The sequence below is a fragment of the Xenorhabdus littoralis genome, assembly GCF_033949345.1.
Classification (GTDB): domain Bacteria; phylum Pseudomonadota; class Gammaproteobacteria; order Enterobacterales; family Enterobacteriaceae; genus Xenorhabdus; species Xenorhabdus littoralis.
In genome coordinates this window covers 57672-102967 of sequence record NZ_VCDP01000008.1, presented here as the reverse complement: position 1 = coordinate 102967, position 45296 = coordinate 57672, and the positions used below count along the sequence as shown (strand labels likewise).

Here is a 45296-nt window from a genome sequence, read left to right as displayed (position 1 = left end):
ACTGGCTAAAGCCATAAAAACGAGTTCTGCCGTTTGTTCGGCAGATAAACGACTTTCAGAGCCGCCATTTTCAGGGGCAAGTTTTTCTTCAGAAAAATAATCTTTCAGATGACGGCTCACCGTACTTTCATGAATACGCAAAGCCTGGGCAATCATTTGAGCAGTCCAACCTTCCGATGCCAAAAGCACGGCCTTAATGCGATCACGCACGCGTCCATCACGAGTCGTATCGTGCATCAATTCAAGAGCGTTTTTTTGAGCATCTGTCAGGGTGATTTTCATGGGCACGATCTTGATCGGATAGGAACGAAAAATCAAGCATCTTCAATGACGATGGGTATAAGTTCAAAGATAGAGCCAGAACTATTAAGGCTAGCACTAAGAAGTAAAGTAATATCAATTATGCTCAATTATTCCTTGATGATATAAAATTACGAATAGAGTAGGTTTTTACTCATCCATGGGCTTTGGTATGTATAAGCGCGAGAAGGGTCACCCACCCTAACAACCGGATTTAAATAGCGCGTTTTCCTAACATAGACACAAGATCATCTACGTTCCCCTCCGCCTGTCTGATTGAATCGACCAATCTATGATCCGCAAACTCGTCATATTCAATTGCCTCTTCATAAACATCAGTTACACCAATGTACGCGAAAGCAGTTCGTACTGATGCTTCCACATGGTTGCGATCACCGAGGCGGCCACCCAATTGGTATCCGTAATCACCACGTGAAGAGAGAATTACCAGGCGTTTTCCTGAACCTGCTAACAGTGGCCAATAAGGTTCGCTATCCCGGCTTCGATCAAACCCGAATGTGCGTCCTACTCGCACGATATTGTCAATGTATGCCTTGAATTGTGCAGGGGGACCAAAGTTATACATCGGTACGCCAGCGACAATGAGATCCGCTTGTAGTACCTCATCGACCAGGGTATCACTCATGCTAAGCTCCTCTCTCATCCAATCTTCGCGTACATGTTCAGGTGTGAAAGCGGCATGTATCCATTTGCCAGTAACGGGCGGTGGCGCTTCCTGACCCACATCGCGGTAAAGCACTTTCGTTTTGGGATGTAATGCCATCCATTGTTTTACAAAACGTGTGGTCAGCCGACGTGTATGCGAACCATGGGAAATTTTGTCAGAACAGCCGTAGCGTGCACTTGCATCAATGTGTAATAGCGTAGTCATATTAAGCTCAATCCTTACAGATGATATTTAATTAAGTGCAGTTAGTCTCTATTTAATAGTACGGCCTAACAAACGATATATTATCAACCAATAGATGACATGATATCATCCACCTATGGCTATACGACTTCCTTCATTAACATCACTGCATGCATTTGAGGCTGCAGCACGTTTACGCAGTTTCAAGAAGGCGGCTGAGGAATTGTCTGTCACGGCGACGGCGATCAGCCACAGGATCCGTGTCCTGGAAGAATTCCTCGAGCATCCCTTGTTCCTGCGCAAAGTACGGGCGGTTGAATTGACGTCGGATGGGTTGACTCTGTTTACTGCTGTGCATAGTGGCTTTGAAACCATTGCTGCTGCTATTAAGCACATACAAAAGCCGCGTAGGCAATCGGTCATGCTATCCACGACACCTGCATTTGCCACCAAATGGTTAATACCCCGACTGGAATTCTTCCAGAAGGCACACCCTGACATTGATCTGCATATCCATGCATCCAACACACCGGTAGATCTCAATAGCGAAACAGTTGATTTGGCAGTTAGATATGGTATTGGGCAGTACGCAGGTGAAATTGCTACATTGCTTCTGGAGGATCATTTCGCGCCTGTCGCCAGTCCAACACTTCTCACATCGATAAATAAGGATGCCTCGCAATGGCCTTTAATTCATTTCGACTGGCATCATCCTTTGCCTGTAGACCTCACATGGGAGGCTTGGGCCCAAGCCTCTGGACTTAAGCCCTCTGACCTGTCTAGCGGTATTCGGTATTACGAGGAAAGTCACGCGATTCAGGCAGCTATTGCAGGTCAGGGTGTTGCACTGTTGAGTCTACTATTGATTGAGGAAGAACTACGACTGGGGGTATTACAGATCGTTACTGAACCTTCACTAAAGGGCATGGCTTACCATCTGCTCAAAAGTAGTCAATATCCAATATCCGTAGCAGCCACTACCGTGGAGAACTGGCTGCTACGGATTGCTCATCAGAATGCAGCGAATATTATGAAATAACAAAAAAGTGCAGTTCAGGCACACAGCTTAAGGGTAAGCAAACTTGCATCATTCACTGCAGTAGTACTAGATGTCGCACATATGATATATGGCCAGCTTCATTCTCGTTCGTGTTTGTCAGATAACGGTTGAGAAATACCTGATATTTGGACTGAATGTCTTCAACGAAGACTGTAATTGAAAAATCTGTGGCAGAAAAACAATGAACAGGAAACCGTGATAGTGATTAATTTTGAGCAGTTCAATGAAAAGGCAGCATTACTCGCCGAGACGCTTGCTATTCCAGTAAAAGTGAAAACTGCTTATACAGAAGGATTACATTATCGTCTTTACAAATCAGAGAAAGTTGCAAAAGATCTATTCATTGTCTATCACGGTGGTGGTGTAAATATGGACGCGGGATACAATATCCTTGCTCGTCAACTAACTACTGAAGACAACCTTGCCGTGTGTCTGGTCGATATTCGTGGACACGGAGATTCCATTGGAAAGAAAGGCACAGTTTCCCAACCAGCGGTTGTCTGGTGCGATGTAGATCGGATAATAACTGAGTTAAAAACACACTTTCCGGCTACTCGTCTTCATCTATTGGGTCATTCCAGTGGAGCAGGAATGCTGATAAATTATTTTACCCGACATAAACCTGCTTACAAGATGGACAGCCTTATATTACTGGCACCAGAACTGGGACCGTTTGCTACTGGCGTTCATCGCAGTAATTCATTAGTACGTTTTGCTGATGTTCGCCAGTGGCCATTTATTATAAACGCCTTATCCGGTGGTGCTCTTTTTGGTCATTATCCGGCAGTACAGTTGAATTTCCCTGAAAATGTCAAAACTTTAAGACCAGACTTTTTACAGCAATACAGCGTCAATATGGCAAATGCATTAACCCCTCGCCAACCAGCCAGACAAGTAGCTGCTCTGCCTTTACCAACACTTTTGCTTGCTGCTGAAGAAGATGAGCTATTCGATCCAGCTGCCATGTCGAAGTTTGCCAGTGAACATGGCAATAAATTACTCAACTTCAGAATGCTCCGTCAAAGTACTCATCTTGAGTGCCTGTTTCGAATTCAGGAAGCGTTACGCCAGCACCTTGAAACATTATAGTAGGTGACGTAATAGTCAAGTTTGAGCCAGTACAGTGAAGTAAATCTCTGCCCTAACTCACATTGGGGCAATAAATGAGTCAGACCAAGCAGCCAGAACGGGCCACCTCGTGAAATAAGCATTGACAGCCGGCTTCCCGACTAACCCACCAAAAGGCCACCATGTCCTGATATTATTTTCTGTCCCGGAAAATGAATTACCCATTAACCTTATGATTTCCGTTTATTAGCGTAGTCGGACTTATCTATGATCCGGTCGCTTGTAAGGATCACCTTCGGGCAGCGACAGCAACACTCTTGTAGCCTGCAAGGGAGTACACCACCTTGTGGTACATCTGCGCCCCTTTGGAAGCAGATATCGTCAGTCCTGATGGCGATGAAAGTTTCTTAATCTTATCCATCATGGCCAACCGGCCAGGGAACACGTTTCCCGTCGGGCAAGGTGTTCTCCGTCTTTTTTATCGGAGAATATCATGTCAAAAGATGAATTCACCATGCTGAACAGCCTCTCGCTGTCCGCCTCTTTTCCCCATATAGCCAAATCAATATAATTAGACATAATTTACATGCGCCATAAACAGTTCATCAATAGAGCATCTTTCCCGTCTTCTTGTGGCCTTTGTTTCCGCCCATTTGGATTCGATGAGATTCAAATCCGGACTGTAAGAAGGTAACCATTCCAATTGGCATCCGTGGTCTGCTCTCGCTTTTATCATGTCATTTCGTTTATGGAATGAGGCATTATCCATGACAATTACGGCCCGGCTTGGGAGCTTGGGCAGTAAATCTTGTGTCATCCATGCATGAAAAACATCCGCATTTATGCTCCCTGCAAACACGCTTAAGGTGATGAAGGTCTTTTTGATGATGATGCCAATGGCATTAATGCGGCTTTTAGCGTGTCAGTCGTGTGTGACGAAGCACCGCAGCCGCGAGTCACACAAGGTTCTATTTTGTGACTCCACCGAAACAGTGTGCGAATTGATGTGTGGCAAAAGGGGCCGTAGTATAGATCAATAATGTGAAAGCGATGAAATACATATCGCGTCAGGTGTTCAGCTGTTGCATAAAGGGCATTTTGTTATCGCCAGTAATATACAAACCTCTCGTCAATTGGCTCAGATAGAGCAAGGGGCTTTAGCCCAATGAGATCTTGATAGGTTGTGGGAATGGTCAGATGCTACCCATGATGCAGGCTTGTGATAGAGAGCCTGCATCCATCGTTTTTACTCAGCTACCCAATGTCGCTCCACCATCAACGACAATATCCTGCAAGGTGATATGGCTGGCGAGATCTGATGCAAGGAAAAGAACGGTGTCCGCAATTTCTTCCGGTTGTGCAATTTTTTGCAATGGAATACCCAATTTGAATTTGTCCGGAAAACCATCAATGGTATTTTGTTCGGATGCCGCACTTTGCCACATACTTCGTAGCATGGGAGTATCCGTTGAACCGGGAGAAACCAGATTGCAGCGTACCCCATAAGGCGCCAATTCTAGTCCGACACTTTGGCACAAACTACGCATCGCAGCTTTGGAAGCGCCATAAGCCGACATTTCAATCCGTGGAACATGGGCAGCATTAGAACAGATAGAAACGATGTTTCCACTGCGTTGCCGTTGAAATTGTGGGATCACGGCTTGAAATAAATTAAAAGCCCCACCAGCATTGACGTTGAAACATTGTTGCCAATCTTCCCAGCTCAGGTTTTCTGTTCGCCCTGATCGCAGGATGCCTGCACCATTGACCAATACATCCAAGTGAGGTTCTGCTGCGAGTAATTCACGGCAGCGCTGGCTCACGGCTGTAGGGTCACTGACATCTAACTCATAGGCAATAAAAGGAAGGTCAGTGTCGGGAAATGCCAGATCCAATCCGATGACTTTCGCTCCGGCCTGACTGAACCGACTAGCAATGTGATAGCCGATACCCCGTCCTGCGCCTGTCACCCAAACATGTTTATTATTGAAATCGAAAGTTGCGTTCATTATTCGGACTCTGGTTTATCAGTAAGCAAAATGAACCAGTTTGCCAGCGTTGGGGTTTTCACTAGCGAGATAAAATCAATGTTATGGTTTGCATGGTTCCAATGTGTCACCAGAGACATTATTTTTACGGAGTCGAGACCGTAATCCAGCAGGTTTTCGTGATCATCAATTTCACCGCAGTCATCATCTAGCAGCGGTAAAATTTCAGCGCGGAGACGTTCGCGTGTCCATTTTGGAGACGGGGATATTTCGTTGAGCAGTGTTTCTGTTGTCAGTACACGGCCACAGCGACCGGCAATATAACGTAGTGCCATGATATGCTCGTCGCGGCTGAAATCTGCCAGTGCATCAGCGACAAAAAAAGGTTTGATGTCGCGCATAAAAGCATCCGTGGCCGTCGTCATGCAACCAATATGAGCATAAACACCGCAGATGATTAATTGATCACGCTCCATGATTTTCAATTGTTGCTCCAAATCTGAGCGTTGAAAGGCGCTGTAACGCCATTTTATCAAGACGGTATCATCGCTAGCAGGTGCCAGTGCGTCAGTGATGCTTTGCTGTTCAGGATGCAGATTGAGTCCTGCTCCCCACATATCATTCAGTAACCCACGATCTGCATCACTTTGATGATTGGGTTGGGCGGTGTAAAAAACGGGGATCCCTAGTTGTTTGCACTGTTTTCTGAGACGCGCGATATTGTCGATAATTTGCATCACTAACTGGCTATCAGCTTCCCAGAAATTGAGGAAATAATTCTGCATATCATGGATAAGCAATGCGGCACACTGACTATCAAATGGCCAATCCACTTTATTGCTCGGCAGTTCTTGAGTTGTGGGCAGAATATAATCGTTAATTTTTGGAATGCTCATTTTGTTTCTCCGACATGGGCTAACATGTTCTGTGCGATTTGGCGTAACTTTTGTTTATCGATTTTGCCGACTGGCGTCATGGGAAGGTATGGAACGTTTTCAAAGCGATCGGGAAGTTTGTAATCAGCGATGCCTTGCTCGCGTAAAAAACGGCGTAATATGACCGATTTTATCTCTTCGCGGGTGACAACATAGGCGCAGCTTTTTTCTCCCATCAGTACATCAGGCATGGCGATCAATGCTGCATGGATCACTTGTGGATGGCGTAACAGCAAATTTTCAATTTCTTCTGCCGCAATCTTTTCGCCACCACGGTTAATTTGGTCTTTTTCCCTGCCCACAACTTTTAGATAGCCTTTCTCTGTCCGAATAACTAAATCACCCGAACAGTAAAAACCATTTTCATCGAATACGTGTTGGTTGTATTGATGGCTCTGGTAGTAGCCACGGAACGTATAAGGCCCGCGAGTCATCAGCCTGCCGGGAACGCCATGTGGCAGCGGGTTACCCAGTTTGTCGGCGATCCATACTTCATCATCATCACTGATCGGACGGCCCTGAGTGGTGAAAATGGTTTGCTCATCATCCTCTAGCCGTGTGTAGTTCACCAATCCCTCAGCCATGCCAAATACCTGTTGTAACTGGCAACCCAGCTCTGAAGGGATTCTCCGTGCCAGAGATTCACTCAGGTGTGCACCGCCTACCTGTAATAACATCAGACTATCAAGCGATGACTTATCCGCTGTCAGCGCAATGGCTTCCAGCCACAGGCTTACCGCAGGCGGGATCAGGGCCGCCACATTGATCCGATGCTGTTCAATCAAAGGGAAACAACTGGATGCACTGGGATCATTGGCCATAATCACTTGACCGCCTGCATAAAAAACGCCTAATGCTCCCGGTGAACTCATCGGGTAATTATGGGCGGCAGGAAGGGCACATAAGTAACGTGTTTGCGTATTAAATTGGCAGATATCAACGCTAGCGCGAATACTGTAGTAGTAATCATTGTGAGTGCGGGGGATCAGTTTCGGGGTGCCGGTACTACCCCCTGATAGCTGGAAAAAAGCGACTTCATCTGCCTGTGTGGGCGTCGCGGTAAAGCTATTCACTTGTTCATCAGTCAATACCGTTAAATCTATCGGGCTACAGTTATCCCCTCGCAGGAATACGTTGGCCAGTGAAGAATAACGTGTATGGAGTTCGTGAATAAAAGTATTGTCAGAAAACAGTGAATGGCTACGGTCTGCGATCAGTAGTGAGGGTTTAATCTGTTCGGCGTAAGCCAATAGCTCACTGCGCTGGTGACTGAACAGGGCATTGACGGGAAGCACGCCTAAACGCAGCAGGGCAAAAAAGGTGATATAAAATTCCGCAACATTGCCTAATTGCACCAATGCGGTTTGCCCGTGCTGAACACCCCGGCGCTTGAGGGAAGCGGCCAGATTATCCGTTAGTTGATTGAGTTGGCGATAGCTATATTGCCGCTCCGAGCAAATCAGTGCGGTATTTTCATTATTAGCCTGACGACTGAATATGTCGTCAAGGGGAAGGTCAAGCCAGTAGCCGCGTTGACGATAGCGTTGTGACAGTTCTTCAGGCCAGCGATTGAACTCAATACTCATAACACACGCTCCTTGTTATCGGATAATCCCAGAGCCTGTAGCATGGTGCCAAGTTTCACCCCCGTTTCCTGCCATTCGGCACTGGGTTGGGAGTCAGCAACGATGCCTGCTCCTGCAAAGAGTCGAATATGGTTTGCAAATAATTCACCACAGCGAATGGCAATGACCCATTCACCATTGCCCTTGGCATCACACCAACCGACAATGCCGCCAAAATAGTTGCGTTCGAAGGGTTCGAGTTGAGCGATGAGTTCGTATGCTCGCTCTCTTGGTGCCCCACAAAGTGCCGGTGTCGGATGGAGCAGACAGGCCATTGAAAGTGCGTCAGCGTGTTTATCGCATAATTCGCTGCGTATTTCTGTGGCGAGGTGCCAAAGTAAAGGTGTACTGAATATTGAAGGAGAGTCAGGAATCATCAGTTCAGTGCAATATTCAGTGAGTACGGTTCGTATTGCATTAACCACTAATTGATGTTCATGATGATCTTTGGCCGAATACAGCAGCGATTGTCGTAAGGCATTATCTTCTGCGGTATTGCGGCTTCTGCGCGATGAACCTGCCAAGGGGTGAGAAATAACGGTATTGCCCTGTTTACGTAGTATAAGTTCTGGGCTGGCACCGATTAACGTGCTGTTGCCCAGTGGAAGGTGGAAATTGTAGCTATAGGGATTTTGGGCATTAAGCTGCATAAAAAGTTGGATAGTGTCAGGCTTCTGCTCAAATTCAATGTCCAACAGGCGTGAAAGGACGACTTTATCAAGCTGACCATGATGTATAGCATCAATAGCCTGAGAAACCATCCGGCAAAACTCTGTTTTTTCGGGCCATACATGACACTCTTGTAATGGCAACACTGACGAAGGAGGTGGCGCGGAAAAACGTAAAGTTTCTCGTTCCAGCCAACGGTGCTCGTAAGGAATGTAGAGGGCAGAAGGTTGGCGTTTATCAAAAGGAATGGCTCCCACTGCGATGGGGTTTTTAATTCCGGCCTGTTCAGCCTGATGGAATAATTGGGATAGGTGATCACACAATGGATTGTCAATGCCATCAAGATGACTGGCAGGTGTTGTTATTTTGGTAAAACATCCTTGTGCATGCAGGCTTTTATTTGAGGATAGGAACACAAAATCATCATAACTAAAGTCTGATAATTGGGATGTATGATATTCAGTAGTTAACTTAAGCACGATGTTTCCCTATTATTTTAAAATAATAGATTCAATAAATTGGTTTAAACATAAAAAAAGTGGCTCAACACACTTGGATTCACATATTAAGCTTGCGTTGATGAAAGCAAATTCACAGTGGCAGAAAGCTGCCACTGAAATAAGTGAATCTTGCTTTACCAGCTATATTTCACCGTGGCAAAGATACTGCGTCCGCTACCGTAGAAACAGGCACCTTCATTCGAGCACGAAGCGACGTAACGTTTGTTGGTCAGGTTATTCACATTCAGCTGTACACTGGCGCCTTTTAACTGAGGTGACGCTTCACCAAGGTCGTATTTTGCCATCAGATCGTAGAGGGTGTAGGGATTTACATGGAATGTCTCTTCATAATCACCGGAAGTGGAGCCGATATAGCGTACGCCTGCCCCCAGTGTAAATCCTTTCAGAGCTGTCTGTTGGAAGCTATAGCTACCCCATGCAGAAGCCGCATGTTCAGGAATCGAAGGCACTCTTTTGCCGACGCGTGCAGTTCTGAGGTCGCTTTTGGTTTTGGTATCTGTATAGCTATAGGCTGCGATCAGGTTGATCTCTGGAGTGATCTGAGAATGAATTTCGGCTTCTACTCCCTTTGAGCCAATTTTGCCAATTTGCTCGCTAAAGGCAGCGCCTGGTTTAGTGGTCGTTATATTTTTCTGTGTGATATCGAACAGGGAAAGCGTTAGCAGAGTATTATGATCTTTTGGCTGGAACTTGATGCCTATTTCAGTTTGCTCACCTGTTGTGGGTTTGAATGCCGGTGTGCCAGGCGCTCCTTGAGACAGATTGGGTTCAAAGGAGGTGCTGTAACTGATATAAGGCGAAATACCGTTATCAAAGGCATACAATAAACCCGCTCGTCCTGTGAAAGCTCGGTCTTTTCGTGTTTTTGATGTGTTCCTGATGAGGTTTTGTTGCTTTGTTTCGGTCCAGTCATAACGCCCTGACAGAACTAAGTTCCAGTTTTCCCAACTGAGTTGATCTTGTAAGTAAATACCTAACTGATGGAGTTTCTTTTTATCATTTAAGGTAATTGAGAGATCTTTTTCATTGACGGGAATACCCCAGATTGGATTTGACCAATCAAAATAGTATTGGCCTTTTTCATCCCTGTTACGCCAAAATTGACTGTGATTATTTACCCATTTGTAATCTACCCCACTGATGACGTTATGCTCAATATTACCTGTTGAGAAAAGGGCCTTCAGTTGGTTATCCATGCTTATTCCCTGCGCTTCATTATGTTCGCGCTGTGGAAAACGTTTAATGGAAGGCGGTGTGAGATCTGATACATAAACTAAATATTTTGTACGTTCATTTGACTTTGAATAACGCAGGTTTTGCTGGAAAGAAAAAACATCATTAATGTCATGCTCAAGCATGTAGCCGATAGAGGTCTGTTCCCGTCTGGACTGATTAAAAGAGGGTTCACTGAGATTCATATCGTAGGGGATATAGCCCACATTGGAAACTGGCGTTACGGTGCCGATTTTAGGGTAGAAGTTGCGGTATCCCGCCTTGGGATCGTACTGATAACTGGTTAGCAACGTAAAGGTCGTATTATTGTTGGGTATCCATGTCAGCGCTGGGGCGATGGCTATCCGCTCTTTCTTATGACCTTTGACGAACTGTTTCTGGGTGCTGAGAATACCATTTAAACGATAGAGAACGGGAATATCATCACCCAGTGCTCCACCGAAATCAAAGGCCAATTCGCCAAGGCTCTGATTACCTGCTTTCATTTGTATCTTATGAATGGGCTGGGCAGTCGGCCTTTTGCTGGTCATGTTAATCAGGCCACCGGGGCTGACCTGACCATATAGCACGGATGCCGGCCCATGTACCAATTCCACACGCTCCAATAACCAAGGATCAATCTGTCCTACAGTGCCCCCTGAACTGTTCGTGCCATAGCTCAAACCATCAAGAAATTTAGGGGAATAACGGAAGCCACGTGTGATCACTTCGTCATTGCGGTTGGAAGAGCCGCGGTAATTGGTGACAACACCGCTTGAATAATTCAGGGCGTCAGCAACCGTTGCCGCACCTTGCACTTCCATTTGTGTGCGGTTGATGACGCTGATTGACTGGGGCGTTTTGATGAGGGGAGTGGTGCTTTTGGTGCCGGCAGCACTGTCTGATTCTACGAAGTGTTCTACTGAGTTGCCTGTACTTGCGTTTGTGACGGTTATGGTGTCTTCGTTGTTATTGGCAGCCCTATTATTGCTTGTATGGCTTGCTGAAGCATAGGGAGATAACAGTAAGGCAGAAGTAATCATTAATAATGATTTACTATAGTTATAGTTTCTGGTTATTTTATTTTCGGATTTCAACATTTCATTCTTGATAGGCAGTACCATGGATTTCATCTCTCAAAATAGACTTTCTTTTAAATAATTATTCAAAATCAATAAAATAATTAAGAATTATCCCATTATGACTAAACTGAATAGTGAGGGCCTCCTGCCACGTTACCCCAATAATTATCCATTAACTCTATTAGCCAATAGCTATGATTAATAAAATATATTGAATAATATTGCAAATGAAAATCATTATCAATATCATTTGTTGGCGATAATTATTTTGATTTACTGAGGTTGTTGTTATCAGGTGTATCAGATAGACACGTTATTTGTGGGCGAATCTTTTTGAAGGGGTAAAGGGATGAAGTTAGTATTTCAACCATCAGGTACGGTAGATAATTTATTATCCGCTCCTAATGTTGGCAGTGAATTATGGTGGGGAAATATCGCTATTTTGGGCACACCTATCATAGAAATTGCGATAAATCATCAAGTTCAAACGACATTCTTTTGGCGAGACCCTAGCGGGGATGAACAAAATTCAGCTTTTCGCCAAGTCTATATCGATATCAATGGCGTCACTGATCATCACCGCCCACAGCCACAGAGCCTGCAACGAGTGCCTGAAACGGATATCTGGCATTGGTCGGTGAGCCTCGAAGAGGACTGGAGAGGGAGTTATCGATTTATCCCTATCACTGATGCCCATCTGCCCCCCGAATTTTCCGATGAAATCAAACAGCGCAACCAACAGCAACGTGAATGGTGGATCTCACTCTTTCCATTATCCATTCCTGATCCTTTGAATCTACAAGGTTCTCACCGTAACGGGCTTGGCGTGCCTTTATCCGCAATTCACATGCCCCATGCCCTTGAACAGACAGCATGGGCGTTAACCGGGGTAAATCCGGATCATGTCACGCGGTCGGACAAACGAGAGCCTCTGCTTTTGCATTGGCAGAGTGACCGGCTCAACAATCAAAGGCGTATTTGGCTTTATTCCAGTGGGGAAGAAACCGCGCTTCCACGCCCTCTCATCATTCTCTTGGATGGGCTGAATTGGGTAGAGAAAATGCCGATTTTTCCTGTCATTGACGTGGCGACTGAACAACAACAGATACCGGATGCAATCTGGCTTCTGATTGATGTTATTGATATGCCCCACCGGGAGCAGGAACTCCCCTGCAATTACGATTTTTGGCAAGCGATTCAGGATGAACTGTTACCGCTTATCGCACAGCATGCCACCTTCAGTGATGATCCTGAACAGACTATTATTGCAGGGCAGAGTTACGGTGGGCTGTCGGCACTGTACGCCGCACTCCACTGGCCACAACGCTTTGGTTGTGTTCTCACGCAATCAGGGTCTTTCTGGTGGCCTGATAGCAAAATTGTTCGACAGTTTATGTCATCTTCTGAACATAAACCCGGTTGGCTGACACAGCAGGTTTTTGAGCAAAAAGTGGTTCCTTCATCATTGAAAATCTTTCAAGAGGCAGGGTCCCACGAAGCAGATATCCATTTTGTGAATGATCAAATGTATGCCGCGTTAAAAGAGGCCGGGCATCGTGTGAATTATCGCGTGTTTAATGGCGGGCATGATGTGCTGTGTTGGCGCGGTGGATTAATTGATGGACTTAGCTGGTTACTGGCTGAAAAGTGATACGGCAAACGATGATTGAAATCCCGAATATGATGAGAACCAACGATGAATCTGGAACAAAAAAATCCTTTTGATGATGATGAAATCTCTTTTTATGTACTGATCAATGATCAACAGCAATATAGCCTTTGGCCCGCTTTTGCTGCCCGGCCACCCGGTTGGGAGAGAGTTATTGGCCCAGATTCGCGGACAGCATGTATCGCATACATAGAAGAGCACTGGGTGGATATGCGCCCGGCCAGTCTGCGCAAACTATAGGTGAATCAAGATTGATAATGCCGATGGTTTAATCTGTAGATAAGAAAGGATAATAAAACGTGCTTAATGTATTACCGCTGTCTGAAGTTAAACAGGTCAATCTGACACTACCGCTAGTGGCTGCCCAGCCCGGGATTTGGATGGCCGACCAAATCGCCAGCCAGCGCAATGTATTTACCATTGCGCATTATATTGAAATGAATGGAGAACTGGATCGTTCCTTATTTGATGCGGCTATCCGCCAAGGTTTGGCTGAAGCTGACACCATTCATGCGAGATATTTTATAAATGAAGAGGGAATACCTGTACAGCAAATTCCTACTTTTCGTGATGCGCAACAGGTTATTGCACCTGAATGGTTTGATTTCACCCATGAACAGGGGGAAACCGCGTCACAGGAATTAATGCAGGCGGATCTGGCCGCTGAATTACCCGCAGATGGGGAACGCCCGCTTTACCGGCAGGTCATCATGAAGGTCAGTGATCGGCCTGAACGATGGTTTTGGTATCAGCGTTTTCACCACCTCATGCTGGATGGATTCAGTTTTGATGCACTGACCCGACGTATTATTGATATCTATAACGCGTTAAACACTGACCGTCGACCTGCTGAGAATCCTTTCTGTTCGTTTGAGCAGGTAGTCAAAGAATATCAGGATTGGCAGCAATCGCCCGCAAAAGCAGAGGCGGCAGTGTTCTGGCAACAACATACCCGTGAACGCGGTGCTTCCGTTTCACTTTCCACTGAAGATATGGTGAATACGGGCAACGTTTTACCTCTGCATTACGATTGCTATTTTCCGATGACTCAGTTTGCTTCATTGAGGGAAGATGATTCGCTGCGGAAATTCCAACCGGCTGAAATTGCGATGGCTGCACTCTGTATCTATTTTTACCGGATGAGTGGAGAAAAACATCTATCGGTTGGCTTTCCTTTTATGCGGCGTCTGGGGTCTCAAGCGCTTTGTGCGATGGGGCCTGTAGTCAATCTTTTGCCTCTGCAAATAAAACTGCAAGACAGTATGACGCTTGCCGAAGTAGCGAAAGCGTTTGTGGATGAAATGAAGCAAGTTCGTCGTTACCAGCGATATGAAGCCGAACAGCTACGTTGTGATCTGGGTTTATCAGGCAGCAATAACGCGCTTTATGGCCCCGTTTTCAACTATAAAATCTATAACGGGACGTTGAAGTTAGGCGGTAAGCCCATCAAGACACACACGCTCGCGATGGGGCCTGTGGATGATTTAGAATTTGAATTGTGCAGTTATGATGACCAGCTTCATCTGACACTTATCGCCAATCGAAAAAAATACAGTGAACAAACCCTACAGTGGCACGGTGAGCGGATTAGCTATCTGTTGAGTCAATTGCTGATGCAGCCGCAACAATCTATTGCGTTCACGCCGATTATTCTGCCACAGGAACAGCAACGGCTTGATGAATGGTCATGTGGGCCGAAAATCCAAATGCCTGTAACGGGTGTTTCTGTGCTGGATCTCTTTTTGCAACAGGTCGAACGGCAGCCTGATGCCGTCGCTATACGTTGTGGTAATGAACAGCTGAGTTACCGTCAATTAATGGCAAAAGTGATGCAGCTTGCACGTTTCTTGTTGTCGCAGGGGATCGGGGCTGAGGATGTGGTTGCCATTGGCATTCCTCGTTCGGTGGATTCAGTGATTGCCATTTTGGGTGTGTTGGCCAGTGGTGCGGCTTACATTCCTCTTGATCTCGATTACCCACAGGAACGTTTACAGTTAATGTGTGACGATGTTCAGCCAGTCTTGCTGATCACGCACCTGAATACGCGGGCACAAATGCCTGAAATATCCAAGACTGTCTGTCTTGATGATCATCAGATAGCGGCGCAGTGTGCCAGCTTGTCTTCGTTACCTGTCACAGACGAAGAACGACGCGAAGAACTGTGTAGTGAACACTTGGCTTATATGATTTACACCTCAGGTTCCACAGGTAAGCCAAAAGGTGTCATGAGCACACATGGCGGGTTGCTGAATTTACTGACCTCCCATGCCGTACATTTGTTTGGGCCTGTCATTGAAAACTTTTATCGTCAGCACGGTCGGCGGGCACGTGCAGGGCATACCGCCTCTTTCTCATTTGATTCTTCTTGGGAACCCCTGTTTTGCATGATCCTGGGCGGTGAGCTCTATATCTTTGATGAGGAACTCAGGCGGGATGCATGGGGCGTGATACAGCAAATGAACCTGCTACCAGTTGATATCATGGATATTACCCCTTCCTTTTTGACCCAGCTCATCGATAGCGGTCTGTTGGAGAAAGGCAATCACCAGCCTGCATTCATTATGATTGGTGGTGAGGCTGCCACGCCACGGTTATGGGAATTGCTTCAACAGCAGCCGCAAATTGATATCCACAATTATTATGGCCCTTCCGAATATACTATCGATACGCTGGGCGCCAGTATTCAGGTGTCCGAGCAGCCGGTGATTGGGCGCCCAGTTGCCAATACCGATATCTGGCTTCTGGATAGCCATTTACAACCCGTACCAATTGGTGCAGTGGGAGAACTGTATCTCTCTGGAGCGGGTATCGCACGCGGTTATCTGCATCGTCCGGGGCTGACGGCAACACGCTTTATCGCCAATCCATTCCGTCATGGCGAAGTTATGTATCGCAGTGGTGATCTTATGCGTTGGCGGTCTGACGGGCAGCTTGCATTTATTGGTCGCGTGGATCATCAGATCAAAGTACGTGGTTTTCGTGTTGAATTGGGGGAAGTAGAAAATGCTCTGGCTGATTTGCCGGAGGTCAGTTCTGCTGTCGTCATTGCAGAACCCATCGGTGCAACCTGCCGACTGCTGGGTTATTGTGCTGTACCCGATGGACAACGACGCGCCTTGCCTGATATTTCTGCTCTGCTATTGGCTGAGCTGGCAAAGAAACTGCCTGATTATATGGTTCCTTCCCGATTAATGGTATTGGAAACCCTGCCTCTCACGGTCAATGGTAAAATTGATCGCGATGCGCTACCCAAACCACAGAAACTTCAATTGCCTGTGGGACGAAGAGCGGAAAGTGAGCAGGAAAAATCTGTTTGTGACGCCTTTTCCAGCCTATTAGGTGTGCAAGAAGCCAGCGCAGATGATGATTTCTTTGTGCTGGGAGGTGACAGTATTTCCGCCATGTCGCTGGGAACACAACTACGTCGCCTTGGCTGGCAGTTACGTCCACGGGATATTTTCAGTGAACGTACACCTGCGCGTATGGCATTGAAAATGACGCCTGTCACTATCGCGAAGCAGACTCCTGCACGTATTCAGAAAGGGGTGATCGATAGCCTGCCTATTTTGCATTGGTTTGCTGAATCTCATGGGATCAATACCCGTTTTGCTCATGGCGTATTTATACGCGTGCCCGCAGAATTACAGCCGCAACATTTATCACAAGCACTGATTGCCTTAGTGCAAGCGCATCCTGCACTGAATGCGTTTACCCGCGATAACCAGCTTGTTGTGGGGGAATCGACAGCCTTTGGTAAATCAATAGCCTTTGGTAAATCAATAGCTTTTGATGAGTCAATAGCTTTTGATGAGTCAATAGCCTTTGATGAGTCAATAACTGTGCCGGAGGGAACTTATTGCAGCACATGGCAAAATTGCCAAGATATTGAAACCTGTGCAGAACAAGCCTTCCACGATGCGGTTATGCGTCTGGAACCTGCGAGTGGTCAGTTATTCCATACCTGTTTATTACAAAATGGCGGTGTGTCGCAGGGATTGGTGTTCGTTATTCACCATCTGGCGACTGATGGCGTTTCGTGGCGAATACTCTTGGATGAGTTACGTCAGGGAATAGAAGCAGCAATAATTGGCAAACCCATGATTTTGCCAGCGGAAGAGTACACTCTGTACGATTGGAATGATTATCTACGCCAAAATCTGCCTCAACGTGCCGCAGAATTACCTTTTTGGCAAGGTATGCTGGATGAAAAAACGCCTCTTTTAGGGCAGCGTCCGTTGGATGTGCAGCGGGATCGCCGAATAAATTCCCGTGAAGAACGGACATTATTAAGTGGTGAACAAACGGCAGCATTGTTAGGAATATTGCCAAAACAGTACCACGCTAATGTTGAAGAGATTTTATTAACGATATTGGCAATGGCTTGTTACCGTCACTTTAATGCCAGTAAATTACGCTTCCAGCTAGAGTCTCATGGCCGCATTGAATTAGAACAAACGGGCGATTTGGCTCGGACGGTTGGCTGGTTGACAGCTGAATATCCGGTAGTGGTCGATTTGCTACAGAAAGGGGAATGCCGGCCTGCTGAACCTGCTGAAGTGGTGCGGGCGGTGAAACGCGTTCTGCGTGCTGTGCCTGATCGCGGTATCGGCTATGGTTTGCTGCGTTACCTTGATCAAACTGGGCGAAAAATATTCGCACCACAAGAAACGCCGGAAATCTTATTTAATTATCTGGGACGTTTTGTCGAGACAGATAACTTATGGTCGCCACAACGGACTAAAAATCTTTTTCGGGATGCTTTTGCTGTTTATCAAGATCCTGAAATGTCCCTGAGCCACAGTCTGGAAATCAATCTGTTCGTTGATGAGCAGGGAAACACTCCGCAGTTGGTGATTAACTGGCAATGGGTCGATGGTATTTTCAGCCATCAGGATATTGCGGAACTACATCGTGGCATGGCATGGGCGGCTGATCGCTTAATACAATTCGCCAGACAGCAGCCCCAGCAGGCTGTAGCGACTTTAGTCGCCGCAGAAGTGGGGCTATCCGGTGTGGAGGATAACGATCTCACTCAACTGAGCGGGCGTTATGGGCCATTATCTGCGGTATTGCCGCTGCTTCCACTGCAACAAGGATTATTATTCCATGCACAGACAGCCACTGAGCATGGCAGCTATAACTCATTGACACGACTTTCTCTATCTGGGTCATTGGCATCTGGGCCATTGACGGTTGCTGAGTTACGCCGGGCGCTGTCGGCTTTAGTTCGGCATCATCCTCAGCTTGCTGCCCAATTTGACACGGAACAAAATGCTTCTCCACTGCAACTGATACCGATCATATCCGATGATAAAGATTATTGGTCACTTGGTTTCCATCAACTGCCTGAACTGACGGTGGAAGAGGAGGAAATAGCATTACGGGAACTGGAAAAAGCAGAACTTGCACGAGATCTCTTCCGGCAGCCAGCCGCAATGTTACATGCATTGCTGGTACGCCACGGTAAAAGTTTACGTTACACGCTATTGCTGAATGCTCATCATCTGGTCGTCGATGGCTGGTCAACCCCTATTTTGGTGCAAGACCTTTTGATGTTGCTGAATCACGGCGATCACGTCTTGCATAGATCTGGAATTCGTTATCAAGACGTCGTCCATCAATTATTGGCACGTGAGGCGGAGCCTGCTCGCCGATGCTGGCAACAGGTATTGAAAGGAGTTCAACCAACATGTTTATTCGGTGAACACCCTCATACTGGCGAGGTTAAGGCGCTTGAAATATTAATCGAACCCGCGATGGAACAGGCGTTAATCGGCTTGTGCCAGCAACGTGGTTTGACACTCAATACATTGATGCAAGGGATTTGGTCTCTGCTGTTGAGCATACACAGTGGCTCATCTGATGTTGTTTTCGGCTCTCCGGTGTCAGGACGGTTTGGCCAGACCGAAGGGCTGGATCAGCATGTCGGGCTATTCAGTAACACCTTACCGGTTCGAGTGATTCTGGATATGGCGCAGCCACTATTGCCTCAACTAGAGCAATTACAGGCGCAGCAGATCCAATTGATTGAACATGACAATATTGGTCTTGGTGAGATTCAGCAAATTGCAGGTACCAGCACACTTTTTGATACCTTGCTGGTGGTTGAAAACTACCCTGAAGTGGCGCAAAGCAAAGAGGGCGTCGAAGGCATCGTCTGTCAGGGGATCAATAACTGCGGTTATACCCACTATCCTTTGACGTTATTGGTGTTGCCAGGTAAGCGTCTGCGTCTATTGATGGAATATCGACCAAGCGTTAAACAGCCTGAACGCTTGGCACAACGCATACTCCTCTTGATCCAGCAATTGATCGAACAGCCTGAGATCGCATTGCGGGACTGGGTTTTGCAAACGGTTGATGAAGCGGTGTTGATTGAGGAAGTCAATAACACCGATCATGAGTTCCCTTCAGAAACACTCCATCAGGCCGTGATCGGGCAGGCAAGAAAAACGCCTGACGATTTGGCGTTATTGGATGATCATCATCGCCTGACCTATCAGCAAATGCGCCTGCAAACTCGCTTGTTAGTTGATCGTTTAATTGAAGCAGGTGTACAGCCGGGGGATATTGTTGGGGTTGCATTATCTCGTTCAGTAAGGCTCAGTCTGGCGTTACAGGCGATTCTGGAAGCGGGGGCCGCCTGGTTGCCTCTTGATACGGGTTATCCTGATGAGCGCTTGACCATTATACTGGAAGATGCCCAACCTCGATTAGTGATGACAGAAAGTGAGTTTCAGGCACGTTTTGCTAATCAGGCAACTTTGTTGTTACTGGATAAACTGGCGGATGAAACACAGCAGCCCGTCCATTCTGCCGCCAATGTGACTCCTGAGCATACGGCGTACATTATCTATACTTCTGGCTCCACAGGGCAACCCAAAGGGGTAATGGTAAGCCACCAGGCCATTGTTAACCGCCTATTGTGGATGCAGGATGCTTACCCACTGACTACGGATGATGTGGTATTGCAGAAAACGCCCTGTAGCTTTGATGTTTCTGTATGGGAATTTTTCTGGCCGCTGATGACGGGAGCCCGGTTAGTGATGGCGCCACCAGAAGCGCATCGCGATCCCGCAACTCTTCTGCAGCTTATTGATGACTACCGTGTGACTACGTTGCACTTTGTTCCATCAATGCTGGCAACCTTAATTGATTCATTAGCGTTACGAGAGCAAGAGTCCTCTTTCTGCCACAGTCTGAGACGCGTTTTCTGTAGTGGCGAAGCCTTGTCATGTGAACTGGCGCGCCGCTATCAAACGCTGATGGCCGCACCTTTACATAATCTTTATGGGCCAACGGAAGCGGCGGTGGATGTGACGTGGCAGCCGGCGTCTGGTGAGGCATTGGAACGTTGTAGCAGCCCTGGTGTTCCTATTGGCCGGCCAGTATGGAATACCCAATTACGTATTTTAGACCCGTGGCTGCGTCCCGTTCCTATCGGTGTGGCCGGAGATCTCTATCTCAGTGGCATTCAGTTAGCCACAAACTACTTGAACCGGGCCGATCTGACAGCCAGCCGTTTTGTGGCCGATCCGTTTGCATCAGGCAGACGGATGTACCGAACGGGTGATATTGCATGCTGGTCAGCCGACGGTGAAGTTGAATACCTTGGGCGCAGTGATGATCAGTTAAAAATACGCGGTCAGCGTATTGAGTTGGGTGAAATTGAACAGGTTTTACTGGAACAGCCGGGAGTGGCTCAGGCTGCGGTCGCGGCGCGTGAACTGGGGAAATCAGGTCAGACAATTGATAATGCCGATGCTCGTCAGCTAATTGCTTGGTTAATTCCTCAATCAGGTGGGGTTCTGGATACTGAAGCACTACACCAAGCGATGACTAAACGATTGCCGATTTATATGCTGCCTGTCAGCTATGTGATACAGGAAAGTTTCCCGTTGAGCGCAAATGGGAAATTGAACCGCAAGGCACTCCCGATACCAGAAAAACTGACGACGGGCAGGCTACCGCGAGCGGGTTTGGAAAGCCAGTTAGCTGAATTGTTTGCCGAAATTTTAGAGTGTGGCACCGTTTGGGCTGATGATGACTTCTTTGCTCTGGGAGGGCATTCACTGCTGGCAATGCGGCTGGCAGCCGAAATACGCCGCCGTTTTAATCATTCTGTTTCAGTCGGTCATATCATGGTCGCGCGCAGTGTAGAAAAATTGAGTGCGTTATTGGTTGATGAGCAAAGGCAAAATTCGGCAGAAAATCGTGGTGTGGGGGAAGTCCTGCCGCTGAGGGAAGGCACTGGGCCAGCACTGTTTTGTGTGCATCCAGCATCAGGTTTTGCTTGGCAATACAGCGGGTTGTTGCGTTATCTGGATGAGGGCAGGCCGATTATCGGATTACAGTCGCCTCGTCCCCGTGGTGTGATTGCTGACTGTGACAGCCTCGAAGCAATGTGTACACGCCATTTAGCGACGTTACGGAATATCCAGCCTCATGGGCCTTATTATTTGCTGGGCTACTCTTTGGGCGGAATGTTGGCACAGGGCATGGCGATTCGTTTACAGCAAGAAGGAGAAGAAGTGGCTTTCTTGGGTTTATTGGATGCTTATCCCCCAGAAGGACAGGATTGGGGAGGGTTAAGCGAGGAAGAAGCCAAACAGGAAATTGCCCGTGAACAGGCGGAATTTATGGCAATCACAGAAGATGAGAGTGATCCGCAACTACGTATGGAAAAGCAGACGATGTTTGAGGACATCGTGGCTAACTATCAGGATGCTGTCCGCAGTTTATTATCTGCGGTTAACCAGAAATATGATGGCGAAGCCACACTGTTTGTGGCAACACGGACTCTGCCTCCTGAGCTGGATGTCGAGGGAACGTGGGCACCTTGGGTTCGTCAGTTAAGGGTTTATCGGCAAGATTGTGAACATGCAGATATCCTTTCTCCTGTTTCACTGGAGCAGTGGGGGCCATTGCTCAATAACTTGTTGAAACTAACTTGTTGAAACTAACTTGTTGAAACAATGCCGTCATTAACTTTATGTGTTTAACGTTATCGAATCGTATGGAATATCATGGCTAAGTCATCAATCTTTTTGGATTTTAGTTTGCTCAGAAACAACTCACATTTTCGAGCTATCTTTATTGCCCGCATGTTATCTGTCTTTGCATTGGGAATGCTGACCGTTGGTGTCCCTGTCCAAATGCAATTTCTGACGGGTTCTACCTTACAGGTGGGAATTGTGGTTGCACTGGATGGTGTCGGTATGTTTATCGGGTTAATTCTGGGGGGGATACTGGCTGACCGCTATGATAGACGTAAACTCATTTTGTTTGCCCGTGGCACCTGCGGTATTGGTTTTGTGGCACTGAGCTTTAACGCATTTTTAGACTCGCCATCACTGTATATGCTCTATTTTCTTTCTATTTGGGATGGTTTTTTTGGTGCGTTGGGCATGACGGCGTTAATGGCGGCAATCCCAAACTTAGTCGGACGGGAAAACCTGGCTTCAGCAGGTGCCTTGAGCATGGTCACGGTTCGTATAGGAGCCATTATTTCCCCTGCATTGGCGGGTATTATTATTGTCGTTGGTGGGCCGGGATGGACTTTTGCCGTTGCGGCAATGGGGACATTAGCAACACTGCTACCCCTGATGAGACTCCCTGAAATGAAACCTCAGCCAAGCAAACAAGAGCATCCGATCAGTGCGCTGATAAGTGGTGTGAAATTTGTTTTGCAGCATAAAATTGTGGGCAGTGTCATCTTGGTGGGAATGATGATCAGTCTTGCAGGAGCAGTGCGTATTCTGTTTCCTGCGTTATCTCAGGAAGTTTACCATCAAGGGCCATCAGCGACTGGGCTGATGTATTCCGCAGTTCCGCTGGGGGCTATGCTCGGTGCTTTCACCAGTGGCTGGATAGGACGAAGTACCCGGCCAGGAATTTTTCTGGTGATATGCGCCCTGTGTTCCTTTATCACGTTATCCATGCTGGGAGTCGTCACAAATATCGTTCTGGCATTACTGGTGTTGGTTTGTTATGGCTATTTAAATGCGTTTGCTTCCTTGCTGCAATTTACCCTTATTCAGAGCCATACGCCGGATCATTTATTGGGACGCGTGAACAGTTTTGTTACTGCTCAGGATGTGACTGGCGACTCTTTGGGAGCATTGGGATTAGGTTTTATGGGGCGTTTATTGTCTCCGGTAATAACTGTCTTTTCGTTTGGAACTTTTGCCGCGCTTGCCTGCTTGTTGCTTGCGGCAGTAGTAAAACCCCTGCGTCATTCCACACTGAGTGGCAACGATCCAGTATCAGAAACAAACCCTTCAGAAGGGTGATAGTTGATGGCAGTGAGGCTGGCTCTCACTATTGGAAAAAGACTTATAATTTCAATGAACAACCCCGCTGCAAGCAGCGGGGTATCTCAAAACAGTGCCAGTTGATGATCTGAATGCAGTTTGTGATATTCCTTACCTTGATCTCGTCGGAAAGATTTTTACTCAACGTATCAAGCGGGAGAATTTGACACTGCGTAACCGAATTAAGCGACTCAATCGTAAGACATTGGGTTATTTTAAATTCCCCGAAATGCACGATAAAGTCATCGGTACTTTCATTGAACGTGAATACTATGTTTGATGGCAATCAACGGATTGAATACGCGACGCTGGATTAACGTAATAATGCATTCAATAATTTCTATCCCTTGAAATTATTCCACTGTTTTTAATAATTATTACATTATATTTATATATAAAATGTAATCGATATTAATTAAATTTAATTTCAATAATGTTAGATGATACTTATATTTATGCGATGTTAAATAATAAATATACCAATAAAGATCACATAAAATTTAAAATGAACTAGACAATAGTGTGTAAAATATTGGATAAGGAATAAATAAGAATAATAATTATTATAGTCTATGGAAAAATACGAGATAAGATAAAAAGATGAATAAAATTTCAAAAAAATTAACTATAAACTCCAATGAAAAGCCACCTCACGATTGCCATGTCAACTTTGTGACACAAAAACTTCATAGCGATTCAGCATACCAGAATATGGGCTGGTACAATATCTATCTCCCAAAACAACAGGGGCAAAGCAGCTTTCGTTGCTTTAATATTGGTAAAGAAGTCTACTTTACCAAAAGTGACTATTACGGAGAAAAACCCCTGTTCTCTAAAATCAATTATCCTTATGACACCACACTTATGGTTTTTGGCCTGAAGGGAAAAAGTCATCTAGGCTTTTCAGCAACACAATTAAATCACACGATCAGTGCAGGAGACATCTGGCTATTTAATCTTCATCATCATCATTCATTATATCGTTTTAGCGCACCCAATATCCGACATGAAATGGCTGTTCTCAAATTCTCCACAGAACGTTTAAAACGCGCTTTCTCAATCCATGATGAGCAACTTATGTCGATCTTTGATCTAGATGTGTCCCATGTGGCAATACAACAAGATAATGATGAGTGGATTGCTCCTCTGGTCGAGAATCCACTAAGAAACCCTTTTGATCGGATTAAAGCAGAAGGTAAGGCATTAGAACTTATCGCACACTGGTTACTTCCACTCGGACAATCTGTCTCCATTACCTCAGACAATCATTCAAACCAATATTGCTGTCAAAATAATGCAGTAGAAAAAGTCAGAGAGATTCTGATGACTCAATTAACTAACCCTCCAACTCTGTACGAATTGGCAAAACAAGTAGGAATGAGTCATACCCGCCTAAATAAGAATTTCAAAAAACATTACGGAAAAACGGTTTTTGACTGGCTAAGAGGATATCGGTTACAGCTTGCAAAAGTTTATCTGCAAGATAAAGCACACAGTATCACTTTTATCGCTTATTTATGTGGATTCAGCAGTACAAGCCACTTTATACAAACATTCCGTCAATATGAAGGCTGTACCCCCGTCACCTACCGAACCCATTATTTCAGTCAGAAAATATGTAATGAATGCATCCCAACCACTTAGCCCCCGGCATTGTGCTGGAATTGAGAGATGAAGTGTGGCTCCTCTCAGATTTCCGGCCTTATAGTGCCTAAAAACGGGAGACTGTTGCTCCCTGATGACGGGAGGATCCACTCATGAAAAATACTCCTTTTGTCGTCGATATTGCAAAACATCTTATGCAGATTCATTTTGTTGATGAATATACCGATGAAATCATTGATAAATAGTTACGGAGGCGTGACTTTTTAACCTTTTTTATCTGAGAACTTTATTTAGCCATGGACAAGAGCGGGCACTTTATTCACGAAAACCCCATCGCCATGAGTGACCGAACTAAAAAACGACGTCCGGTCTGTGTCGCGATAGTGGGGACGGCCAATAAACTGGCCCGCACGGTTTGGGCGCTGGTTGCTCACCAGCGGGAATACCAAAAAGATTACGTCAGTGTCAGGCCTTATTGAGGCGTTTCACTGGTCAACCTTAACGTTTAACCATAAGGATGAATGCAGAAAGATTGCTGAGGCAAGGGTAACGATGACAAAGACAGCAACTGTCTTGAGCGTAAAGCTCGTTGGGAGAATGAGGAGCACGCCAGCGGATTACATCAAGGCCCGCAGTCAGTCCTCCGGCTGCAATAAGGCCAGATATAGAGCTATAACCTACCGTCAATGTCAACGTGGCTTTTGTCTTGCAAACGGGATACGTTCATATAAATACATCATGTCGATTAAATTACCTGGCCATGCTTTCTCGTTATTTCCTCTGATGGTAATGCTTCTTGGAAACGCTATCGCACACAGCTTATTTATGATTGGTTTTCCAATTATAGGACGCACTATGGGAATTAGTGAATTGTTGACGGGAACACTCCTTTCTGTTTCCGCCTTCGGTATGATGATTTTCGCTCCCTTCTGGGGCCGCTACACAGATAAACATGGTCAAAAAGCTCCCATAGTCATCGGGATTATGAGTACAGCGTTATTTCTGATACTCACTGCCGGATTAATCGAATTCCAAACTTCCCTTGAACTCACTATCCCAACACTTTTTGCCCTGTTCTTTCTGTTAAGACTGACTCAATCTGTCGGTGTTGCAGGCCTTATGCCCAGTGCTCAGGCGTATGTTGCAGATCGGACTTCACACCGTCAACGTCTTTCGGGAATGGGGTTCATTGGGGCAACATTTGGCTTTGGAAGTATCATAGGTGGCTATTTCGCCATGAGCTTCGGCGTAAAACACTTCCCGTCAGTTCTGTTTATTTTGGGGATTATTATGCTTATCATCGGCTTCGGATACCGTTTTCTGAAAACGAATCCACCATCCCATGAGTCACAGAATACAGAGCTCCCTTTTTCTTCATTTCCTCAACCTCTTACCCCGATTTTGCCCTTTGCTTTGATCACATTCTGTGTCTTATTGGTTTATGGCATTCTCCAGCAAACTACCGGACTCAGATTACAAGATCAACTCGGGTTTTCTCCCCAGGAGGCTCTAAAAGGAAGTGGAGGACTGTTGACTTCATCCATGATCAGTATGGCTACAGGACAAGTCATACTAACTTATTTCACCACTGAACACTCAAACCGACTGATGGTGATTGGATTTTTTGTCGGTCTATTGAGTCTGGCATACCTTGCGATAAGCAATACCTATGTTGATATGCTTATTGCAATGATTTGTTTGGGAGGTGCTATGAGTTTAATTATCCCTGCCAACCTTGCACTGCTAAGTCAGACAGCAGGTAAAAAACACCAAGCTTATGCCGCCTCGATTAATTTACTTGGTAAGGGGCTTGGATGGACTGCCGGACCTGTGATGGGCTCACTCTTGTATCAATTTACACCAACCTCTCCCGTCTGGTCCTCAATAGGTCTCTTCCTTGTCGCACTGGGAATTACGATTTATCAGCGGAAAAAGACTGGTTTCAAAAAAACATAACTAACCAGTCTCATCATAAGATGTTCTGAAGAATATGATAGCCCTCAGGAAAGGGCTATATATCAACAACAGCAGGAGTTCCCTGTTTAATTAAGGAGTTAGCGATAATATTACGATGAACTTCAGATGTTCCATCGATAATTCTGAATAAACGTGCGTCACGATAAAAACTTTCTATAAGGTGTCCGTCATGACAACCTGAAGCGCCAAAAATCTGTACGGCATGATCGGCTACCCGCCCCACCAGCTCGCTAACAAACACTTTCAGCATCGAAATTTCCTCACGACATGACTCTCCACTGTCCATCCGTTTGGCTGTTTCCCACAGCAATGCTCGCGCCGCTCGAATCTCAATAGCACAATCTGCAAGGATGTATTGGATATTCCCGGTTTCAACAATAGGTTTGCCAAACTGATGACGTTGTTTGGCATGTTCCATCATTAAATCGAGTAAACGGACACATTTACCCAGACCACGTGCTGAAACTTTCGCAAGACGTGCCTTTCCCAGAGTCTGGTGTAACATTTGAAATCCTTGATTCACCTCACCTAACAATGCATCTTCGTCCAGGTGAATCTGATCCAATATCAGTTCATTATGGCTAGTGCCAACAAAACCCATCATGTTAAAACGCTGTCCGAGAGAAAAGCCAGGCACATTCTTGTCCACTAGAAACAGAGAAATTCCTTTAGCTCCCAATTCTGGGGCTGTTTTCGCTGCCACAATAAAATAGTCTGAATACTCCGCATCACTGATATACATTTTTCGACCATTAAGCACCCATCCCCGGTCGTTCTTCGTTGCACAAGTCTTAATTGAAGCTGCATCAGATCCGGCTTCAGGCTCTGAAACAGCCAGAGAACACCAACGTTCTCCCTTCAGTGCCGGAAATAAGTATCGTTCCTGCTGAATCGCTGTACCCAACGTCAGACATTCATAGATATTTCCCGTTGCCCGTCTTATCAGAACATCTTTTGTAGCTCCTAGTTGTTCCTGAACCAATACATTTTCAAATGTACTCAGTCCGACACCACCATACTTAGAATCAATATTGGTCGCAAACAACCTTGATTCCTGCCCCAGTCTCATCAGCGTTCTGGCCTGCTCCGGCTCAATCCCTTCCTGTTGGGTAAGAGTCTGTTCCAATGGCACAAGATGTTCCCAAGTAAAACGACGTGCTTTTTCAACCAATGCATACTGATCTAGTGTTAACTGACTCATCAAATCATTCCTTCTAGCATCCGGCTTAATAAGTTCATTTAATGATGAAATGTCGACATATCTTCACAAACTTGGCGAAATGCCTCTGCAAAGTATTTAGCATCGTCATAAGTCAAGGTCAGTGGTGGCTGAATCCTCATCACGCGGTTACTGTTCGCAGTCATGAATGTCAGAATTTGATGCTCTTGAGCCAATTTAGTGACAATGCGTAAAACAAACATGTCTTCCATGCTTTGCTCAATTTCATGAATAGCTTCATCAATATGAAATTTGGCTTTGTCTGATAACAGATGATAAGTACCTGGAGCATCCCAATTAAAACGGTGCGCCAACTCATCCACTGTAGCGGCAACACTTCCTGCAAAAGGCTGCTCGAACTCAATTGCCAGCATGAGGCCTTTTCCCCGAACCGATATTACAAACGGATAAACATCTGCAACCTCTTGTAACAATTTTTTCAAATAGGTGCCTACATCTATAGCGTTTTCAGCCAGTTGCTCTTCTTCAATCAACTTAAGTGCACTCAAAGCAACAGCTGCGGCCAAATTCCCTCCGCCAAATGTTGATGTGTGTAATATAAATCTATCTATACTGCCATAAGCAGCATCCCACACCTCAGGAGTCGAAATTGTTGCACCAATAGGAACGACACCACCAGACAGCGATTTCGAGAGTGTTAGAATATCAGGACACACTTGCTCCCACTCACAACAGAACATTTTTCCAGTACGCCCCAGTCCCGTCTGGATTTCATCCAAAATGAGCAAACAATCATACCGATCACACAACTGACGCACAGCTTGCAGGTAGCCCTGAGGAGGAAGAATAACGCCACCTTCACCTTGAATGGGTTCTAGAATAAACGCAGCGATATTGCCTGATTTCAATTGCTGTTCCAATGCGGCTACATCCCCAAATGGAATTGCATGACATTGACTCAACAAAGGTTCAAAATGCTTACGGTGTTTCTCCTTCCCTGTCACAGAAAGGGCTCCCATCGTTTTTCCGTGATATCCATTTTCACAGTACAATAATGTACTTTTATCTGAAGCAGCGAGTGCCAGCTTTATTGCAGCTTCAATAGCTTCTGTCCCGGAATTACTGAGAAATACCCGTGATAAATCCCCCGGCGCTATATTGGCCAGTTTTTCTGCCAGTAATGATGCCTGATATGGAACCGATACATATTGAACAAAAGTAGGTTGTTGATGTGATAAATAATTTGTCACCGCCGCTACAATGGCCGGATGGTTATGACCAATATTCACGCACCCATAGCCAGAGACAAAATCGTAGTATTCGATCCCCTGCGTATCAGTCAGTTTGAGTCCTTCTCCTTTGGCGAACACTCTTTCCAAATGATTATGCTCATAGAAATTGATCATTTCAGGATTAATGTATTGACGGAAACGCTCTATCGTCTCTCTGAAATTCGAGACACCAGGATAGGAAATCGGATCTGCGGGAGATTGCGAATGATGATAACGCCGGATCGCCACCCAATCCTGCTCTTTTACGTGCCGACCCAAACTGGCAAGCGGGGCTGGGCTAAAACCATGCTTCAGTGCAATTTCCCCGATATCGAGCACCTTATTACAATCTAATTCTCTGCCGATAGAATAGAGCTCAGCACGTTTCTCAAGAGCAAGAATTAAAGTTTCAGCCAGACATCCATTCATAAACATTTTTGGCTCAAACTCGGGCTGAGGTCCACCAAAAGAAACTTGCTCATTGGCAGAAATCAATCCTCCATCAATTAGAAGAATATCTCGCCTAGGTTCATCCTGAGGTAAGACATCTCGGGGAAGTGCCACATCAATCACTACCGAACCAGATTTTAATCTGGCAGGATTAATGACCCCACCCGTTGAAGTTGCGGCTACATAAAACGAAATTGTTGGATAGCATGTCCCAATATCATTGGTCAGCTTAACCTGAGCATGATAATTCTCGGGCAGATAAGACAACAACTGTTCGGGTACGACTTCACGGTGACGGTGCACCAGCTGCAAGCGAACCCCTAAAGGTAACAATAAGCGGGCAAGCACGAGAGCAATCGAACCCGGATAGCCGACAATCGCTATTTCTGCCTCATCATTATCAATATTTAAAGTTGCCAATGTATCTAGCACATTCCGGTAGGCTACATAGGCAGTCAGAGAATTCCCTGTCGTCACCGGGAGTACAGCCTGTTTAGCTGTTTGTAGCCCACGTTGGCCTACAATACCGGTGAATCCACCTAATCCCACTAACTCGGCCCCTTCTTCCCAAAGCTGACTGACTCCTGCAATCACACGCTCAGTAATCACTTTGGGCTGTGTCAGCATTTCTTCGGCAGTTAAAGGCATGTAATGGATAATCCCACTACAGGTAGCTCCCGTTGCACTGACAACTTTTTCAAATCTTGTAAAAGGAACCAGGTTTTCACGCTGCCAAGTGTTCGATTGAAACCCTTGAGCCTGATCACGACAAGTTCGGGTAAACATATCCATCAGCTTCGCATGTCGCTTAAGTGGTATTGATGTAGGGTGTGCAATAAAACCAAATTTCACGTTACAATCCTTATGCTATATTGACGCGGTGCCATGCAGCTTCAGAGAGCTGGCTCAGCCCATCCCCATCGGAGTTATGTGAGAGCATGACATCGATAAAATAAATGGTTTGAGGGGTTGTTAACACAGTTTCGCAATAGGTTGCATCAAATGTCGTCCAGCGCTCACGAATCACCTGTGTTGCTACATGTGCGTCAGGAACAAATTGAGTATCAGAAGTAGTAACCAGAGATAAATCAAACGGCGACGCAACAAGAGAAGTCTGTCTTATGTTATTGGTTGCACTTCTCAGATCAAGATATGATCTAATCATCGACAACATACCATTACACAGATAAAACACTGAAATATTGATCTTTTGTCGATGCGGATTTTGCATCAACGCTCGCTCAATATGATGTTCGATATTTGGGATTAAATCTCTGGCACCATCGCCGATAAATGCCAGAATATTCTGGGACGATGTACGGGCCAGATAAGGTAATGACATTAATGCATCACCCATCAATGCACGGCCATACCAACCAGAAAACCCTTTCCCTGTTTTCGGTAAATTCCGAATCGCACTAACACCACATCTCCCCACATCATAAACGCCAGTATAGACGAATCCCTTTTCAATAATTAAATGATGCAACAGTTGCCCTAAATAGACATAAAAGTAATTAGGTGACATTGGTATCTGTGGCAGCCAGTCAATCGGTGTAGTGTTAGGAAGTTTCTGAACTTTCGCCAATTCGCAACGGCGATAAGCCAGTACTTCATCATCCACATTGAGTCGGGATATGACTGCTTTCAAGAACGAGAGTAAACGACTATGCACAGGCAGATCAGTGTAAGGAGACATGTGTTCCAAACGGCAATTCACCTGAACAATATGACATTTATTTTTCAATGTATTGGCAGAGAATGGAGAGGATGCTTGATCAACTTTACTTTTAAGAAAAAAGATACTTAGATTTTCGGGTTCAACAAGCTGCTGACCCTCATGTAGATAATGAAATACTTTTCGACTAAAACCGTAAATCGACAGGGTACCAATATAGCTACTAACAGGCTTTTGTTGGTAGAAATCGCTGACTTCTCCCGGCGCTACTATCGTATCTGTCAACGCTATCCCGGCTTGTTCAGCAATCTGATAAATCAGTTCACGTTCCTGCCCCGTCAAATGACCACATTGCCACAGTATTCGACGTTTGTCATGGTTGAGCAGATGTATTACAGCATCCATAACAGATGATTCATCACCCCCAATCGGTGGTGCCCAACGGCTATATTGACTCGGACAGGGTAGCAGTTCAGGTTTAAGAGTACATCCCAAAGCCGATTGTGTCGCAAAAACAAACACTGGCCCCGACTGAGACTGTAATAGATTTGCTACCTTATTCAACCCCTCAGGCAAGGTTGATTTATCATCAATATAGACGTATGGAATTCCTTTGGCTTCAATTGTCTTCCTGCCATCATAATCACTGTGCATAGTACCCTGAAACGGGAACCAACTATTTTCAGGACTATCTACACAAATAATGATACCTGGCGCATAAGCTCGTTTCAGGTTGTATAATGTGCCACGAAACTCATCAATCATACCTGATGTCACTGCAATCACGTAACCACGCTGATAAAATTGCCAGCCACAAAGTGCAGAAACGGCTAAACTGTGTTCATTTGCTCCACTTTCACACAAGATAGATGTGCCATCACACAAGCGGAAGATAGAATCTATAAACCCAGAGATCATTGACCCAGTATAGTAGTGAAAATCCCAACACTCATGAAAATGGTACTCCATGTAGTCATAAATAAACTGTGCAGCCGATGATATTCTCGGTTTTGATGTCGTTGCTCTGACTAGCAATGGATTAATATAAACATTATCCAAATGATCCATCAGGTTTTTTAACACCTGTATTTCCCACACAAGCTTATTAGACTGCCGAACATTAAGTGTCACGGAATCCATTACTTGAACTTTCATACCTCCGGGAGTCATATCTGACAAAGAAAGTAAGAAAGAATAGGGAGATAATCTCCCAGGATTCGACTCAAAAATTCGGAAAAATTGATGACTGACCTGTTCGTCATTTCCATGTTGTAAAAACAGATCATCGGCAATCACCAGATCGAGTGTTCTGTCCGGATGCGAAGAAATATCGGCTAAAGCTTCATCCAACGTTTTATAGATCATGACATGAAAAGAAAATTGATGCTTTTTCTGATAAGAAAATAAATACTTTCTGGCTTGTTGAAGCAAATGCGCCATAATGAGGTCAACCGAAATTACCGAATCAGTTTTCCAAACCCCACAATGATCAGATTCGGCAGTGATTGACAATTCCAACTTGTCAATCGCTTCTATCACACCCTGACTTACTATCTGAGACTGCGCGACCACACAAATTCCGATGTCATGATGCATCAAGACTCTCCATAATTAATCCATCAGAATACTCTGGCTTTGATCGTGCCTGAAGCCACAAGTAAAGCCTGATATAGGAAAAAGTAACCATAAGGCATTTCTGTAAGTTGATGTTTTTCTAAAGAAGTGGTGTAGCGACATCCAACAAACCGGATGATTTCGTCTTCTTCAATAAAGCTGGGATGAGTAAGTACCTGATGCAGTAAAACTGTGCCTCTTTCCTGCCAGACAGAATCTCCTCCACAGGCTTCATTCAGCTTAAAAAAAGCCACAGCACTGATCAGGATTGCAGAAGGATCAGCAACGGAGCGCACGCACGGCTCCGGTTTTAGAACATCCGAAGAATGATTGGCATAACATTGCCACCATACACCGCAAGACAGTTCTGCTACATGGAGAAATGTCTCTGGGTTGTACAAAGCAGCACAGGCCATTCCTAACATCCCCCAGCTCTGCCCACGTGGCCAGCTACCAGCCTCACCCACCGACTGCCATTTTTCTGAGCCCTCTGACGGATAAGGATAAAAATCACTGTAGGTATAAACTCTTCCGGTAGGGTGAATTAATTGGCAGGCAGTTAATCGGGCATGTGCCTGCGACATCTCCTGCCAATTATGATGTACACCTAATTCAATCAATGCAGCACAGGGGTCTATTGACAGACGGTTGTTCCCATGTTTTCCTCCCCCCATTTCAGTTCCAACAGGGAAGCCCTGCCAAGGAGCAAAAGTCAGACTCAACTTTTCTTGAAACTGGAATATGAGTTCTCCAGCTTGAGTGTCATTTACTAAACGCAGAGCTGGACCAAATCCGTACCAAGCATTCATAGCCCTAAATACAGATTGAACATGCTTTTCTGCCTGTATTTGAGTCCAACGGGATTTGGCACTGGATATCAAGGTAGGATGATTTGAGAAATAACCCGCTAACCAACAATTCCCCGCCCAAAATCCGGCAACCCATGAACCACGAGATGACGTCACCCATGACGGGCTATCAATAAGGCGGTATAAAGGAAAACGAGGAGCAATCTGTCTTTCAATCTTAGCCACAGACTTCGCCAGTTTGTGCATCAATCTCTGGTAATCGAAGCGCATAATGAGTGTCCTCTGCTTACACCATCTGTGATAAAGACCAGCGCAAACGGAGCACCGAAATGAAGCTGAAGCTCAACAGAATTAACATAAACACCATCCCCGCCCATATCGAACCGAAATAAGTTACCACCCAATGGAAAAGTAATGATCCCAATGCCAGCCCGCCAAAAAATGCAAAGGAGACTTGTCCGGATGCTGTGGGTATTTCCCCAAAACAATCATGCTGTAGAATCATAGCCATCGCCAGAGCATTGGTCGCAACAAGGGTACAACCAATCCCTATCACCCCGACATAAACCAACCAAAGGTTTTGTGCGGTAGCATTAAATGTTGCAAGTAATGCGAGGAATGCGAATACAAACAATAGTGCCAGTAAGTCGGATTCCTGTTTAAATCGACTTGCCAGAGGTGTCAGCACTAAACGAGAGAGCCAGCCCATCAGTCCGAATACTGTGACAAGAAATGCAGCCTGGCCAGCAGGCATTCCCAATTGAGAAGCAAACATCGGTACCTGAGTAATAAAGGCTGCTAATACAACCCCAACACAGCCTTGCATCAACATCAGCATACTTATTGTGCCCGATTGCCTCGCCTTGCGGGATTTCACTTGTGAAGCAGCCACTGTTGGCTGCCAGTTACGGGCAGCAGCTAAAATCGCCATGAGCAGGCACAATGGAATAATGGCGCCTAATGCTGCCCGCCATCCCCATTGTGTCGCAATCCATGGCAGAATCGACCCCGCCACCAATGCGGAGAGTTGAACCCCAGATTGCTTCAATCCCACCATGAACGATTTACGTGCAGGAACTACTTGCGTCGCAATGGCCTGATTAGTCATTGGATTTGCCAAAGCCTGCGCAATGCCACAAACGGCTATTGACAGTATCATTAGCCAAGGATTATTTGCCAGAATCAATGCAGCAAATGCCCCTCCGGTGAACAGAAACAACATGATACTTACCCAACGGATACCCAGCTTTTTCACCCATTTCCCAGCAGATAAAGATAAAATGGCTGCCACACTAAATGCTGCTAACGTAAATCCCCCTAAGAGTTCACGATCAATCGTACCTTCCTGTAGAATAAAGGGAGCCAAAGCTCCACAAGCATAAAGAATCAGCATAGGCAGAGCCATTGCCAGTACTAAAATAAATCCCAGCGATAATTCGGTCTTTTTACGATGTGTTTCAGTTTGTATCTCCATATCCGTTTATTTCCCCCGATGTACTGGTGTATTTTCAACACGAGAGATTTGGGATAATTCTGATAACATGTTACGAAGTGAAGGTTTATCGACTTTCCCTGCGGGACTAAGAGGTAACCGTCTGAAATGGCAAAGATATTCTGGCAACTTGTACTTTTCTAATCCATATGACTGTAAAAACTGTGTCACATCATTCAGAGAGAGTGGTTGTCCCCCTTCCCGCAATGACAGACAGAGACAAACCCTCTGCCCTAAATCACTATCAGGAATAGCAACACATGCTGCACTGATAACATCTTGATGATTAGTCATCAATTTCTCAATCTGAATAGGGCTAATATTGGCCCCGCCACGAATAATGATATCCTTCTTCCTTCCCATCAGATTGAGATAGCCCTCCACATCAATGCATCCCAAATCACCGGTATAAACCCAACCTCTCTGATCACGGTAAGTTTCATCCAACATGGGGGAATTGACATACTGCATGGGAGAAATCGGTCCACGGGCCGCTATCTCGCCAATCTGCCCCTGAGGTAGCGGCTGGTGATGTTCATCAACAATCCGAATATCACAAATAGAAGGATTTGGACGCCCAACTGTCATCGCAATCTTTTCCCGCGTATCAGTCAAGGCATTAAAACAGTTCACCCCATCAGCTGATCCGTAAAGATTGATCAATTTACAACCAAATTTTTCATAGCAGCGACTAATGGTGGCTTCATCGATCAGGGCCCCCCCACTGACAAGTGCAACCAAGTCACGAAGATCCAAGTCATCCAAACGCTCATCGGCAACAATTCGTTGGAACATAGTCGGCACACCAAGAATGTGAGTCGGACGATAATCGAGGATCGCTTTTAATGCTGCATCAACACTGAACTTAGGTAAAATTGCCACAGTCCCCCCCAGCCATGCTATAACACATGCACTAGCGGTAGAACCGAATGCTGATCCCAAAGGCATCAGATACAAAGGAACAAACCTCGCTTGATCTCCTCTTAGTTCCTCCATAAAACGTCCCCGGCCCCCTAACAACGCGTTATGGGAATATGCAACTAATTTAGGCTCTGATTCAGAACCTGAAGATATGAGAAAACGCACCGGATCATCCGCTGAAACCAAAGGCAATTGTGCCAATGGCTCCTCATCAAGCAATGCTTCAAATGACAACCAATAGTCACGAGTTTTCCCCACAGTGATCAAGACTCGCAGAGACAGCATCAAAGGCCTTAAGGATTCGATGATCTGACATATATCACCCTGATCATTCCGGTTCTCAACAATAATCGCTCGCGCCCGGCTACGCTTGAAAATCGACTCTATATCCAGCCGACCTCTTCCCTGTGGAATAGGGCACACCACTACTCCTATAGCGGCAGCTGCCATATCAATGACAATCGACCGCCAACTGTTACTCAGCTGATAGACAACGACATCACCACGCACAAGTCCTGCATTAGACAGACCCGCCGCCAAGCTCAGACTTTGCTGATAAATTTCAGAATAACGATAGTTTCCATCCAGAGAACAAACAGCCAAACAATCAGGCTGCTTTTCAACTTGTTTACGAAAAGCCCCAAATACAGTTATTTCCGGATATGTACCTGATACTTTCCATTCATGGCGAACCGATTCGGGAACTAAATTGATAATACCTGCAGGATTCATAAGGGCCTCCATAATTCACATAATTGTGTGTAACTTTCCGCCATCAGATAGGGTTCAATATGTGGATGTATAGAAAGTGATGCCAGGTCAGTACAACACCATTCGGGTAAGGTATCCATTTCAGTGATAGATGATTGACCTGTGAGAATAGGCTCGATAAGCATCGTCGCAGCTCCTAGCAATGAACTCCGAACGCTCAGTCCTGACGCACCTCTAACCCGGCAGTAAAGCGCCATGATCGCTGCCTGTGCAGCAAGAATACCGCCAAAAATATCTGTCGCGGTAAACAACGTACCACCTTTGACTCCTGAACGTTGAGCAATCACATCCGCCATGCCGGAATAAGCCTGAACCATAAAATCTGTACCAGGAATCGTCATTTCACTGTCTAACTCCCCCCAACCTCCGGCATAGACATACACCAAATCAGGATGATTGTGGATTAAATCAGAGGCATCTAGTGCTAATTCAGACGCTTTTCCCGGAGCCCAATTGTGTATAAATAAATCAGACTTATGGACCAACTCTTCAACAGTTTGTTTTCCTTCCGCTGATTTGATATTCACTTCAACCACCTGCTTACGGGCATTCAGCGCCTGAAAACGGGCGGAATAATTATCAGCCAGAGGTGGCATATCCCGCAATGGATCGCCCCCCAGAGGTTCTATGCGCGTTACCGTTGCCCCAAGCATGGCAAGTAAATGTCCTGCCATCGGTCCCTGAATTCGTCGACAGGATTCCACCAGTCTGATTCCTGCAAGTGGCAGCTCTGATGTAGTCGAAAAATCTGACAGCATCCGGGAAGCCTTCCTGCCCCCTTCTTCGATAGCTTTGATAGACCACGGTCCGTACTCAAGCAACGATCGTAGATCTCTGTCCATTTTACGATCCTGAATGCGCCGGACAGGTGTAATGGCAATTCCTGTCTGATGAGCCAAATCGGCCAAATCCGTATAGACATGACTGGCAAGCAGTGCCACCATCTCTACGGACAGTGACGCAACCCCTTTGGCATATCGCTGCATAAAGGTATGCCAGCCTCTGCCTATTTGCTGAATATCCGCCCCTAATTGAACCCAAAACCTTTGCCAGAGCTGTGGGGAAAGAGACTCTAGTTCAAACAAGACACCATCAAGAGATGTAAAGGGAGGCCTGAGAGAAACATCGGCTTCACCGCATGAGAACACCTCTGCTCCGGTTTCGGTGGTAGCACCGGCTAGGTATTGTCCGACAGCTAGCACTCCAGCTTGCACCAGATCAAAAGTGGCGCTCTGCATCCCGTTCCCCCGATGCTGTGCGATTAACCCAGCCAACAGCTGTTGAAGTACCAAAGAGGCACTAATCACCGAAATATAATCAACACCGAGCGGAACAACTCGATCCAATGAACGACTGTGAACAGAAGCCAATCCGGTTAATGCCTGTAACTCCACCTCACCACAGACTTGTCCATTGATCACAGGAGAAGTCACTGTGAGCATAAACTGCCGGCCGTCCTGCTCTTGTAATATCACAACCAATTCGGCATTCGTGGTCTGCTCCGAAGATACATCCACCACAATACCGATTTTTTTTGCCTGAGAATGTAATGCCCTGATAAATGGAGCAAACGCTGCATCAACCTGACTAAATGTGCCACTGAGCCGCAATGACTGAAATATTTCAATTCTTGGCATGGATACGCCCCGATTGTAATAAACCCTGACCCCAAGATTGTGAATTAACCCCCAGCCACTGCTGGAAGAATTGTGATCACATCACCGACTTTCACTGTGGTTTTCAGTCCTTCTCCAAAACGGATATCATCATCATTGACATAGAGGTTGATAAATCCGTGGATTTCTTCTTCCTTCACTAAACGGTCTTTAATTCCCGGGAAGTCAATGTCGAGGTTATTAATGACTTCACAAATACTTTCACCAGAAGTGGTTACCGTTTTCTGATCATTAGTGAATGTTCTCAAAATGGTGGGTATATGAACCATTACTGACATAATTTCCTCACTGAATAATTTTTATGATTTCTTCGACCGCATTTCCCTGTACATACCGATAACTACGCAGCTCAAACCGTGATTCAGGTGCAGTAGAAAGAATGACATGGTGAATCTGGGGTGAAACAGAAAAAGCCAAATCTTCTCTACTCGGATAAGCCCGTGAACCAGAGTGAGAATGGTAGAGAACAATCGGTTCTTGTTCTTCTCTCTCCATTTGACGCCAGACTTGAAGCTGTTGTTTCGAATCAAAGCGAAAATAGACTTCAGAAGCAGCGCTATTGCGCATCGGAACAACTAATTCTGGCCGATCGCTCCCGCAGGGACCAACGATTAGTCCGCAAGCTTCAATTGGGTGCTCCTCCTCAGCATGTTTCACAATTTCATCCACTTGAGCTTGAGATAACACTAGCATTGGACACTCCTTAATATGTAGCTTGTGAAGAATCTACTTGACGAATCCAGTTTAGGATGCCGCCCTCCAGGTTTAGCAATGATTTAAATCCCTGCTCCTGCATAGCAAGCAGTGCATTTCGGGAGCGTCCTCCCATCTTGCAATACACAACTACCGTACGTTGTCGATCAAGCTGACCTAGCCCTCTCCCATTCATAATTTCTCGTTGAGGAATCCCAATAGCATTGTCGATACCGCAGATCTCACGTTCGCAAGGTTCCCGAACATCCACCAATTGGACAGAGTCCCCCCGCTCCAACATTTTCTGAAGTTCCTGTGGAGTAACTTGCGGAACAACCGCATCAGGAGTTTGTGATTCGAGACCACAGAAAGCCTGATAATCTGTTAATTGTGTGATTGGTTTACGATCCGGAGCGCGACGAAGCGGTAGAGTGCGGTATGTCATATCTAAAGCGTCATAAACCATTAAACGGCCCAGAAGACTTGTCCCTGCTCCCGTAATCAATTTGATGGTTTCGGTTGCCATAATAGAACCAATGGCGGCACACAATACGCCAAATACTCCACCTTCAGAACAAGAGGGAGCATGTTCAGGTGGTGGTGGTATAGGATACAAATCACGATAATTCAGCCCCAGTCCACTCGGTGCTTTTTCCCAAAACACGGAAGCCTGTCCTTCAAAACGGAAGATAGATCCCCACACGTAGGGCTTGTCAGCTAACACACAAGCATCATTTACCAGATAGCGGGTTGCAAAATTATCAGTTCCATCCAGTACCAAATCGTACTGACGGATCAGCTCTAATGCGTTCTCTGGTTCAAGGCGTTGTTGATGACAAATGACATGGGTAAATCGGTTGATTTCTTGGATCGACTGACGGGCACTATCCGCTTTATTGCGCCCAATGTCTGACTGACTGTGGATTATCTGGCGTTGTAAATTCGACTCATCGACTACATCAAAATCAATAATTCCTATTGTTCCAACACCAGCCGCAGCCAAATAAAGTAATGCAGGTGACCCCAATCCTCCGGCTCCGATCACTAACACTTTGGCATTTTTCAGTCGACACTGACCGATATATCCAATATCCGGCAGCAACAGATGACGGCTGTATCTCTCCTTTTCCTCTTTATCTAAATGAGGGGCAGGTTCGACAAGCGGTGGTAATCTCATTGTAATCCCTCCACTTTTTCTTTTCTGGCCCGCTTATAACTAATCGGGCCTTCAATATACGGTTAAGTATTTAAAAGGAGGGCAGCAGTAAAGAATATCAAATGACGAGCTAATTTTTATCATTCTATGAATGCAAATCAGATTTATTCGTAATTTGATATTGGATTGCTCCGTATTTTATATCGTTTACCACTACAATCCCTATAGTGGCATTGAGCAGACAAGACAAATACTCCTGCCAGATGGTTACCTTAAATAAACTATTCAATATGTCAGTTCAGTATTGTATTAAGCAACAATACTCTGAAATGGGGCGGCTACCAATTGATCGACTTCGACACATTCTATGAACGGAGTTTATCTATGTTCATTTTTGCAACGAACTGTCTGTTCGATGAAGAAACCTATAGCCGGATTATCGGCGCTACTACAGGTATTTTGGTGGAAATTAGCCAAAAATCTACTCATTCTCGAAAACTATCAATAGTGAACTACAGATGAATTCGTCCATAAACAAAATCAACGAACAACAATTTCTATTTGGCATGCTCTTAGGCCCAATTCGCTGGAATATACTTAAAATTGCATTTCGCTATAGGCTGTTTGATCACTTCATTACCATGAACAATGCAACCACTGTTGCCCGGATATTCAATTGGTGTCCGACCCGATTAACTTTACTTCTCAACGCTTATGTCACCTTAGGGATTATGGAAAAACAAGCACAAAGTTTTTCAGTAAAGCCCAATTATCAGCCTTACTTAGTCAGTCATTCACGAAATTATCTCGGGGAAACGCTCTGCTCACTGGCCGAAATCAAATCTCTTACAGCAACGCAATCCGTTGAATGGCTGACGCAGGACACACCACCAGAACAGCAAATAGATATGCGTGATCAAGTTTTTTGGCAAAAGGCTACATCACGCTTACGGGCCTTTCACAAAAGTACAAGGAACCTGATCCTGTTACCTGTTCTTCAAACGCTTCCTAACTGGCGAGATGGACTACATTTTCTTGATGTTGGAGCAGGTTCAGCAGAATTAGCCCAAGATATTTTGGCTATTCACCCACAAAGCCAGATAACATTGTTTGATTTGCCTCTTTGTTGTACAGCGATACAAATGCAACTGACCGATTCGACTAGATTTAATGAATCCAATACCTCTCAGGCCATAAAATTTCTTCCTGGTGATATGAACACCACTCCTTTTGGTGGTCCTTATCAAATGATACTAGCTGCAATGTCCCTCTATTTTGCCACCAATCTTCAACACTGTATCAACCGGCTCTGGACATCATTGGCTCCCGGCGGAACATTGATTAGCTTTCACGAATCACTGAATCAAGCACGCACCCAACCTGAATTCCATATATTAAGCCGCCTCCCTGCCGAACTGGCAAATGGCCCGCTTTCTATCGAATCAGGTCAGATTGAAGAGGCTTTAAAAGCCAATCATCCCGCTAGTCTGGATACCCAACAAATCCCAACTCCATTTGGAGAAATGACGTTAATTATCGCCCATAAACTCACTTGACGATCAGACAAGGAAACACGAATAATGCTATTAAGTATGGATTTTATCCGCCAGTCGATCATCGGAGAATGCTGGCCCATTAAAACCCCATTTGGTATCAAGCCATTGGTCTATGCAGATTATACGGCTTCCGGACGACCCCTTTGTTTTATCGAGCAATTTATTCAGCAACAAGTCATGCCCTTCTACGGAAACACACATACCGAAACCTCAATCACCGGACTCCAAACAACATTTCTGCGTGAACAAAGCCGTCACATAATTCGTCAAGCACTAAACGCCACCCAAGATCATCACATTATTTTCACAGGTTCAGGAGCAACCAGTGCTATTAACCTCTTTATTCATATGCTGAATATTCCCCACTATCAGGAGCAAAAACCTGTCGTTTTCATAGGTGGCTATGAACATCACTCCAATGATCTGCCTTGGCGGGAAGCTGATGTAGAATTGGTTCGTATCCCGCTCACTCAAGAAGGTATATTGGATCAAGAAGAGCTAAAAGCGCAGCTCGTCAAATACCAACATATTTATCTCAAAGTCGGTTCGTTCTCTGCCGCTTCGAATGTCACAGGGATTAAAACCGATATCGCTGGAATCTCCACCCTGCTCAAAACCTTTGGCGCGCTCTCATGTTGGGATTTCGCAGCCGCAGCACCCTATATGTCCATTGACTTACAAGCAATTCCCATGGATGCCGTATTTATTTCACCTCATAAATTTCTAGGTGGTCCTGGTACACCTGGTCTGCTGGTGATCAAAAATAACTGTTTTAGTCAGACCGTTCCTAGCCTTAACGGCGGTGGCACAGTATCATATGTAAATGAATCGACCCATCAGTATGTCAACAATATCGAACGTCGTGAGGAAGGTGGTACTCCTGCTATCATTGAATCGATTCGTGCAGGGCTGGTATTTAAAATTCAGCAACAGATTGGCCTAGATTACATTGAAAAACGGGAACAAGATCTGGTTGAACAGGCATTTTCATACTGGCGAGATCTCCCCAATTTCGAGCTAATGGGCAATCCTTCCCTTCCCAGACTAGCCATCTTCTCATTTAATATTAAAGGGCTACACTATGGTATGGTTGTTGCCATGTTAAATGACTTGTTCGGAATTCAGACCAGAGGCGGTTGTTCCTGTGCTGGACCGTATGCCCACCAATTACTGGGCATCAGCCAAGACGATAGCCAGAATATCCAGGAAAAATTGGCACAGGGAAATAACCTTGCCCGTCCGGGCTGGGTACGACTAAATCTGCACTATCTACTGGACCAGCCTACAATTGATTACATTCTAGAAGCCGTTTCACTCATCGCCCGCTATGGACAGCAACTAGCAAGCCAATATCATTATCACAATGATAAAGGTGTTTGGTTATACCAAAACTACCAGCCTCAGTTGACAGTTTCTCTTGATCATCCAGATATCTTTCATCAACAACAGGAGAAAAGTATCCGTCCGGAATCTCTTGACGAATCAATGAAATCAGCTAAGTCCCTTCTGTTGAAGCTTAAGTTAGCCTGAATCCTAGATAAGAAATTGACGGGAAGCCTGTTTCAGGCGCTAAGTTTTGGTGAACACCAAAAACAGTTCCGGGGAGGTGTGAAGCGCAACAAGATGATACAGATATAGAGCAAATTATCGAAATGGTTCTGGAAATTAGAAATTTGTAACAGTACAAACTACCAGAGCCGTCTATTTAAACAGTAAACAGTTAGGTTATGAAGTTTTCTTGAATACCAGTAGATTTTACTTGCATGATTTACGTCAGTTGCATGGTGATGTGCTGTACTCGGTTGAGATGGTTATGTTTCTAATAGTTAGAAGTTGAGATTAACTACGACCTTTTTATTGGTGAAGCATGGCTAAAATTGACGTTTATTATCACAAATCAGAAAAGGTAAAAGGGCACGGTAAAGGAAATAGCGGTCATCCCCGTAATCACGGTTATGCCTGCCATAAGGCATTCCAATTGAAGTACACTTATCAAGCCTGAAATCCCGGAGTGAAAGAACAACTTGTTGATATTGAAATGAATAACGCCGATATTCGCGATACCGCTCGTGTGTTGAAGATAGGCGTAAACACGGTCATTCGCACATTAAAAATCTCATCCCGAAAAACGTGACCAAGCTCGCCCTTGAAGGGATTACTCTCCAACTTATCGGTGAAATTGATGAACAAGGTTTTTTTGTTCGTACAAGAAAAAAGAAAAATCAGCGTGGGTTTTAGTATGCATGGGAATCTCACCTAAAGCGGATTGTTACTTATGTCTTTGGTGTCGCAGCAGAGAAACCTTATGCAAACTCCTCGCGTTATTAGCGCCTTTTAGTATCTGGTTCAACTGTACGGATGACTACGCCGCTTACAGAATACTAACGGAAGAATGATATCTTGTTGAAAAAACGTTTATACAACGTATAGAAAGGGCCAATTTAGCCTATCGTATCCGAGTAAAAAGGCTGAACCGAAAAACGATCGGTTATTCCAAATCGGAAGAAATGTACGATAAAATGATAGGGATTTTCATCGAGCGTGAATAATATTAATTATTAATCATCTGACTATTAGACACATAACCAAAAACCAAAAAACCCGCCGAGAGAGCGGGTTTTTTATCACTACAAGCTTAACTGCTCAGGCTATCGCCTTCATCGCCATTGTAAGCTTTAGCAAAGTTATCAGCTATTAAATCACACGAACATTAACAGCAGATGGGCCTTTAGCACCACTCTCAATGGAGAATTCTACTTTTTGCCCTTCGTCCAAGGTTTTAAAATCGTTACTTTGGATCGCTGAGAAATGTACGAATACATCTTTGCTGCCATCTTCCGGAGAGATAAAACCAAAACCTTTACCAGCGTCAAACCATTTTACTAAACCAGTCATTTTATTAGACATAGATACTTCCTTTAATTTTGAGCCACTCAATGTGGCGAACATGGCCTGTTTTTCAGAGATTTACTTATTGGGCACTTAGGAGGAGGCTCATGAAGAAGGATATCTATGGATAACGCTTGAACTGAGGACTGCTTTACTAAAACTGCTTTCATAAGGTCTGTGTTCCAAACCGATGAACTATAATACTCATGTAATGATCTATTTAGCAAGCATTATTTTTTTCGTTT

General features: G+C 45.3%; 31 protein-coding genes and 3 pseudogenes. 14 read left to right on the top strand and 20 right to left on the bottom strand.

Translation table 11 applies throughout. From position 1 onward, the window contains the following. The coding region (locus FE394_RS03415) for a helix-turn-helix domain-containing protein (protein ID WP_319925000.1) at window positions 1-282 on the bottom strand (282 nt) is incomplete at its 3' end. A gap of 232 nt (window positions 283-514) precedes the next feature. Next, window positions 515-1192, bottom strand: a complete 678-nt coding sequence (locus FE394_RS03410; protein WP_319924999.1) for an FMN-dependent NADH-azoreductase — start codon at window positions 1190-1192, stop codon at window positions 515-517. A gap of 115 nt (window positions 1193-1307) precedes the next feature. Here FE394_RS03410 and FE394_RS03405 point away from each other — a divergent pair, with 115 nt between their 5' ends. The 3 genes from FE394_RS03405 (at window position 1308) to FE394_RS03395 (ending at window position 3710) form a co-directional block, all read left to right on the top strand. Next, the gene (locus FE394_RS03405) at window positions 1308-2210 is read left to right on the top strand and encodes a LysR substrate-binding domain-containing protein (RefSeq protein WP_319924998.1); all 903 of its coding nucleotides are present in this window, start codon (window positions 1308-1310) and stop codon (window positions 2208-2210) included. A gap of 177 nt (window positions 2211-2387) precedes the next feature. Then, entirely contained in the window at window positions 2388-3320 is a 933-nt protein-coding gene (locus FE394_RS03400; protein WP_319924997.1) for an alpha/beta hydrolase, read from the top strand. 246 nt (window positions 3321-3566) lie between these two features. Continuing rightward, a complete protein-coding gene (locus FE394_RS03395; RefSeq protein WP_319924996.1) occupies window positions 3567-3710 on the top strand; it encodes a hypothetical protein in 144 nt (47 codons plus the stop codon). 9 nt (window positions 3711-3719) lie between these two features. Here FE394_RS03395 and FE394_RS03390 read toward each other — a convergent pair whose 3' ends face one another. From FE394_RS03390 to FE394_RS03360, 7 genes are all read right to left on the bottom strand, one after another. Then, entirely contained in the window at window positions 3720-3878 is a 159-nt protein-coding gene (locus FE394_RS03390; RefSeq protein WP_319924995.1) for a hypothetical protein, read from the bottom strand. After that, the gene (locus FE394_RS03385) at window positions 3871-4206 is read right to left on the bottom strand and encodes a transposase (RefSeq protein ID WP_419836294.1); all 336 of its coding nucleotides are present in this window, start codon (window positions 4204-4206) and stop codon (window positions 3871-3873) included. The genes FE394_RS03390 and FE394_RS03385 overlap by 8 nt, the downstream gene beginning before the upstream one ends. Window positions 4207-4549: 343 nt before the next feature. Then, the gene (gene dhbA / locus FE394_RS03380; protein WP_319924993.1) at window positions 4550-5308 is read right to left on the bottom strand and encodes a 2,3-dihydro-2,3-dihydroxybenzoate dehydrogenase; all 759 of its coding nucleotides are present in this window, start codon (window positions 5306-5308) and stop codon (window positions 4550-4552) included. Further along, window positions 5308-6183 carry an isochorismatase family protein gene (locus FE394_RS03375; RefSeq protein ID WP_319924992.1) on the bottom strand — a complete coding sequence of 292 codons (876 nt, stop codon included), beginning with the start codon at window positions 6181-6183 and terminating at the stop codon, window positions 5308-5310. The genes dhbA and FE394_RS03375 overlap by 1 nt, the downstream gene beginning before the upstream one ends. Further along, window positions 6180-7808, bottom strand: a complete 1629-nt coding sequence (locus FE394_RS03370; protein ID WP_319924991.1) for a (2,3-dihydroxybenzoyl)adenylate synthase — start codon at window positions 7806-7808, stop codon at window positions 6180-6182. The genes FE394_RS03375 and FE394_RS03370 overlap by 4 nt, the downstream gene beginning before the upstream one ends. Continuing rightward, on the bottom strand, window positions 7805-8995 hold the full coding sequence (locus FE394_RS03365) for an isochorismate synthase (protein ID WP_319924990.1): 1191 nt from the start codon (window positions 8993-8995) through the stop codon (window positions 7805-7807). The genes FE394_RS03370 and FE394_RS03365 overlap by 4 nt, the downstream gene beginning before the upstream one ends. A 155-nt stretch (window positions 8996-9150) precedes the next feature. Further along, window positions 9151-11373 carry a TonB-dependent siderophore receptor gene (locus FE394_RS03360; protein WP_319924989.1) on the bottom strand — a complete coding sequence of 741 codons (2223 nt, stop codon included), beginning with the start codon at window positions 11371-11373 and terminating at the stop codon, window positions 9151-9153. A gap of 307 nt (window positions 11374-11680) precedes the next feature. On the opposite strand from FE394_RS03360, the gene fes reads away from it, so the two are divergent. The 8 genes and pseudogenes from fes (at window position 11681) to FE394_RS03320 (ending at window position 26874) form a co-directional block, all read left to right on the top strand. After that, on the top strand, window positions 11681-12982 hold the full coding sequence (gene fes, locus FE394_RS03355) for an enterochelin esterase (RefSeq protein ID WP_319924988.1): 1302 nt from the start codon (window positions 11681-11683) through the stop codon (window positions 12980-12982). A gap of 45 nt (window positions 12983-13027) precedes the next feature. Next, window positions 13028-13240 carry an MbtH family protein gene (locus FE394_RS03350; protein ID WP_319924987.1) on the top strand — a complete coding sequence of 71 codons (213 nt, stop codon included), beginning with the start codon at window positions 13028-13030 and terminating at the stop codon, window positions 13238-13240. A gap of 59 nt (window positions 13241-13299) precedes the next feature. Beyond that, a complete protein-coding gene (locus FE394_RS03345; protein WP_319924986.1) occupies window positions 13300-21957 on the top strand; it encodes a non-ribosomal peptide synthetase in 8658 nt (2885 codons plus the stop codon). 69 nt (window positions 21958-22026) lie between these two features. Further along, a complete protein-coding gene (entS, locus tag FE394_RS03340; protein ID WP_319924985.1) occupies window positions 22027-23292 on the top strand; it encodes an enterobactin transporter EntS in 1266 nt (421 codons plus the stop codon). Window positions 23293-23434: 142 nt separating this feature from the next. Next, window positions 23435-23593 (top strand): annotated as a pseudogene (locus FE394_RS03335) (IS1 family transposase); the annotation flags it as partial. A gap of 320 nt (window positions 23594-23913) precedes the next feature. After that, entirely contained in the window at window positions 23914-24957 is a 1044-nt protein-coding gene (locus tag FE394_RS03330) for a helix-turn-helix domain-containing protein (protein WP_319924984.1), read from the top strand. Window positions 24958-25192: 235 nt separating this feature from the next. Then, window positions 25193-25397 (top strand): annotated as a pseudogene (locus FE394_RS19860) (IS110 family transposase); the annotation flags it as partial. Between the two features lie 73 nt (window positions 25398-25470). Next, window positions 25471-26874, top strand: coding sequence for an MFS transporter (locus FE394_RS03320; RefSeq protein WP_319924983.1), 1404 nt, complete (start codon window positions 25471-25473; stop codon window positions 26872-26874). Window positions 26875-26929: 55 nt separating this feature from the next. Here FE394_RS03320 and FE394_RS03315 read toward each other — a convergent pair whose 3' ends face one another. The 10 genes from FE394_RS03315 to moeB are packed head-to-tail and all read right to left on the bottom strand — an operon-like array spanning window position 26930 to window position 40627. Next, the gene (locus tag FE394_RS03315; RefSeq protein WP_319924982.1) at window positions 26930-28096 is read right to left on the bottom strand and encodes an acyl-CoA dehydrogenase family protein; all 1167 of its coding nucleotides are present in this window, start codon (window positions 28094-28096) and stop codon (window positions 26930-26932) included. A 38-nt stretch (window positions 28097-28134) separates the two neighbouring features. Beyond that, window positions 28135-30648, bottom strand: a complete 2514-nt coding sequence (gene pigE, locus FE394_RS03310; protein WP_319924981.1) for a prodigiosin MAP biosynthesis aminotransferase PigE — start codon at window positions 30646-30648, stop codon at window positions 28135-28137. A gap of 10 nt (window positions 30649-30658) precedes the next feature. Then, window positions 30659-33070, bottom strand: coding sequence for a hypothetical protein (locus FE394_RS03305; RefSeq protein WP_319924980.1), 2412 nt, complete (start codon window positions 33068-33070; stop codon window positions 30659-30661). 23 nt (window positions 33071-33093) lie between these two features. After that, window positions 33094-34167, bottom strand: coding sequence for a hypothetical protein (locus FE394_RS03300; protein WP_319924979.1), 1074 nt, complete (start codon window positions 34165-34167; stop codon window positions 33094-33096). A 16-nt stretch (window positions 34168-34183) separates the two neighbouring features. Continuing rightward, window positions 34184-35371, bottom strand: a complete 1188-nt coding sequence (locus tag FE394_RS03295) for an MFS transporter (protein ID WP_319924978.1) — start codon at window positions 35369-35371, stop codon at window positions 34184-34186. A gap of 6 nt (window positions 35372-35377) precedes the next feature. Next, window positions 35378-37042 (bottom strand): class I adenylate-forming enzyme family protein, encoded by a 1665-nt coding sequence (locus tag FE394_RS03290; protein ID WP_319924977.1) that lies wholly within the window; start codon window positions 37040-37042, stop codon window positions 35378-35380. Next, complete coding sequence (locus FE394_RS03285) at window positions 37039-38718, bottom strand: CoA transferase (RefSeq protein WP_319924976.1); 1680 nt, start codon at window positions 38716-38718, stop codon at window positions 37039-37041. Before FE394_RS03285 ends, FE394_RS03290 begins: the two co-directional genes overlap by 4 nt. 44 nt (window positions 38719-38762) lie before the next feature. Further along, on the bottom strand, window positions 38763-39035 hold the full coding sequence (locus tag FE394_RS03280; RefSeq protein WP_319924975.1) for a MoaD/ThiS family protein: 273 nt from the start codon (window positions 39033-39035) through the stop codon (window positions 38763-38765). A 7-nt stretch (window positions 39036-39042) separates the two neighbouring features. Continuing rightward, window positions 39043-39450, bottom strand: a complete 408-nt coding sequence (locus tag FE394_RS03275; protein ID WP_319924974.1) for a M67 family metallopeptidase — start codon at window positions 39448-39450, stop codon at window positions 39043-39045. Between the two features lie 10 nt (window positions 39451-39460). Next, window positions 39461-40627, bottom strand: a complete 1167-nt coding sequence (gene moeB / locus FE394_RS03270; RefSeq protein ID WP_319924973.1) for a molybdopterin-synthase adenylyltransferase MoeB — start codon at window positions 40625-40627, stop codon at window positions 39461-39463. Between the two features lie 497 nt (window positions 40628-41124). Between moeB and FE394_RS03265 the strand changes: the two genes are divergently transcribed. The 3 genes and pseudogenes from FE394_RS03265 (at window position 41125) to FE394_RS03255 (ending at window position 44711) form a co-directional block, all read left to right on the top strand. Further along, a complete protein-coding gene (locus FE394_RS03265) occupies window positions 41125-42162 on the top strand; it encodes a class I SAM-dependent methyltransferase (protein ID WP_319924972.1) in 1038 nt (345 codons plus the stop codon). 24 nt (window positions 42163-42186) lie between these two features. Further along, window positions 42187-43692: an aminotransferase class V-fold PLP-dependent enzyme gene (locus tag FE394_RS03260; RefSeq protein WP_319924971.1), complete on the top strand. Its 1506-nt coding sequence runs from the start codon at window positions 42187-42189 to the stop codon at window positions 43690-43692. Between the two features lie 337 nt (window positions 43693-44029). Beyond that, window positions 44030-44711, top strand: a pseudogene (locus FE394_RS03255) (IS1 family transposase). A gap of 145 nt (window positions 44712-44856) precedes the next feature. Here the strand turns inward: FE394_RS03255 and cspE are convergent. Continuing rightward, window positions 44857-45069, bottom strand: coding sequence for a transcription antiterminator/RNA stability regulator CspE (gene cspE / locus FE394_RS03250; protein ID WP_319924970.1), 213 nt, complete (start codon window positions 45067-45069; stop codon window positions 44857-44859). Between the last annotated feature and the right edge of the window lie 227 nt (window positions 45070-45296).

Bases quoted from the DNA above. Each gene is read 5' to 3' on its own strand.
- FE394_RS03290 (WP_319924977.1), bottom strand. From the start codon at position 37,042: ATGAATCCTGCAGGTATTATCAATTTAGTTCCCGAATCGGTTCGCCAT.
- FE394_RS03375 (WP_319924992.1), bottom strand. From the start codon at position 6,183: ATGAGCATTCCAAAAATTAACGATTATATTCTGCCCACAACTCAAGAA.
- FE394_RS03395 (WP_319924996.1), top strand. From the start codon at position 3,567: ATGATCCGGTCGCTTGTAAGGATCACCTTCGGGCAGCGACAGCAACAC.
- FE394_RS03370 (WP_319924991.1), bottom strand. From the start codon at position 7,808: ATGAGTATTGAGTTCAATCGCTGGCCTGAAGAACTGTCACAACGCTAT.
- dhbA (WP_319924993.1), bottom strand. From the start codon at position 5,308: ATGAACGCAACTTTCGATTTCAATAATAAACATGTTTGGGTGACAGGC.
- FE394_RS03350 (WP_319924987.1), top strand. From the start codon at position 13,028: ATGAATCTGGAACAAAAAAATCCTTTTGATGATGATGAAATCTCTTTT.
- FE394_RS03305 (WP_319924980.1), bottom strand. From the start codon at position 33,070: ATGCATCATGACATCGGAATTTGTGTGGTCGCGCAGTCTCAGATAGTA.
- entS (WP_319924985.1), top strand. From the start codon at position 22,027: ATGGCTAAGTCATCAATCTTTTTGGATTTTAGTTTGCTCAGAAACAAC.
- fes (WP_319924988.1), top strand. From the start codon at position 11,681: ATGAAGTTAGTATTTCAACCATCAGGTACGGTAGATAATTTATTATCC.
- FE394_RS03295 (WP_319924978.1), bottom strand. From the start codon at position 35,371: ATGGAGATACAAACTGAAACACATCGTAAAAAGACCGAATTATCGCTG.
- FE394_RS03410 (WP_319924999.1), bottom strand. From the start codon at position 1,192: ATGACTACGCTATTACACATTGATGCAAGTGCACGCTACGGCTGTTCT.
- FE394_RS03405 (WP_319924998.1), top strand. From the start codon at position 1,308: ATGGCTATACGACTTCCTTCATTAACATCACTGCATGCATTTGAGGCT.
- FE394_RS03275 (WP_319924974.1), bottom strand. From the start codon at position 39,450: ATGCTAGTGTTATCTCAAGCTCAAGTGGATGAAATTGTGAAACATGCT.
- FE394_RS03285 (WP_319924976.1), bottom strand. From the start codon at position 38,718: ATGCCAAGAATTGAAATATTTCAGTCATTGCGGCTCAGTGGCACATTT.
- FE394_RS03390 (WP_319924995.1), bottom strand. From the start codon at position 3,878: ATGTCTAATTATATTGATTTGGCTATATGGGGAAAAGAGGCGGACAGC.
- moeB (WP_319924973.1), bottom strand. From the start codon at position 40,627: ATGAGATTACCACCGCTTGTCGAACCTGCCCCTCATTTAGATAAAGAG.
- FE394_RS03360 (WP_319924989.1), bottom strand. From the start codon at position 11,373: ATGGTACTGCCTATCAAGAATGAAATGTTGAAATCCGAAAATAAAATA.
- FE394_RS03260 (WP_319924971.1), top strand. From the start codon at position 42,187: ATGCTATTAAGTATGGATTTTATCCGCCAGTCGATCATCGGAGAATGC.
- FE394_RS03300 (WP_319924979.1), bottom strand. From the start codon at position 34,167: ATGCGCTTCGATTACCAGAGATTGATGCACAAACTGGCGAAGTCTGTG.
- cspE (WP_319924970.1), bottom strand. From the start codon at position 45,069: ATGTCTAATAAAATGACTGGTTTAGTAAAATGGTTTGACGCTGGTAAA.
- FE394_RS03320 (WP_319924983.1), top strand. From the start codon at position 25,471: ATGACAAAGACAGCAACTGTCTTGAGCGTAAAGCTCGTTGGGAGAATG.
- FE394_RS03280 (WP_319924975.1), bottom strand. From the start codon at position 39,035: ATGTCAGTAATGGTTCATATACCCACCATTTTGAGAACATTCACTAAT.
- FE394_RS03315 (WP_319924982.1), bottom strand. From the start codon at position 28,096: ATGAGTCAGTTAACACTAGATCAGTATGCATTGGTTGAAAAAGCACGT.
- FE394_RS03265 (WP_319924972.1), top strand. From the start codon at position 41,125: ATGAATTCGTCCATAAACAAAATCAACGAACAACAATTTCTATTTGGC.
- FE394_RS03330 (WP_319924984.1), top strand. From the start codon at position 23,914: ATGAATAAAATTTCAAAAAAATTAACTATAAACTCCAATGAAAAGCCA.